Raw genomic sequence first — 46,166 nt, 5'->3', positions numbered from 1 at the left:
TAGGTGTCGACTTCCAACGGTTTTTCCTGCTCCAGGTTCGAGGTCCAGCTGCCGACGTACCAACCGGTGGCGTGGCTGACGTCCACGCCACCCAGGGCGCTGTTCGCCTGGCCGGGGCGCACCAGGCCCTGGGCCATGCTGCGGGTAGGCGAGTGGGCGAGTTTCAGCTCGAAATCGCCCAGCTCGCGCTGCGTCACCTGGGCATTCGTGCACGACACCACGCAGACAGCGCAGGCCACGACGAGAATGGACTTGTACATGCTCCCTCTCCATGCCTGGTGCGGCCCGGCGCAGGCCTCGGGCGAGCCTTGGCCGGTGTATCGCACCGCAAAAGGGTAACGGCATTTGCCAAGCCATTGGGGCCCGGTGGTCCATTTGGCGGAAATTCGACGTGGCCCGTTGATGGCGTTCCGATAGCCGCCGAGGTTGCTGCTGTCATGAGTTGCTGCTACATCTGAAAGCTCGCGCGTGCCATCACCGATAAGGAGAATCCCATGGCCATCACTTCCGTTCCCTCCGCTGACGGGCAGGAACTGACCATCGTGGTCCAGGGCCGTTTCGATTTCGGTGCGCACCAGGAATTCCGCGACGCCTACGAGCGCGTCGATACCACGCCCAAGCGCTATGTGGTCGACCTCAAGGGCGCCACCTACCTCGATAGCTCGGCACTGGGCATGCTGCTCCTGCTGCGCGACCACGCCGGCGGCGAGAACGCGCAGATCCGCCTGGAACACTGCAACGCCGATGTGCGCAAGATTCTCGCCATCTCCAATTTCGAGCAGCTGTTCACCATCAGCTGACTGTCCTGCATCCGAGAGCGGCCATGGCTGATTACCTCACGGTCCTGATCGCCGACGACAACGCCGCCGACCGCCTGCTGCTGTCCACCCTCGTCAGCCGCCAGGGGCATCGGGTGATCACCGCAGCCAATGGCCTGGAGGCCCTGGCGCAGTTCGCCCAGGAGCGCCCGCAGCTGGTGCTGATGGACGCATTGATGCCGGTGATGGATGGCTTCGAGGCGGCGCGCAGGATTCGCCGGCAGGCGGGCGAAGAGCTGGTGCCGATCATCTTCCTCACCTCCCTGAGCGAGCCCGAGGCGCTGGTGCAGAGCCTGGAGGCGGGCGGCGACGACTTTGTTTCCAAGCCCTACAACCGGGTCATCCTCGAAGCCAAGATCCGCGCCATGGGGCGCCTGCACCACCTGCAGCGGATGGTGCTGGAGCAGCGCGACCTGATCGCCCGGCATAACGAGCACCTGCTCAACGAGCAGCGGGTGGCCAAGGCGGTGTTCGACAAGGTGGCACACTCCGGCTGCCTCAACGCGGCGAACATCCGCTACCTGCAATCGCCCTTCGCACTGTTCAACGGCGACCTGCTGCTGGCGGCGTTCAAGCCCTCCGGCGGGATGCACATTCTGCTCGGCGACTTCACCGGGCACGGCCTGCCGGCGGCCATCGGCGCCATGCCGCTGGCGGAGGTGTTCTACGGCATGACCGCCAAGGGCTACCCCATGGCGGACATCCTTCGCGAAATGAACGCCAAGCTCAAACGCATCCTGCCCGTGGGCGTGTTCTGCTGCGCGGCGATGCTCAACCTGAGCTTCCAGCGCGGCTTGGTGGAGGTCTGGAACGGCGGATTGCCCACTGGCTACCTGCTGCGCCACGACAAGCGCGAGGCGTTGCCGCTGGTGTCGCGCCACTTGCCGCTGGGCATCCTCGATGCGGCCTCGTTCAACGAGCACTACGAGGTCTACGCGATGGAGGAGGGCGACCGCGTGTTCCTCTTCTCCGATGGCGTGACCGAGGCGCGCAACGCCGCCGGCGAGATGTTCGGCGAACAGCGCCTGCGCGAGGTCTACGAAGGCGAGCCGGAGTCGTCGCGTCTGTTCGATGTCATCCAGTCGGCGCTCGCGCGGTTCCGTGGCGAGGCGCAGGACGACGTCAGCATGCTGGAAGTCGTGCTGGTGCCGGAACATGCCTTGCAGCGGCCGCCGCTGGCGTTTTCCGACAACGGCCTGAGCAGCCCGCTGGACTGGTCCGCCAGCTTCGAATTCCGCGCGCCGACCCTGCGGCACTTCAATCCGCTGCCGTTCCTGCTGCAACTGCTGATGGAAGTGCAGGACCTGCGGCCCAAGGGCGGCGCGCTCTACACCGTGCTCGCCGAGCTGTATTCCAACGCCCTGGAACACGGCGTGATGGGCCTGGATTCCTCGCTCAAATGCGATGCTGCCGGTTTCGCCCGCTACTACCAGCAGCGCAGCCAGCGCCTGGATACGCTGCGCGACGGTTTCGTGCGCTTCCATCTCGACCTCGCGCCCCATGGCGAGGGCGGGCGCCTGCTGGTGCGGGTGGAGGACAGCGGCGACGGCTTCGACGTTGGCGCGGTACTGGCCTCCCAGCGCGCCGCCGGCAGCCTCTGCGGCCGTGGCCTGGCGCTGGTGCGGCAGCTGGCCGACCGCTGCCAGTGGTCGGCTGATGGCAAATCGGTCTCCGTGGAGTTCTTCTGGTCGGCTCAGGCATAATCCGGCCTTCGCTCGCCATCCAGCCCCGTGGCGAGCAGTCCTACCGGGAGTGCCGAATGTCCGTGCCGCATCTCGATGACGCCGTGCAGCGCAATCTGCTGGAAATCATGGAAGACGAGTATCCATTGCTGGTGGAGACCTTTCTGAGCGATTCCGAGGAGCGCCTGAGCAGCATTCGCGCGGCCTTCACCGCCGCCGACGGCAACGCGTTGCGCCATGCCGCACACAGCTTCAAGGGCAGCTGCGGGAACATGGGCGCCGCCGTGCTGAGCGGCCTGTGCAAGCAGCTCGAAGAGGCCGCCCGGCACAACGACCTGGAGACCGCTCAAGGGCTGATCACCAAAGTCGAGCGCGAATTCACCCTCGTCCGCACCTTGTTGCAGCCCGGCCGCGGCTGACCGTCTGCGCCAGATCAGCTTGAAAGGCGACTTGGCCCGCCCCTTGCTATCTCCGTGATGGATATTCACATCAACGGAGAACTCCGATGGCTGTCGCCCCGGATATTTTATTGACGCCTACGCCTGATCCCAGGCCCAAGGCGGCGCTCTCCAAGCCTGCGCAGAATTCGCCCGACGCCACGGGTGACAAGGGTTCCAGCTTCGCCGACGTGTACGCGCAGGAGCAGCGTCCGGCGTCCAGCGAGCGCCCGGACAAGGCGGCCAAGCCCAAGGCCGAGAAGGCCAGGGACGCTTCCGACAAGGACGCCGAGGCCAGCGATTCCAAGGACGCCGCTGCCGCTGACAAGCCAGTGGTTGCCGAAGACGGCAAAGCCTTGCCGGCCGATGGCGAGGTCAAGGTGGCGGAAGGCGAGGAGAAGCCTGAGGCTACCCTCGACCCCCTGCTGATGCTGGGCATGACCGGCCAGATGCCTGCCCCGGCTACCGAGGCGCCGCCGCTGGTGATCAGCAGTGGCGTTGGCGAGAAGACCGTAGCCAGCACCGACGGCGACCTGGAAAAGCTCAACGCGCTGCCGGGCGTGGTCATGGCTTTCGGCCAGGGTGCCCAGGACCAGGCGCAGCAGGTCCAGCAGACGCAGGTGGCCGGTGACGTGGCGGCCAAGGCCGGCGATAAGCCGGTGGAAGGCAATGCCAAGGCCGACCTTTCGGCGATGCTCTCGGCGCTGGGCCCGGATGCGCCAGCCAAGACTGCCGAGGGCAAGCTGGTCGAAGGCGTCGTGCAGGCCAGCACGGACCTGAGCCAGCAGTTGCCGGAACTTCAGGTCGAGGCCAAGCCCGAGGCGCCGCGCACCGAGTCCTTCGCCGCGCGGCTGGAGTCGCTGACCCAGGCGCTCAACACGCCGCAGGCCATGACCAACCGTCCGGTAAACCCGCTGGTGCCAGGGCAGCCGGTGTCGGTGCAGCAGAACGGCTGGACCGACCAGGTGGTGGACCGGGTGATGTGGATGTCCGCGCAGAACCTGAAGTCCGCCGAAATCCAGATGGACCCGGCCGAGCTTGGTCGACTGGAAGTGCGCATCCACATGAGCGCCGACCAGACCCAGGTGAACTTCGTTAGCGCCAACGCCAACGTGCGCGAAGCGCTGGACAGCCAGCAGCACCGCCTGCGCGAGATGTTCAGCCAACAGGGCATGGGGCAGCTCGACGTCAACGTTTCCGACCAGTCCGCCCGCGGCTGGCAGCAGCAGGGCGGTGATGATCGCGGTGGTTCGCGGCGTGCCGGTCGTTCCGAAGGCGGGGAGGACGAGCCGATGATCGGCGGGGTCTCCGAGATCCGCCCGCAGATGGCGGCGCAGGGCAGGGGCCTGGTGGACTATTACGCCTGATAGCGGCTCGGGCGTCCTGGCTGATCGCGCTGGCACCTTGGTCGTTTTCCGGGCGACGTTCTTGTAGGAGCGAGCTTGCTCGCGAACCGCCCGGCACCGGTGTGGCCGGGGAAATCTGTTCGCGAGCAAGCTCGCTCCTACAGAATTGCGACTTGGCCGCTGCCCGCGAGCCGCCGTCAAAGTCCGCGGCTAATTCCTAAGCCTCGGAAATTTCTCTCCCCGCCCCGTGACATCCGCCGTCCAGCCTGTAATATCCGCGGCGGCGCCAGTCAGACAATTGCAAACTGGCACAGCCCTTGCTCCTCCCCCGGTATCTGCGCATCGCGCCGGAAAAGTGACGGATATTTGGCATGGCCAAGAAAGATCAGACGCCTCCCTTCCCTGATGGACAGGCCCCCGGCAAGGGCAAGCTGAAACTCATCATTCTCATCGCCCTGGCATTCCTGCTGGCGGTGGGGCTGTCGGTCGGCGGTACCTGGTTCTTCCTCAGCAAGCACGCCAAGCCCGCCGAGGCCGAGGCGAAAGCCGAGGAAGGCGCGGCGCCGGGCAAGAAACAGGCGATCTACGAAATCCTCGCACCGTCCTTCGTCGTCAACTTCAATCAGAACGGCCGCCAGCGTTATCTTCAGGTAGCGGTGGCGCTGATGGGTCGCGACCAGGCGCAGATGGATGCGCTGCGCGAGCAGATGCCGCTGGTGCGTAACCAACTGGTGATGCTGTTCTCCAGCCAGAATTTCGATTCGCTGGTGACCCCGGTGGGCAAGGAGATGCTGCGCCAGCAGGCGACCTCCAGCCTTCAGGAACTGGCGAAGAAGGCCACCGGTCAGTTGACCGTAGAACAAGTGCTTTTCACCAACTTCGTATTGCAGTAGGTACCCGCCATGGCCATGCAGGATCTACTTTCCCAGGACGAGATCGACGCGCTGTTGCACGGCGTCGACGACGGCCTCGTGGAAACCGAGTCCGACGTCGAGCCGGGGGCGATCAAGTCCTACGACCTGACCAGCCAGGACCGCATCGTCCGGGGCCGCATGCCGACCCTGGAGATGATCAACGAGCGTTTCGCCCGTTACACCCGCATCAGCATGTTCAACCTGCTGCGCCGCTCGGCGGATGTCGCAGTGGGCGGCGTGCAGGTGATGAAGTTCGGCGAGTACGTGCACTCGCTGTACGTACCCACCAGCCTCAACCTGGTGAAGATGAAGCCGCTGCGCGGCACCGCGCTGTTCATCCTCGACGCCAAGCTGGTGTTCAAGCTGGTGGACAACTTCTTCGGCGGCGATGGCCGTCACGCCAAGATCGAAGGCCGCGAGTTCACCCCCACCGAGCTGCGGGTGGTGCGCATGGTCATCGAGCAGGCCTTCGTCGACCTCGCCGAGGCCTGGCATGCGGTGATGCCGATCGCCTTCGAGTACGTGAACTCCGAGGTGAACCCGGCGATGGCCAACATCGTCAGCCCCAGCGAAGTGGTGGTGGTCTCCACCTTCCACATCGAGCTCGATGGCGGCGGTGGCGACCTGCACATCACCCTGCCGTATTCGATGATCGAGCCGATCCGCGAGATGCTCGATGCCGGCTTCCAATCCGACGTGGACGACCAGGACGAGCGCTGGATAAACGCCCTGCGCGAGGACATCCTCGACGTCCAGGTGCCGGTCGGCGCCACCGTCGTGCGCCGCCAGCTCAAGCTGCGGGACATCCTGCACATGCAGCCGGGCGACGTGATCCCGGTGGAGCTGCCCGAACACATGATCATGCGCGCCAACGGCGTGCCTTCCTTCAAGGTCAAGCTGGGTTCGCACAAGGGCAACCTGGCCTTGCAGATTCTCGATCCGCTCGAGCGCCCGCGCTGAGCAAGAGGACCCACCATGGCAGACGAAGACAACGTAACTCCCGAAGAACAGGCCCTGGCCGATGAGTGGGCTGCCGCCCTCTCCGAGGCGGGCGACGCCAACCAGGACGACATCGACGCGCTGATGGCCCAGGGCGGCGCCACTCCGGTGGCACCGGCCGCGCCGCGCGCACCGATGGAAGAGTTCGGCATGGCGCCCAAGGCGCCGACCATCGCCGGCCTGGAAGGGCCGAACCTGGACGTGATCCTGGATATCCCGGTGACCATTTCCATGGAGGTCGGCAACACCGACATCAATATCCGCAACCTGCTGCAGCTCAACCAGGGCTCGGTGATCGAACTCGATCGCCTGGCCGGCGAGCCGCTGGACGTGCTGGTCAACGGCACCCTGATCGCCCACGGCGAAGTGGTGGTGGTGAACGAGAAGTTCGGCATCCGCCTCACCGACGTGATCAGCCCCAGCGAACGCATCAAGAAGCTGCGCTGACATGGCCCGCCTCTCCGCGATCCTCAGCGTCCTGCCACTGGCGGGGCTGTCCGTGCTGGCGTTCGGCGAGGAAGGCACGGCGCCGGTGTCGACGCCGGCCATCGTCCACGCCAGCTCCGCACCGAGCATGATCACCGGCAGCGCCGGCGCGCAGTTGCTGCAACTGCTGCTGGGCCTGGTGCTGGTGGTCGGCCTGATCTTCCTGCTCGCCTGGCTGGTGCGCCGCGTGCAGCAGGTCGGCCCGCGCAGCAACCAGGCGATCCGCCTGGTGTCCAGCCAGGCGCTCGGCCCGCGCGACCGTCTGGTGCTGGTGCAGGTGGGCGAGGAGCAGATCCTGCTCGGCCTGACTCCCGGCCGCATCACCCCGCTGCACGTCCTGCGCCAGCCGGTGCATGCCACCGAATCGGAGCCGGCGCAGCCGGAATTCGCCCAGCGCCTGCTGGAGTTGCTGAACAAGGACAAGGGCCGCCCGCAGTGACCCGTTCACCGAACCTTTCCGCGCTGCCCGGCGCGCTCAAGCGCATCGCGCCGTGGCTGCTGGCTCTGCTCGCGATTGTCGTGCCGCAGGCCTTCGCCGCCGATCCGACGCAGATCTCGGCGATCACCGTGACCACCAACGCGCAGGGTCAGCAGGAGTACTCGGTCAGCCTGCAGATCCTGCTGATCATGACGGCGCTGAGCTTCATCCCGGCGTTCGTCATGCTGATGACCAGCTTCACCCGGATCATCATCGTCTTCTCCATCCTGCGCCAGGCGCTGGGCCTGCAGAGCACGCCGTCGAACCAGGTGCTGATCGGCCTGGCGCTGTTCCTGACGCTGTTCGTCATGGCGCCGGTGTTCGACAAGATCAACGCCAACGCGCTGCAGCCCTACCTCAACGAGCAGATTCCGGCGCAGGAGGCGATCAGCCGCGCCGAGGTGCCGCTGAAGGCCTTCATGCTGGCGCAGACCCGGCAGTCGGACCTGGAGCTGTTCGTGCGCCTGTCCAAGCGCACCGATATCCAGAGCGCCGACGCCACGCCCCTGACTATCCTGGTCCCGGCGTTCGTCACCTCGGAGTTGAAGACGGCGTTCCAGATCGGCTTCATGATCTTTATCCCGTTCCTGATCATCGACCTGGTGGTGTCCAGTGTACTGATGGCGATGGGCATGATGATGCTGTCGCCGCTGATCATCTCGCTGCCGTTCAAGATCATGCTGTTCGTGCTGGTGGACGGCTGGGCGCTGATCATCGGCACGCTCGCCGGCAGTTTCGGGACCGTGTAGCGATGCCCGCCGCCCTTGTAGGAGCGAGCTTGCTCGCGAACCGCAGCAACACAAGAGCTTCGCGAGCAAGCTCGCTCCTACAGGCTGCCGAACACGAGGAGCAATCATGACCCCCGAAGTTGCCGTAGACCTGTTCCGCGAAGCGCTCTGGCTGACGGCGATGATCGTCGCCATCCTGATCCTGCCCAGTCTGCTGGTGGGCCTGGTGGTGGCGATGTTCCAGGCCGCCACCCAGATCAACGAGCAGACCCTGAGCTTCCTGCCGCGCCTGCTGGTGGTGCTGCTCACCCTGATCGTGCTGGGCCCCTGGCTGATACGGCAGCTGATGGAGTACACCCAGACGCTGATCAGCAGCATCCCGACGCTGATCGGCTGATGCTGGAGCTCACCAACGCGCAGATCGGCGGCTGGGTCGGGGCCTTCCTGTTCCCGCTGTTCCGCATCGCCGCGCTGCTGATGGTGATGCCGATCTTCGGCACCCAGCTGGTGCCGACCCGCGTGCGCCTCTACCTGGCCCTGGCGATCGCCGTGGTGCTGGTGCCCAACCTGCCGCCCATGCCGCAGGTGGACGCGCTGAGCGTGAAGGCCATGCTGCTGATCGGCGAGCAGATTCTCATCGGCGCCATGCTCGGCTTCACCCTGCAGCTGATGTTCCACGCCTTCGTCATCGCCGGGCAGATCATCTCCATGCAGATGGGCCTGGGCTTCGCCTCCATGGTCGACCCCACCAATGGCATCTCGGTGCCTGTGCTCGGGCAGTTCTTCACCCTGCTGGTGACCCTGCTGTTCCTGGCCATGAACGGCCATCTGGTGGTGTTCGAGGTGCTGGCCGAGAGCTTCGTCACCCTGCCGGTGGGCGAGGGGCTGTCGGGCAACCACCTGATCACCGTCGCCGGCAAGCTCGGCTGGGTGATTGGAGCGGGGCTGCTGCTGGCGCTGCCGGCGGTCACCGCGCTGCTGGTGGTCAACCTGGCGTTCGGCGCCATGACCCGCGCCGCGCCGCAACTGAACATCTTCTCCATCGGCTTCCCGCTGACCCTGATCATGGGCTTCATCATCGTCTGGATCGGCAGCGCCGATATTCTGTCGCAGTACCAGTCCCTCGCCAGCGAAGGCCTGCAACTGCTCCGTGACCTGGTTCGAGCGAGGTAGCCGGCGATGGCTGAGAGCGAGAGCGGTCAGGACAAGACAGAGGAACCCACAGAGAAACGGCGCCGGGAGGCGCGCGAGAAAGGCCAGCTGCCGCGTTCGCGGGAGCTGAACACCCTCGCCGTGCTCGTCGCCGGCGCCGGCGGCCTGCTGATCTACGGCGCGGGCCTGGCGGATGCGCTGATGCGCCTGATGCGCGGTAGCTTCGAGCTGTCCCGCGAGACGGTGATGAACAGCGACAACATGCTCAGGCTGCTGGCCAGCGCCGCGCAGATCGCCGGCGAAGGGCTCTGGCCGATCCTCGCGCTGCTGCTGGCGGCGGCCCTGCTGGGGCCGATCGCGCTGGGTGGCTGGCTGTTCTCCAGCGAGGCGCTGGCGCCCAAGTTCAGCCGCCTGAACCCGCTGGAAGGACTGAAGCGGATGTTCTCGGCCAAGTCCCTATTGGAGCTGTTCAAGGCGCTGATCAAGTTCACCGTGGTGCTCGCCGTGGCGATCCTGGTGTTGCAGTCGGACAAGGACGACCTGCTGGCGATGGCCCACGAACCCACCGAACAGGCCCTGGTGCACTGCGCCAAAGTGGTCGGCTGGAGCGCCTTCTGGCTGGCCTGCAGCCTGATGCTGATCGCTGCCGTGGACGTGCCCTACCAGCTCTGGGACAACCGCCAGAAGCTGATGATGACCAAGCAGGAAGTGCGCGACGAGTACAAGGACTCCGAGGGCAAGCCGGAGGTCAAGGCCAAGGTCCGCCAGATGCAGCGCGAGATGGCCAACCGGCGGATGATGCAAGCGGTGCCGGACGCCGACGTGGTGATCACCAACCCGACGCACTTCGCCGTCGCCCTCAAGTACGACCCGGGCGCAACCGGTGCGCCAAAGCTGCTGGCCAAGGGCAACGACTTCATGGCGCTGAAGATCCGCGAGGTGGCCCAGGAGCACAAGGTCACGGTGCTGGAGTCGCCGGCGCTGGCGCGGGCGGTGTACTACTCCACCGAACTGGACCACGAGATTCCCGCCGGCCTCTACCTCGCCGTCGCCCAGGTACTGGCCTACGTCTACCAGCTCAAGCAGTTCCGCGCCGGCAAGGGCAAGCGCCCGGGCCCGATGCCGGACCTGCCGATTCCGCCGGATCTGCGGCGGGACGAGTGACCGGGGCGGCTGTGCTGTACTAGCATTCGGGCTCCCACCCCTGCCAGGAGGCATTGAGGAAAGCCATGGAAAGCACGCTCAAGGACCGGCGCATCGCCGCTCTCGTTCCCGTTGCCGCCGCTGTGTTGGCCTGGTCCACCTACTGGGCCCTGCCGCTGCTGCTGATCGCTTACCTGCTGGTTCGTCACAAGGCGCCTGCGTTGACTCGCGAAGTACTCCTGCGGGTGCTGGATCTGTTCCTTTCGCTGCTGCTTCTCGCCCTGGCGGCCGGTGCGGTGATTGCCAGTCTGGACGTGGTGGCGCGTGATGGCGGGATCGAGCTGCTATCGCTGATCAATCGAGTGCTCAGAGGGCTTGTCTCGATACTGGCGGTGGTCTATGGCGCCATCAGCCTGGGGTTCACCGCGTTTCGCGCCAGGCGCGGCCAGGTGCACGACCCGAAGCTGTCCATGGGCATCCTCCAGGCCCTGCGCGGGCGCCGTCGGGTGGCGGCCTAATGCGCCAGTGGGTTCGCTGCGCCGTCTGCCTGTTCATTCTGTTGTGTTCGCCCATCGCGCTGGTCGTTGCGGCACAGCCGGATGAATCCGCGATTACGGTGGATGTCGCCGACGCAGTGCAGGCGGAAGTTCCATCGTCCATCCCTGTGCCCCGACTGGAAAACCCAGTCACCGACCTTACCGGCACTCTCGACAGCGACTGGATCGCCGCGATGCGGCAACGCCTGCTCGCCCTGCAGCAGCGCAAGGGCTCGCAGATTGCCATCCTGATGCTGCCCAGTACCGGCGAGGAAAGCATCGAGCAATACGCCACGCGGGTGTTCGAACAGTGGCGTCTGGGGCGGCAGGGCGTGGACGACGGCGTGCTGGTTCTGGTGGCCAAGGACGACAGGGCGATGCGCATCGAGGTCGGTTACGGGCTGGAGGGAGCCATTCCAGACGTCACGGCTGGCCGCATCATTCGTGATGAGATGGTCCCGGCGTTTCGCCAGGGCGACTTTGCCGGTGGCATCGAAAACGCCGTGAATGTACTGGAGCGGCTGATCGACGGAGAAGTCTTGCCCGAGCAGGCGCAGGGCGGTGGCCTGACTCGTGAGGGCTGGTTGCTGCTGATCGCCATGCTCTGTGGTGCCGTGGCGGGCGTAGCGTTGCGCCGCAACCTGTTCGTCACCCGCAGGGTCGTCGGCGTGTCGGTGGGGCTGATGGTGCTGCTGGCGTTCGGCGCAGGCTTCAGGACTGTGCCGCTGTTCTTCATGGCCGTGTCCTTCAGCATGGTGCTGGGCGGGGCGCTCGGCGCCCTGGCGGCGGGGTCGCGCAAGTCTGCCTGGACCGTCGGCGCCGTCGTTGGCTACATCGTGGCGCTGTCGGTGGCGGCCAGCCGGTACGGCGCCGAGGTGCTGCTCTACGGCCTGGGTGGCCCCATCGCGCTGGCCCTGGGGCTGGCATTGCTCTGCCTGCCGTTCGTCCTCGCCCGCGCCGCCTGGAAGCGCAGCCGGCTGGAGTTCTTCGTTCGACTGGTGCTGGCCTCGGGCATCTGCGTGTTCCTCATGACGGTCACCGGCATCGTCGAACGTCTCGGCGAGTTTCCGGATTCGCTGGCGCTGCTGCCGATGATCTACTTCCCGCTGCTGCTCGCCTTCACTCGTGGTTGGGCGGCCAGTTCGGGCTCCGGTTCCAGTGGTGGCGGCAGTTCGTCTTCCGGTGGCAGCGGCAGCTATTCCGGTGGCGGCGGCTCCAGCGGCGGGGGCGGCGCTTCCGGGAGTTGGTGAGGTAGGGCGTATAACGCTCCGCGTTATACGCCGGTTGGCCTTGGTTCCAAGGCGCTCCGGGTTCGACCTGGGCGTCGTCGGAAAACGTGGTGAATCGGCGTACAACCGCGAACGGTTGTACGCCCTACGGGCTGCTCTGGAGCGGCTATTTCCGGTGTTTCGAAAAAGTTGGAACGCTTCCTGCTAAATCCCCTGCAAACGCCCGCTTGGGCGTCAAAAGTTTGATCCGGCGGGCGCAAGGCCCGTCGCAGGGCAGGGGAGTCAAGGGTGGACCGCACGCAACTGATCAGCAACGTTCGCAGCAATCTGGTGGGCCTGGGCCGGGGCAATCTCGGCGTGCCGCTCCTGCTGCTGGCCATGCTGGGCATGATGACTCTGCCGATCCCGCCGTTCCTGCTGGACGTGCTGTTCACCTTCAACATCGCCCTGTCCATCGTGGTCCTGCTGGTCTGCGTGTACGCGCTGCGGCCGCTGGACTTCGCGGTGTTCCCGACCATCCTGCTGGTCGCCACCCTGCTGCGCCTGGCGCTGAACGTCGCCTCCACCCGCGTGGTGCTGCTCCACGGCCATGACGGCCACGCCGCCGCGGGCAAGGTGATCCAGGCCTTCGGCGAGGTGGTGATCGGCGGCAACTACGTGGTCGGTATCGTGGTCTTCGCGATCCTCATGATCATCAACTTCGTGGTGGTCACCAAGGGCGCCGGGCGTATCTCCGAAGTGAGCGCACGTTTCACCCTCGACGCCATGCCCGGCAAGCAGATGGCCATCGACGCCGACCTCAACGCCGGTCTGATCGAGCAGGCGGAGGCCAAGAAGCGCCGGGCAGAAGTCGCCCAGGAAGCCGACTTCTACGGCTCCATGGACGGTGCCAGCAAGTTCGTCCGCGGCGACGCCGTTGCGGGCCTCTTGATCCTCTTCATCAACCTCATCGGTGGCGTCGCCATCGGCATGCTCCAGCACTCGATGAGCTTCGGCGATGCCGGCAAGGTCTATGCCCTGCTGACCATCGGCGACGGCCTGGTGGCGCAGCTGCCATCGCTGCTGCTGTCCACCGCCGCGGCGATCATGGTGACCCGCGTGTCCAGCGCCGAGGACATGGGCCAGCAGGTCAACCGCCAGATGTTCGCCTCGCCCAAGGCGCTGGCCATCTCCGCCGCGATTCTGATCGCCATGGGCCTGGTGCCGGGCATGCCGCACATTTCCTTCGTCGGCCTGGGTGGTCTGGCCGCCGGCGGCGCGTATCTGATCTGGCAGCGCCAGCGTCAGGCGGCGCAGCAGGCCGAGCAGGAAACCCAGCGCCAGCAGGAGCTGCTGCCGGCCCAGCGCGCCCAGGAAACCAAGGAGTTGGGTTGGGATGACGTGACCCCGGTGGACATGGTCGGCCTGGAAGTCGGCTATCGCCTGATCCCGCTGGTGGACCGCAACCAGGGTGGCCAGCTGCTGGCGCGGATCAAGGGCGTGCGCAAGAAGCTGTCCCAGGACCTGGGCTTCCTGATGCCGTCGGTGCACATCCGCGACAACCTCGACCTGCTGCCTAACGCCTATCGTTTGACGCTGATGGGCGTCAGCGTGGCGGAAGCCGAGATCTACCCGGATCGCGAACTGGCGATCAACCCCGGCCAGGTGTTCGGCACCCTGAACGGCATCGCCGGCAAGGACCCGGCCTTCGGGCTGGAGGCGGTGTGGATCGAGCCGTCTCAGCGCGACCAGGCGCAGTCCCTGGGCTACACCGTGGTGGACGCCAGCACCGTGGTCGCCACCCACCTCAACCAGGTCCTGCACAAGCACGCCCACGAACTGCTCGGCCACGAGGAAGTCCAGCAACTGATGCAGCTGCTGGCCAAGACCTCGCCCAAGCTCGCGGAAGAACTGGTGCCGGGGATGATCTCCCTGTCGACCCTGCTCAAGGTGCTGCAGGCGCTTCTGCAGGAGCAGGTACCGGTGCGCGACATCCGCACCATTGCCGAGGCCATCGCCAACGTTGCCGCCAAGAGTCAAGATCCCGCCGCCATGGTGGCGGCGGTTCGCGTCGCGCTCTCCCGCGCAATCGTGCAAACCATTGTGGGACTAGAGCCGGAGCTGCCTGTGATCACTCTGGAACCCAGGTTGGAACAGATATTGCTGAACAGTCTGCAGAAGGCCGGACAGGGCTCCGAAGACGGCATGTTGCTGGAACCCGGAATGGCGGAAAAGCTGCAACGCTCGATGGTCGAGGCGGCGCAGCGCCAGGAAATGCTCGGCAAGCCGGCGATCCTGCTGGTGGCCGGTCCCGTTCGCGCGATGATGTCCCGATTCGCGCGGATGGCGGTCCCCACCATGCACGTGCTGGCTTACCAGGAAATCCCGGACAACAAACAAGTGACGATCGTCGCCACCGTTGGGCAGAACTGATTGAGGTCGCAGGCCATGCAGGTAAAACGCTTCTTCGCCGCCGATATGCGTCAGGCCATGAAACTGGTCCGTGACGAGCTGGGCCCGGACGCCGCGATCATCGGCAATCGCCGTGTCGCCGGCGGCGTGGAACTGACCGCGGCGCTGGACTACCAGGCCCCGGCGGCGGCCAGCAAGCCGAACCCGGCGCTGGAAGCCGAGCTGCGCAAGACCCAGGCGCGCATCGCCCAGGCCAAGGCCGAGCTGAGCGAGCCGACCCGCATGAGCGAGGCCGTGCGCAAGGACCGTCAAATGTACGACGCGCAGGCCCCGCGCCGCAGCGGCGCCGAAGCGCTGGCCGAAGCCATGGCCGCCCCGGTTGCGCCGGCCGCCGCCAACGTCGGCCAGCAGGCGCTGGAGGCCATGCGCTTCGAGCTCAACGGCCTGCGTGAACTGATCGAAGTGCAGCTGGGCTCCATCGCCTGGAACCAGCTGCAGACCCAGCGTCCGAAGCAGGCCAACCTGTGGCGTCGCCTGCAGCGCATGGGCCTGCCGGCGGACCTGTCGCGCAGCCTGCTGGAAAAGGTCGCCTCCATCGCCGAGCCGAAACAGGCCTGGCGCATGCTGCTGGCGCACCTGGCGCGCTCCATCAACACGCCGGAAACCGATCTGCTGGAAGAGGGGGGAGTGGTTGCGCTGGTCGGCCCGGCCGGCATGGGCAAGACCACCACCCTGGCCAAGCTCGCCGCCCGCTACGTACTGAAATACGGCGCGCAGAGCATCGCCCTGGTGTCCATGGACAGCTTCCGCATCGGCGCCCAGGAGCAGATCAAGACTCTCGGCCGCATCCTCAACGTGCCGGTGACCCTGGTCGATCCCGGCCAGTCGCTGATCCAGGCCATGGCCCCGCTGGCGCGCAAGCGCCTGGTGCTGATCGATACCGCTGGCCTGCCGGCCAACGATCCGGCGCTGCGCATGCAGCTCGAAGCCCTGGCCGCGCAGAGCCTGAATGTGAAGAACTACCTGGTGCTGGCCGCGACCAGCCAGAGCCAGGTGCTCAAGGCCGCCTGGCAGAACTATCGTTCCTGTGGACTGGCCGGATGCATCCTGACCAAACTGGACGAAGCCGGCAGCCTCGGTGAGGCGCTCGCTCTGGCAATTGGCCAGCGTCTCCCGGTAGCCTATCTGGCGGACGGTCCGAAGATTCCGGATGATCTGCAGATTGCGCGCAGCCACCAGCTGGTCAGCCGCGCGGTGAGCCTGCAGGCACCGGAAGAGCCGAGCGAGGAGGCCATGGCCGACCTGTTCGCCGGCCTGTACCAGCAGCCGGTGCGTCGCGCCAGCTGAACGAATTGAACGGCCCCATGGTGGGGTGACGGGCGGCCAGGTGGGTCGCCCGGCAAGGCGGATGCTCTGGGAGACGATCCGCGAACGCCGGAAGCGGTAGAGCACCGCAGCCGGCAAGGCCGCAGCGCCAGGGGGCGCGGCGGCTGATTGACGAGACAAGGTATTGATATGGGCATGCATCCTGTACAGGTAATCGCAGTCACCGGTGGCAAGGGTGGTGTTGGCAAGACCAACGTGTCGGTGAACCTGTCGCTGGCGCTGGCCGACCTCGGCCGCCGCGTCATGCTGCTGGACGCCGACCTGGGCCTGGCCAACGTCGACGTGCTGCTGGGCCTGACGCCCAAGCGTACGCTGGCCGATGTGATCGAAGGCGAGTGCGATCTGCGCGACGTGATCCTCCAGGGGCCCGGCGGCGTGCGCATCGTCCCGGCGGCTTCCGGTACGCAGAGCATGGTGCACCTCACGCCGATGCAGCACGCCGGTCTGATCCAGGCCTTCAGCGACATCAGCGACAACATCGACGTGCTGGTCGTGGACACCGCCGCCGGCATCGGCGACTCGGTGGTGAGCTTCGTTCGCGCCGCCCAGGAAGTGCTGCTGGTCGTTTGCGATGAACCCACTTCCATCACTGACGCCTACGCTTTGATCAAGCTGCTCAACCGCGACTACGGCATGACCCGTTTCCGTGTGCTGGCGAACATGGCCCACAGCCCCCAGGAGGGCCGCAACCTGTTCGCCAAGCTGACCAAGGTCACCGACCGCTTCCTCGATGTGGCGCTGCAGTACGTCGGCGCCATTCCGTACGATGAGTCGGTCCGCAAGGCGGTGCAGAAGCAGCGTTCGGTGTATGAGGCGTTCCCGCGCAGCAAGGCTTCCCTGGCCTTCCGTGCGATAGCGCAGAAAGTCGACAGCTGGCCGCTGCCGGCCAACCCGCGTGGGCACCTGGAGTTCTTCGTCGAGCGCCTGGTGCAGCATCCGACCACGGGTTCGGCCGTATGATGACGGCCTCCGGAGCGCGTATGTACAGCAAGGCGCAGGCGCAGAACTCCCAGGACCAACTGATCCAGCGGTACGCGCCGCTGGTCAAGCGTATTGCCTACCACCTGCTGGGCCGCCTGCCGGCCAGCGTGCAGGTGGAGGATCTGATGCAGGCCGGCATGATCGGCCTGCTGGAAGCGGCGAAGAAATACGATGCCGGCAAGGGCGCGAGCTTCGAGACCTACGCCGGCATCCGCATCCGTGGCGCCATGCTCGACGAAGTGCGCAAGGGTGATTGGGCCCCGCGTTCGGTGCACCGCAATTCCCGCATGGTCAGCGACGCCATCCGCGCCGTCGAGGCCAGAACCGGTCGTGACGCTAAAGATCAGGAAGTTGCTGCCGAACTCAATATGAGTCTCGAAGAGTATTACGGCATCCTGAGCGACACCCAGGGCAGCCGCCTGTACAGCTTCGACGATCTACTGCAGGACGGCGAGCAGGGCGGCGGTCTGGCCGAAGACGCTTCGCACCAGGGCAGCGAGCCCTCCCACGGGCTGGAAGACGAACGCTTCCAGGCGGCGCTGGCCGATGCCATTACCAAGCTGCCCGAGCGTGAGCGGCTGGTGCTGGCGCTGTACTACGACGAGGAACTCAACCTCAAGGAGATCGGCGAAGTGCTGGGCGTCAGCGAGTCCCGGGTCAGCCAGCTGCACAGCCAGTGCGCTGCGCGCCTGCGGGCACGTCTGGCGGAGTGGCGCGCACACTGAGGTTCGGGTAGTTTCGCGTCGGCTTTTTCGTAGGCTTCAGATTTAGATTTCAGAATTCTTTCGGGCGACGTCCCTTTGACGCCGCCCACACGGGATGAGCGCACGCCGCTCAATGAATTGACGGCACGCCCGCCAGGACGTGCCTGGTATCGATGGAGGTCGGTTTGGACAAGAATATGAAAATTCTCATCGTGGACGACTTCTCCACGATGAGGCGCATCATCAAGAACCTCCTGCGTGACCTGGGGTTCACCAACACCGCAGAGGCCGACGACGGCACCACTGCGCTGCCGATGCTGCACAGCGGCAACTTCGACTTCCTCGTCACCGACTGGAACATGCCCGGCATGACCGGCATCGACCTGCTGCGCGCGGTGCGTGCCGACGAGCGCCTGAAGCACCTGCCGGTGCTGATGGTCACCGCCGAGGCCAAGCGCGACCAGATCATCGAAGCGGCCCAGGCCGGGGTCAACGGCTATGTGGTCAAGCCTTTCACCGCTCAGGTGCTGAAAGAAAAGATCGAGAAGATTTTCGAGCGGGTCGGCAGCTGAGGCTGACAGAGAGGGCGTCATGGATCTCAACGAATCCGCGGGTGACTTCGAGTCGACCCTGAAAAAACACGCGCGCGAATTGGTCGACTGCCTCGAACGCGGCGAAGTCCAGACCGCCGTGCAGCTGATCTCCGAGCTCAACCAGACGCGCGATCGCGGGCTTTACCAGGAGGTCGGCAAGCTCACCCGCGAGCTGCACAATGCCATCGTCAACTTCCAGATCGACCCCAACTCCCGCCACGCCGAGGAGATGTCGCAGATCGCCGACGCCACCGATCGTCTCTCCTACGTGGTGAAGATGACCGAGAAGGCGGCCAACCGCACCATGGACCTGGTGGAAGAGTGCACCCCGGTGGTCATGCACATCGAGACCCAGGCCAAGGAGCTGCAGGAAGACTGGGCGCGCTTCATGCGCCGCGAGCTGGGGCCGGAGGCCTTCCGCGAGCTGGCCAAGCGCGTCGAGCAATTCCTCTACATCAGCGCCCAGGACAGCCGCAAATTGTCCGCGCACCTCAACGACATTCTTCTGGCGCAGGACTTCCAGGACCTCACCGGGCAGGTGATCAAGCGCGTCACCAAGCTGGTCACCGAGGTCGAGTCGAACCTGGTCAAGCTGGTCTGGATGGCCGGCCAGGTGGACCGCTACGCGGGCATCGAGCATGACTACCAGGGCATGAGCGAGGCCGTCGAAAAAGAAAGATCGTCCAAGGGTGAAGGTCCGCAAATCGCTGCCGATACAAGAAAGGACGTCGTATCCGGTCAGGACGATGTCGACGACCTGTTGTCCAGCCTTGGTTTTTAAGCGTCGCCTGACGCTGTAGAGGGAGCATCCGAATGAGCTTCGACGCCGATGACGAAATCCTCCAGGACTTCCTGGTGGAGGCCGGCGAGATTCTCGAGCTACTGTCCGAGCAACTGGTCGAGCTGGAAAGCCGCCCGGAAGACATGGACCTGCTCAATGCGATTTTCCGTGGGTTCCACACCGTCAAGGGTGGGGCGGGCTTCCTCCAGCTCAACGCGTTGGTGGAGTGCTGCCACATCGCCGAGAACGTGTTCGACATGCTGCGCAAGGGCGAACGCCGCGTAGATGCCGAGCTGATGGACGTGATGCTGCAGGCGCTGGATACCGTCAACGTGATGTTCCAGCAGGTGCGCGATGCCGAAGAGCCGACCCCGGCGACTCCCGAGCTGCTGGCCGCGCTGTCGCGCCTCGCCGAGCCGGGTGGCAGCGAGCCGGCCGAAGCACCGCAAGCCGTCGAGTCCGAGCCGGTCGCGGAAGCTCCCGCCGCCTACGGCGACATCACCGATGCCGAGTTCGAGCAACTGATGGATGCCCTCGAACCGACCGCCGACGCTCCGGCCGCACCGATTGGCGCGGGTGGCGACGACATCACCGACGACGAATTCGAGGCGCTGCTCGACCAGCTGCACGGCAAGGGCCAGTTCGCTGGGGCCCAGCCGCCCGCCAGCGCCGCGCCTGCCGCGAGCGAAGCCGCACCGGCCGCCAGCTCGGGTGACGACATCACCGACGACGAGTTCGAAGCGCTGCTCGATCAGTTGCATGGCAAGGGCCAGTTCACCGGCGCGAAGGACGAGCCGGTGGCCGCCGCCCCTGTGGAAAAGACCGAGAAAGCCGCCGAGGCACCCGCTGCCGGTGGCGACGACAACATCACCGACGACGAATTCGAGAAGCTGCTCGACGAGCTGCACGGCAAGGGCCAGTTCACCGGCGCGAAGGAAGAGCCGGTCGCTGCCGCCAAGCCCGTTGCCAAACCGGCCGCCGCGCCGCAGCCGGCCAAGGCTGCCGCGGCACCCGCTGCGGCCAAGGCGGTCGCCAAGCCCGCCGAGGCGCCGCGTGCCGCCGCCGAGAAGCCGGCGAACGAGGCGGAAACCACGGTGCGCGTGGACACCGCGCGCCTCGACGAAATCATGAACATGGTTGGCGAACTGGTGCTGGTGCGTAACCGCCTGGTGCGCCTGGGGGCCAACAGCGGCGACGAGGCGATGGCCAAGGCCGTGTCGAACCTCGACGTGGTCACCGCCGACCTGCAGTCGGCGGTCATGAAGACCCGCATGCAGCCGATCAAGAAAGTCTTCGGCCGCTTCCCGCGGCAGGTCCGCGACCTGGCGCGCAACCTGAAGAAAGAGATCAACCTGGAGCTGATCGGCGAAGAGACCGACCTGGACAAGAACCTGGTCGAGGCCCTGGCCGATCCGCTGGTGCACCTGGTGCGCAATGCGGTGGACCATGGCATCGAAGGTCCGGACGAGCGCGAAGCCGCCGGCAAGGCGCGCTCCGGCCGGGTGGTGCTGTCCGCCGAGCAGGAAGGCGACCACATCCTGCTGTCGATCTCCGACGACGGCAAGGGCATGGACCCGGACGTGCTGCGCGCCAAGGCGGTGGAGAAGGGCCTGCTGGACAAGGACGCGGCCGACCGACTGACCGAGTCCGAGTGCTACAACCTGATCTTCGCCCCGGGCTTCTCGACCAAGACCGAGATTTCCGACGTCTCCGGCCGCGGCGTCGGCATGGACGTGGTGAAGACCAAGATTTCCCAGCTCAACGGCATCATCAACATCTACTCGACCAAGGGGCAGGGCTCGAAGATCGTCATCAAGGTCCCGCTGACCCTGGCGATCATGCCGACCCTGATGGTGATGCTGGGCAACCAGGCCTTCGCCTTCCCGCTGGTCAACGTCAACGAGATCTTCCACCTCGACCTGTCGAACACCAACGTGGTCGATGGTCAGGAAGTGGTGATCGTCCGCGACAAGGCCCTGCCGCTGTTCTACCTCAAGCGCTGGCTGGTGCCGGGCGCACAGTACGAAGAGCAGGGCGAGGGCCACGTGGTGATCCTCTCCGTGGGCACCCAGCGCATCGGCTTCGTGGTCGACCAGCTGGTGGGCCAGGAAGAGGTGGTCATCAAGCCGCTGGGCAAGATGCTGCAGGGCACGCCGGGCATGGCCGGGGCGACCATCACCGGTGACGGGCGCATCGCCCTGATCCTCGATGTGCCGAGCATGCTCAAGCGCTACGCGCGGCGTATCTGATTCTTGCGCGCGCGGGGACGCCCGCGCGCGCGGCAAGGCTTTATTCAGGAGTGTCTATGGCTGTCAAAGTCCTGGTGGTGGACGATTCGGGATTCTTCCGCCGCCGTGTCTCGGAGATTCTCTCCGCCGATCCGCAGATCCAGGTGGTCGGCACGGCCACCAATGGCCGCGAGGCGATCGACCAGGTGCTGGCGCTCAAGCCCGACGTGGTCACCATGGACTACGAGATGCCCCTGATGGACGGCATCACTGCCGTGCGGACCATCATGCAGCGTTGTCCGACGCCGGTACTGATGTTCTCCTCGCTGACCCACGAGGGCGCTCGGGTGACCCTGGACGCGCTGGATGCCGGCGCTGTCGATTACCTGCCGAAGAATTTCGAGGACATCTCGCGCAACCCGGACAAGGTCCGCCAACTGCTGTGCGAGAAGGTCCACACTATCGCCAGGAGCAACCGCCGCTTCGCCGCCTACGCCTCGTACTCCACCGGCGCGCCGGCTCCCGCGCCAGCCGCCGCCGGCAGTGTCCCGCGCCATGCGGCGCCGGCTTCCGCTGGCAGCCATGCGCCCGCAGCGCCGGCACCGGCGACCTCCGCTCCCCCAAAGCGTAAGCCCTACCGGCTGGTGGCCATCGGTACTTCCACCGGTGGGCCGGTGGCGCTGCAGCGGGTCCTGACCCAGCTGCCTGCCAATTTCCCCGCGCCGCTGGTGCTGATCCAGCACATGCCGGCGGCGTTCACCAAGGCGTTCGCCGAGCGCCTGGACAAGCTGTGCAAGATCACCGTCAAGGAAGCCGAGGACGGCGACCTGCTGCGTCCCGGCGTGGCCCTGCTGGCCCCCGGCGGCAAGCAGATGATGGTCGATGCCCGCGGCGCCGTGCGCATCCTGCCCGGCGATGAACGGCTGAACTACAAGCCCTGCGTCGACGTGACCTTCGGTTCCGCATCCAAGGCCTATGGCGACAAGGTGCTGGCGGTGGTCCTCACCGGCATGGGCGCCGACGGTCGCGAAGGCGCGCGTATGCTCAAGCAGGGCGGCAGCCAGGTGTGGGCGCAGGATGAAGCCAGCTGCGTGATCTACGGCATGCCCATGGCGATTGCCAAGGCGGGCCTGGCCGATGCGGTGTACAGCCTGGACGACATCGGCCGTCACCTCACCGAGGCCTGCGGCTGATGGATGTGCTCAGCATTGTCGGCCTGGTCCTCGCGCTGGTTGCCATCATCGGTGGCAACTTCCTCGAGGGCGGGCACGTCGGTGCGCTGGCCAACGGCCCGGCCGCGCTGATCGTGATGGGCGGCACCCTGGCCGCCGCGCTGCTGCAGACCCCGGTGGCCGTGCTCAAGCGCTCGCTGCAGATGCTGCGCTGGATCATCCTGCCGCCCCGGGTGGACCTGGTTGGCGGCATCGGCCATGTGGTTGGCTGGAGCATGACAGCGCGCAAGGAGGGCCTGCTGGGCCTGGAGACCGTCGCCGACGCCGAACAGGATCCGTACGCACGCAAGGGCCTGCAACTGCTGGTGGACGGCGCCGAGCCGGAAGCCATCCGCAGCATCCTCGAAGTCGACCTGTACAACCAGGAAACCCGCGACCTGGCGGCGGCCAAGGTATTCGAAGCCATGGGCGGCTATTCGCCGACCATCGGCATCATCGGCGCGGTGATGGGCCTGATCCACGTGATGGGCAATCTCGCCGACCCGAGCCAGCTGGGCAGCGGCATCGCCGTGGCCTTCGTCGCCACCATCTATGGCGTGGGCCTGGCCAACCTGTTGCTGCTGCCGGTGGGCAACAAGCTGAAAAGCATCGTGCACCGCCAGTCCTGCTACCGCGAGATGCTGATGGAGGGCCTGCTGTCCATCGCCGAAGGCGAGAATCCGCGCTCCATCGAACTGAAGCTGCAAGGCTTCGTCGGCTGAGGGAGCACACACACAGATGCCTCGCCGCAGACGTCACGAGGAACACGAGAATCACGAGCGCTGGCTGGTGTCCTACGCGGACTTCATCACCCTGCTGTTCGCCTTCTTCGTGGTGATGTACTCGATCTCCTCGATCAACCAGGGCAAATACAAGATCCTTTCGGAAACCCTGACCGGCGTGTTCAACCAGCCGGACCGCGCGGTCCGCCCGATCCCCATCGGCGAGGAGCGGCCACGCACCCAGCAGCCGGACCAGTCGCTGAACGAACCCATGGACGAGGGGCAGGCCGAGGGCAATCCGGATACCCTGCAGCAGATCGCCAGCAGCATGCGCGAGGCGTTCGGCGAACTGATCAAGAGCGACCAGGTGAGCGTGCGCGGCAACGAGTTCTGGATCGAGATCACTCTCAATTCCAGCCTGCTGTTCCCCAGCGGCGATGCGATCCCCAACGACACCGCGTTCACCATCGTCGAGAAGGTCGCCAGGATTCTGGCGCCTTACCGCAACCCGGTGCATGTCGAAGGCTTTACCGACAACGTGCCGATCCACAACAGCCAGTACCCGACCAACTGGGAACTGTCGGCCGCCCGCGCCGCGAGCATCGTGCGCATGCTCGCCCAGGACGGCCTGGATGCAGGCCGGTTGGCGGCGGTGGGCTATGGTGAATTCCAGCCGGTGGCGGACAATGCGACGGCGGAAGGCCGCGCCCGCAACCGCCGGGTGGTGCTGGTGATTTCCCGCAACCTCGAAGTACGCCGCGCCGTCAGCGGCGTGGGCAGCGGCAAGGCGCAGCCGGACCCGGCGTTGCGACATGCTGGCACGCAACCTGCACCAGTGGTTGCCAGCGAGGCGCCCGGCAGTGGCGCCGTCAAATCTTCGACATCGGCGGCAGGGGAGTGAAAATCATGGCGACCCTGAACCGATCCTGTGCCAGCGGGGAGTCAGCACTATGAAAGTCTGGGCGGTAGCCAACCAGAAAGGTGGCGTCGGCAAGACCACATCCTCCATCGCGTTGGCGGGCCTGTTGGCCGACGCCGGCAAGCGCGTGCTGATCGTCGACCTCGACCCGCACGGCTCGATGACCAGTTACTTCGGCCACGATCCGGACACCCTGGAGCACAGCGTGTTCGACCTGTTCCTGCACCAGGGCAACGTGCCCGAGGGGCTGCCGGAGTCGCTGCTGCTGCCGACCAGCCACGAGAACGTGCGCCTGCTGCCGTCGAGCACCGCGCTGGCCACCCTGGAGCGCCAGTCGCCGGGGCAGAACGGCCTGGGCCTGGTGATCGCCAAGAGCCTGGCGCAGCTGTGGAACCAGTTCGACCACGCGATCATCGACAGCCCGCCGCTGCTCGGGGTGCTGATGGTCAACGCGATGGCGGCCAGCCAGCACCTGGTGATCCCGGTGCAGACCGAGTTCCTCGCCCTGAAGGGGCTGGAGCGCATGGTCAACACCCTGAAGATGGTCAACCGCTCGCGCAAGCAGGCGTTGCCCTTCACCATCGTGCCGACCCTGTTCGACCGCCGCACCCAGGCGTCGCTCGGCGCGCTGCGGGTGCTGCGCGACACCTATCCCGACACGCTCTGGCAGGCATTCGTGCCGGTGGACACCAAGCTGCGCGACGCCAGCCGCCACGGTCTGGTGCCGTCGCGCAACGACGCCAACAGCCGGGGCGTGATCGCCTACCGCGCACTGCTCAAGCATCTGCTGGGGCAGGTGCCGGCGGCGCAGCAGGTGGCCTGAGCATGACGAGCAAGAATTTCCGACGAGAGTGTTCAAGTCTCGCCACCCGGCGGCCGATAGGCTGGAAAGTCCCTTTGCGCGGTCATCAACCATGACTCGTTCCGCTACCGCCACGCGTCCCCAGCTTGCGCTGCAGTCCTACCTGGATGCGCTGCTGCAGGATGCTTTCGAAGAGTTCGCAGACGCACCCGCGCCTGCGCCCGCACCCGAAGCGCCGGCGCCGGTTGCCCTGGCCAGCGTCGAACCGGTGGAGGCGGTCGTCGTCGAGCCGCAGCCGAGCCTGGTGGAGCCGCAGCGCGACAGCGTCAGCCTGGATGAATTCGAGGCCGCGGTATTCGAGGAGCAGGTGCGCGATGCCCGCCTGAACCTTGTCCGCGAGCCCGTGGCACGGACAGTCGAGCCCGAGCCCATGGCGCCGGAGCCCGAGGTACCGCCGCAGAGCGCGCAGGTCATCGAGCTGCGCCAGCCCGGCAGCGCCGAATTGCCGGCCGCGCCCCTGGCGCTGCTGGACGACGGCCGCCCGCTGTGGGCCGCCGAGCCGTTCGAGTGCCTGCTGTTCGACGTCGCCGGGCTCACCCTGGCGGTGCCGCTGGTCTGCCTGGGCTCGATCTATCCGCTGGCGGGCCACGACCTGACTCCGTTGTTTGGTCAGCCGGACTGGTTCCTCGGTATCCTGCCGGGCCAGACCGGCAACCTGAAGGTGCTGGACACCGCGCGCTGGGTGATGCCCGAGCGCTACCGCGACGACTATCGCGAAGGTTTGCAGTACGTGATTTCCGTGCAGGGCTACGAGTGGGGGCTGGCGGTGCACCAGGTCAGCCGCTCGATCCGCCTGGACCCGTCCGAGGTGAAGTGGCGCACCCAGCGCCAGCAGCGCCCGTGGCTGGCCGGCACGGTGATCGAACAGATGTGCGCGCTGCTGGACGTCTCGGCCCTGGCCGAGTTGATCGCCAGCGGCGCAACGCGGCGCCCTCAGCACTGAGTGCGCGCTGATCCATTTAACGAGAGCCACCATGCCGCCAGCGGCGTGGTTCGAAGAAGAGGCGAGGGGATATGAAGAAAACGTCAGCGCAGGGTGCCGAAGATCCGATTCTGCAGTGGGTCACCTTCCGCCTGGACAACGAGACCTACGGCATCAACGTGATGCAGGTCCAGGAAGTGCTGCGCTACACCGAGATCGCGCCGGTGCCCGGTGCCCCGAGCTACGTGCTGGGGATCATCAACCTGCGCGGCAACGTGGTGACCGTGATCGACACCCGCCAGCGCTTCGGCCTGGACCCGGCGCCGGTTTCGGACAACACCCGCATCGTCATCATCGAGGCGGACAAGCAGGTGGTGGGCATCCTGGTCGACAGCGTCGCCGAGGTAGTCTACCTGCGCCAGTCCGAAATCGAGACCGCGCCGAACGTCGGTAACGAAGAGTCGGCCAAGTTCATCCAGGGCGTGTGCAACAAGAACGGCGAGCTGCTGATCCTGGTCGAGCTGGACAAGATGATGACCGAGGAAGAGTGGTCGGAGCTGGAGAGCATCTGAGGTGCAGTTGATCGCACTGGCGTTGCTGGCCGTGGCCTGTATCGGTCTTGCGGTAGCCTGTGTCTGGCTGGCCGGGCGTCAGCGCGTCCAGCAGGCGCAGGCGGCGGCGCAGGCCGCGCAGGTCGAGGCGCTCGAACAGCGCCTGAAAGAGCTGGGCAAGCGTATCGAGTCGTACCAGCTGATCAATGTCCGCATGGGCGAGGAGCTGCGCGACCTGGGCAAGCAGCTCGCGCCGCTGCCCGAGCGCGTGACGCGCATGGAGCAGCGCGACCCTGCCAGCCTGTCGTACAGCCAGGCGGCGCGTCTGGTCGGCATGGGCGCTTCGGCCGCCGACCTGACCCAGAGCTGCGGGCTGTCCCAGGCCGAGGCCGAACTGGTCGCGCGCCTGCACCAGGGCAAGGAGCGCGAGTAGCGGTACGACGTCCGCGAGCGCGCCTGCGACTCGCCCGGACATCCTGCTCGACAACGGCGCAAGGCCGGTGCAACGTGAGCGTCCTTTGTCCGCGCCGATACCGATGAATCCTGCATTCCGCCGTGTCCACGGCGGCATAGTCAGTGCGGCCTGCGCTTGTCGTTGACTGTCCAGGGGATGGCACTGAGCCCCATGCACCGCCCGCACCTCGATTCGCGTCTTCCCGGCATCGTCTGCCTGCTGGTCACCGCCACGGGCTGGGCCATCAACTGGCCCGCCATGAAACTGCTGCTGGAGGTCTGGCCGCCGCTGTTCTCCCGGGGCCTGGCGGGGGTGATCGCCGCCGCCATACTGGTCGCCATCGCGGCGCTGCAGGGGCAACGGCTGATCCCTGGGCGCGAGGTGATGCCCCGGCTCGCTGCCGCCGCCTTTACCAACGTCTTCGCCTGGATGGGCTTTTCCACGCTGGCCATGAAATGGATCAACGTCAGCGAAGGCGTGCTGCTGGTCTATTCGATGCCGATCTGGGTCACGCTGCTGGCCTGGCCGCTGCGCGGCCTGCGCCCTACGGCGAGCGGCTTTGCCGCGCTGTTGCTGGGGCTGGCCGGCGTCACGGTGCTGCTGAGTGCCCACGGTCTCTCCATCGCCCCAGGGCAGGTCCTTGGCGTCGGCTTCGCGCTGGCCGCCGCCGTGCTGTTCGCCCTGGGCACTGTGCTCAATGGCGGCCCCTTCCCGCTGGCGCCGATCGTCTCGACGGCCTGGCAGGTCGGGCTGGGTTGCCTGCCGATGCTGGTGTTCGGCATCGCCTTCGAGCACCCGCGGCTGGATGCCCTGGGCCCCTCGTCGCTCGCTTGCATGGTCTACATGACGCTGGTGCCCATGGGCGTCTGCTACCTGACCTGGTTCGCGGCCCTGCAGCGCCTGCCGGCGTCCGTCGCGGCAACCGGCATGTTGCTGGTGCCGCTGCTGGGCGTACTGTCCGCCGCTGTCATGCTGGGCGACGCCATTGGTACGCGGGAAATCCTCGCGATGGTCCTGACTCTGAGCGGCGTGGCCCTGGTATTGAAGCGCCGCTGAGGATCGGCAGTCAGCTCGTTGTAGTCCATTTGCTACGTGCGTTTCGGACTTGTCTGATAAGAAAGCCTTCAGAACGCCGTTAGATTGGCCCCGTCGAAACTTCCGAGAGGGCCAACGATATGGCCGCCATTTCGCGACGGGCCATGGTGCTGTGTTCGCATCCGGGCCGCTTGCTGGACTACAGCGCACTGCTCAACCGCCTGGAGTTCTATCACCTGAGCCTGTGTCAGGACCTGGACGAGGTGCGCAAGGCGCTGTCCAGCCAGCAGCGCTACAGCCTGTTCATCCTTGACGATTTCGCGCCCGGTCCCGGCGAGCTGATGAGTCTGAAAACCCTCAGTCAGAGCAACGCCTTCCGCCAGTTCGTGCTGGCGGGGAACTACAGCGACCGGGAGAAGACCGGGTTGTACCAGTGGGCGTGGAAAAATCGCGTGCCGCTGCTGCAGGTGCTGGACAAGCCGCTGTCGCTGGCGCAACTGCGGGAGGTCGCCAATAGCCTGGTGGCCTACCACGGCGAGGACGAAAAGCCGATTCGCGCGTCGGTAAGCGAAATCCGCGACTATCAGGTATCCGGCGAGCCGCTGCGCTGTTCGGGGAGCTCCTGAGCGGCGTCAATCGGTCGCTGTGCCGGGACCGTCGAGCAATAGTGGGGTTTCATCCGTGGGCGGGGCGCCGTTCAGCGGGCTCTTGCCCTTCAGGTACCAGGCGAAGGCGATGATCTCGGCGATGGTGCGATAGAGCGCCTCGGGAATCGCCTTGCCCAGCTCCAGTCGCGCCAGCAGGCGCACCAGGTCGGCGTTCTCGTAGATCGGCACCTCATGGTGGCGGGCGATGGCGAGGATGGCTTCGGCCAGCTCGTCGTCGCCCTTGGCGGTGAGGGTCGGTGCCGTTTGCCCGTCGTAGTTGAGGGCGATGACCTGGCGCGGGGCCTTCTTCGGCTTGCTCATGCGGTTTCATCCACCCAGCGCTGTTCCACGGCGGTGCGCTTGCCCTGGGGCGGCTTGCCCTGGCTGCAGGACAGCTCGCCAACGGTGAGCCCGGCGTCGTTCAGGCGCTGGCGCAGGGTACCCAGTTCGCGGTCGATCAGGTTGGCGGTGCTGGCCCGCTCGGCCCACAGCTGGCTGGCGATGCTGCCGTGGGCGAGGGTGGCCTGGACCTGCAGTGGGCCCAGGGGGTCGAGGTCGAAGGCCAGCTCCACGCGCCAGAGTGTGTCGCGCTGCTGTTCGCGTTCGCTGGCCTGCCGTTCTTCCTGCTGGATACGCACCTGCAGTGGGACCAGATGCTGCTGTTGGCGCAGGGGGATTTCCATCTGCCAGGTGTTGAGCACGGTGCCGTCGGGCAGCACTTCGTTCTGCGACAGGCTGGACAGCTGGTGGGTCTGCAGGCGCGCCACCGCAGCGGCGGCGAGCTTGAGCAGGGATTCCAGGTCGCCGTCTTCTTCCAGTTGGTGCGCCAGGCGGCTGGGCAGCGGAAAGCCGATTGTCGGCGCGGTGCGCCCGCCAGTCTGGCCGAGCACGCCGAGGGCGTTGCGCACGAAGGCCGGCAGCGTTTGCGCCAGGTTGCTGGCGCCGGCCAGGGCATTGCCCGGTAGGTTGCCCAGCACCGAAGCGGCGGTGCCGTTCTGTGCCGGCAGCAATTGGGCGATCAGGCGCAGCAGGTTGGCCTTGAGGTCCTGCGGCAGGCCTTCGGCGCCGCGCAGCAGCTGGGCTTCGAGGAACACGCCGCTCTGCTGGATGGCCTGGGCCACGCCCTTGGCGCTGCCGAGTTGATGGGCATCGGGGAGGGCGGTGAGCAATTTATCCACAGCCTGGCGCAGCTCGGGGCTCAGCGCCTGGCCACGGCCGGCGCCCTGAAGGGCGTGGAACAGGCCTTCCAGCGAGCCTTGCCGGGTCTGCTGGCTGGTCAGTTGCTGGCTGAGGTCGAGCTGGTCGAGGCGGCTGGTCAGCGGCAGGAACTGCAGGGCCTGCTGGTCCTGCACCCGCGCGCTGAGCAGGCTGCCCAGCGGCAGCGGATGCGGCGATTCGAGGCTGAGCTGGCGCCCCGCCAGTGGCGTGTTCAGCAGGCTGACCAGCACCTTGTAGATGACCTGCTCGGCCTTGCCCTGGGCGATCAGCTGGCTGGCTTCGACCTTGCCCTGCAACAGGGTGCCCACCGGCAGCAGGTCGAGGTCCAGGCTTTCCAGAGGGGGCTGGCCGATCAGTGTCTGATTCGTCGTGGCCTGGTTCAGCAAGGTGGCGGCGAGGTTGGTCTGCGACAGCGCCGAGAGTTGCAGCGTGCTGCCTTGGGGCAGGGCCTGCGGGCTTTCCGCGCTGACCAGGGTCTGCTGTCCGCTGGCCAGCGTCAGGCGCAGCAGGAGCTGGAAGCTGACCTGGGTATCGCGTACCGCGACCACTTCGGCCTGGGCCTTTTCACCCGGCGGCAGCAGGTCGCCCAGGCTCTGCGCGAGCTTGAGGGTCAGCTCCGCAGCGCTTGCGGCGTTGCGTGAGGGGGGAGTGGGAGGGAGCGGGCGGGAGGCGCCAATTTCGCTCGGCATCGGGGACCTGGCTGGGCATGCGGGACGGGTTGACGCCCAGTGTATCGGCGCGTGCAGCAGGCACTTTAGACCGTCCGGCGGCGCCGGGTGCGCTGTTTTGACGTTACACCCTGTCGAAAAACCTGACGTCGGGCGTAGGAACGCCTGTGTATAATGCGCCGCCCGAGGCCGCGCTGGGCGGCCCGGGCGTTATGGCCGCATTTTTGCACCACTGAATGTTTTCTGCCCGACGGTTGCCGATGCCCTTGACCCATCCACTTCTCGAAACCGTTGCGCTCGCCTGCGAGCGCGACTGGCGCATGCTGTTCGAGCGTCTCGATTTGCGACTGGGCGCTGGCGAGATGCTACAGATCGTCGGCCCCAACGGCAGCGGCAAGACCAGCCTGCTGCGCCTGCTCAGCGGACTGATGCAGCCCACCGCGGGCGAGGTGCTGCTCAACGGCAAGCCGCTGGGCGAGCAGCGCGGCGAACTGGCGCGGCTGCTGCTGTGGATCGGTCACGCCGCCGGCATCAAGGGCCTGCTGACCGCCGAAGAGAATCTCGCCTGGCTCTGCGCCCTGCACCAGCCGGCCAGCCACGAAGCCATCTGGCAGGCCCTGGCCGCCGTCGGCCTGCGGGGTTTCGAAGACGTGCCCTGCCACACCCTGTCCGCCGGCCAGCAGCGCCGCGTGGCCCTGGCGCGCCTGTACCTGGATGCGCCGCCGCTGTGGATCCTCGACGAACCCTTCACCGCCCTCGACAAGCAGGGCGTGGCGCAGCTGGAAGAGCACCTCGCCGGGCATTGCGAGCGCGGCGGTCTGGTCGTGCTGACCACCCACCACACCCTGGAGCGGATGCCCTCCGGCTACCGGGCGCTTGATCTCGGCCAGCATGCGCGGGAGGTGGCGTCGCGATGAGCAACGTCTTCACCCTGCTGCTCGCCCGCGAGACCCGCCTGTTGTTCCGCCGTCCGGCGGAGCTGGCTAATCCTTTGGTCTTCTTTGCCATCGTCATCGCGCTGTTCCCATTGGCGGTGGGCCCCGAATCGGAGATGCTCAAGAACCTCTCGCCGGGCCTGGTCTGGGTCGCGGCGCTGCTGGCGGTACTGCTGTCGCTGGATGGCCTGTTCCGCAGCGATTTCGAGGATGGTTCCCTGGAACAGTGGGTCCTTTCGCCGCACCCCCTGCCACTTCTGGTTCTGGCCAAGGTGCTGGCACACTGGCTGATTTCCGGGCTGGCGCTTGTGCTGCTGTCCCCGCTGTTCGCCCTCATGCTGGGCCTGCCGGCGCGCTGCCTGCCGGACCTGCTGCTGTCGCTGCTGCTGGGTACGCCGGTATTGAGCCTGCTGGGCGCGGTGGGTGCGGCGCTGACAGTTGGGTTGAAGCGCGGCGGTCTGCTGCTGGCGCTGCTGATCCTGCCGCTGTACATACCGGTGCTGATCCTTGGCAGCGGCGCGCTGCAAGCCTCCCTGCAGGGCCTCCCGACCGCCGGGCACCTGTTGTGGTTGGCCAGCCTGACGGCGTTAGCATTGACGCTGACGCCCTTTGCCATCGCCGCCGGGCTGAAGATCAGCGTCGGCGAGTGAACGAACGATCGCCAGCCTGGGAAGCAGGATCGGCGACAGACTAGAGCTTTGCATTACAGAGCCTGATGATGAACTGGACTTGGTTTCACAAGCTTGGGTCGCCCAAGTGGTTCTACGAGATCAGCGGACGCTGGCTGCCCTGGTTCGCCGTCGCCGCGATCCTGCTGATGAGCGTCGGCATCGTCTGGGGCCTGGCTTTCGCGCCGCCGGACTACCAGCAGGGCAACAGCTTCCGCATCATCTATATCCACGTTCCGGCGGCGTTCCTCGCACAGTCCTGCTACGTCATGCTGGCGGTGGCCGGCGCCATCGGCCTGATCTGGAAGATGAAGATCGCCGACGTCGCCGTGCAGTGCGCCGCGCCCATCGGCGCCTGGATGACCTTCGTCGCGCTGGTCACCGGCGCCATCTGGGGCAAGCCGACCTGGGGCGCCTGGTGGGTGTGGGACGCGCGCCTGACCTCGATGCTGATCCTGCTGTTCCTCTATTTCGGCGTCATCGCCCTCGGCCAAGCGATCACCAACCGCGACAGCGCGGCCAAGGCCTGCGCGGTGCTGGCCATCGTCGGCGTGGTGAACATCCCGATCATCAAGTACTCGGTGGACTGGTGGAACACCCTGCACCAGCCGGCCACCTTCACCCTCACCGAGAAGCCGCCGATGCCGCCGGAGATGTGGATTCCGCTGCTGCTCATGGTCGCCGGCTTCTACTGCTTCTTCGCCGTGGTGCTCTTGATGCGCATGCGCCTGGAAGTGCTCAAGCGCGAAGCCCGTTCGAGCTGGGTCAAGGCTGAGGTGGAGCGCGCACTATGAGTTTCCAGTCCTTCGGTGATTTCCTCGCCATGGGTCACCATGGCCCTTATGTGTGGTCGGCCTACGCCATCAGCCTGGTGGTGCTGGCGATCAACGTCGCTTCGCCGCTGCTGGCGCGCCGGCGGTACCTGCAAGAAGAGGCGCGTCGTCTGCGCCGGGAGGCCAACAAGTGAATCCGGTTCGCAAGAAGCGCCTGTACATCGTCCTCGCCATCGTTGCCGGCGTGGGCGTGGCCGTCACCCTCGCGCTGTCGGCCCTGCAACAGAACATCAACCTGTTCTACACCCCGACCCAGATCGCCAACGGCGAGGCGCCGCACGACACCCGCATCCGCGCCGGCGGCATGGTGGAGAAGGGCTCGCTCAAGCGTTCGGCGGATTCGCTGGACGTGGAATTCGTGGTCACCGACTTCGCCAAGGAAGTCACGGTGAAGTACCGCGGCATCCTCCCGGACCTGTTCCGCGAAGGGCAGGGCATCGTCGCCCTGGGCAAGATCGACGGGAACGGCGTGCTGACCGCCGACGAAGTGCTGGCCAAGCACGACGAGAAATACATGCCGCCAGAAGTCACCAAGGCGCTCAAGGACAGCGGCAAGCTGGAGCACTACGAAGCCAGCCAGGGCGCCAACGGCGCGGCACAGCAGGGGAGCAACTGACATGGTTCCCGAACTCGGCCACCTCTCGCTGATCCTGGCGCTGTGCATGGCGCTGGTGATGTCCTTCTTCCCGCTGATCGGCGCCTGGCGCGGCGACCGCCAGTGGATGAGCCTGGCGCGTCCGGCCGCCTGGGGGCAGTTCACCTTCCTGGTGTTTTCCTTCGGCTGCCTGACCTGGGCCTTCCTCCACGATGATTTCTCGGTGGCCTACGTCGCCAGCAACTCCAACAGCGCGCTGCCCTGGTACTACAAGTTCAGCGCCGTGTGGGGCGCCCACGAAGGCTCGCTGCTGCTCTGGGCGCTGATCCTCGGCGGCTGGACTTTCGCCGTGTCGGTGTTCTCCCGCCAGTTGCCGGAAGTGATGCTGGCCCGCGTCCTGGCGGTGATGGGCATGATCAGCACCGGCTTCCTGCTGTTCCTGATCATCACCTCCAACCCGTTCAGCCGCCTGCTGCCGCAGGTGCCGTCCGACGGCAACGACTTGAACCCGCTGCTGCAGGACCCCGGCCTGATCATTCACCCGCCGATGCTCTACATGGGCTACGTGGGCTTCTCGGTGGCCTTCGCCTTCGCCATCGCCGCGCTGCTCGGCGGCCGCCTCGACGCGGCCTGGGCGCGCTGGTCGCGCCCCTGGACCCTGGTGGCCTGGACCTTCCTCGGCGTCGGCATCGTGCTCGGCTCCTGGTGGGCCTACTACGAACTGGGCTGGGGCGGCTGGTGGTTCTGGGACCCGGTGGAAAACGCCTCCTTCATGCCCTGGCTGGTGGGCACCGCGCTGATCCACTCGCTGGCGGTGACCGAGAAGCGCGGCGTGTTCAAGAGCTGGACCGTGCTGCTGGCCATCGCGGCCTTCTCGCTGAGCCTGCTGGGCACCTTCCTGGTCCGCTCCGGCGTGCTGACCTCGGTGCATGCCTTCGCCTCCGACCCCGAGCGTGGCGTGTTCATCCTGGCCTTCCTGCTGGTGGTGGTCGGCGGCTCGCTGACCCTGTTCGCCCTGCGTGCGCCGGTGGTCAAGAGCCAGGTCGGCTTCGCCCTGTGGTCCCGCGAGACCCTGCTGCTGCTGAACAACCTGGTGCTGGTGGTGACCGCCTCGATGATCCTGCTGGGCACCCTCTACCCGCTGGTGCTCGACGCCATCAGCGGCGCCAAGCTGTCGGTCGGCCCGCCGTACTTCAACGCGCTGTTCGTGCCGCTGATGTCGATCCTGATGCTGGCCCTGGCGGTCGGCGTGCTGGTGCGCTGGAAGGACACCCCGACCCGCTGGCTGCGCGGCATGCTCACCCCGGTGCTGATCGGCACCCTGGTGCTGGGAGTGCTCGGCAGCTTCCTCTACGGCGAGCTGCACTGGGAAGTGCTGGGCGTATTCCTGCTGGCCGCCTGGGTGGTGCTGGCCGGCGTGCGCGACTTCTTCGACAAGGTCCGCCACAAGGGCGTGATCGCCGGTGCCGCGGGCCTGAATCGCAGCTACTGGGGCATGCAACTGGCGCACCTGGGGATTGCCGTGTGCGCCATCGGCGTGGTGCTCACCAGCCAGTTCAGCGCCCAGCGCGACCTGCGCATGGCGCCGGGCGAGTCGGTGGAGCTGGCCGGCTATCAGTTCCGTTTCGAGGGCACTCATCACTTCGAGGGGCCGAACTTCACCTCCGACAAGGGCACCATCCGGGTGATCCGCGACGGCTCCGAAGTCACCGTGTTGCACCCGGAGAAGCGCCTGTACAGCGTGCAGAGCTCGATGATGACCGAGGCCGGTATCCACGGCAGCCTGACCCGCGACCTCTACGTCGCCCTGGGTGAGCCGCTGGACAATGGCGCCTGGGCCGTGCGGGTGCACATCAAACCGTTCGTGCGCTTCATCTGGCTGGGCGGCCTGCTGATGGCCCTGGGCGGCGTGCTGGCGGCGCTCGACGGCCGCTACCGCCTGAAAGTGAAAACACGTGTACGCGAGGCCCTGGGCCTTGCCGGACAGGGAGCCTGAGTGTGAAGCGTGCGATCCTGCTGTTGCCCCTGGCGATCTTCCTGGTCGTCGCGGTATTCCTCTTCCGTGGCCTGTGGCTGGACCCCAGCGAGCTGCCCTCGGCGTTGATCGGCAAGCCGTTCCCGGCGTTCTCGCTGCCCAGCGTCACCGAGCCGGGCAAGACCTACACCGAGGCTGACCTCAAGGGCAAGCCGGCGCTGGTCAACGTCTGGGGCACCTGGTGCCCGACCTGCCGCTTCGAGCACCCGGTGCTCACCGACCTCGCCGCCAAGGGCGTGGTGATCTACGGCATCAACTACAAGGACGATGCCGTCGCCGCGCAGAAGTGGCTCAAGGAACTGCACAACCCCTACCTGCTGAACATCGCCGACGCCACCGGCACCCTGGGCGTGGACCTGGGCGTGTACGGCGCGCCGGAGACCTACATCATCGACAAGGACGGCATCATCCGCCACAAGCTGGTCGGCGCCGTCGACGAGAAGGTCTGGCGCGAACAGCTGGCGCCGATCTACCAGGGGCTGGTGGACGAGGCGCAGGGCAAATGAAGCGACTGCTTGCCGCCGCTGCGCTGGGCCTGACCCTCACCGGCATCGCCCATGCGGCCATCGACACCTACGAGTTCGCCAACGATGCCGAGCGCCAGCGCTTCCGCGACCTGACCACTGAACTGCGCTGCCCCAAGTGCCAGAACCAGGACATCGCCGACTCCAACGCGCCGATTGCCGCCGACCTGCGCAAGCAGATCTACGCCCAGCTGCAGCAGGGCAAGAGCAACCAGCAGATCGTCGACTACATGGTCGACCGCTACGGCGAGTTCGTGCGCTACAAGCCCGAGGTCAGCGAGCGCACCTGGCTGCTCTGGTTCGGCCCGGCGGCCTTCCTGCTGCTGGGTGTGGGCGTGATCGGCGTCATCGTCGCCCGTCGCCGCCGCCCGGCTGCCGCCACCTCCACCACGCTGTCCGCCGAGGAGCAGGCGCGTCTCGACCAATTGCTGGATAACCAAGACAAATGATCGACTTCTGGCTCGCCGCCGGCCTGCTGTTGCTGGTGGCCCTGGCATTCCTCCTCGTCCCTCTGCTGCGCGGCCGTCGTGCCCAGGCCGAGGAAGACCGCACCGCCCTCAACGTCGCCCTGTACCAGGAGCGCCTGGCCGAGCTGACCGCCCAGCGTGATGCCGGTACCCTCGACGATGCCCAGCTTGACGCCGGCCGTGCCGAGGCCGCCCGCGAGCTGCTGGCCGATACCGAAGGCACCGCCGAGGACCGCCGTTCCCGCCTCGGCCGCGCCGCGCCGCTGATCGTGGTGCTGGTGCTGCCGTTCCTCGCCCTCGGCCTCTACCTGCACTGGGGCTCCAGCGATAAGGTGGCCCTGGCCCGCGAATTCGCCACCGCGCCGCACTCGATGGAAGAAATGACCACCCGCCTGGAGCGCGCGGTAAAGGCCCAGCCGGACTCCGCCGAAGGCTGGTACTTCCTTGGCCGCACCTACATGACCCAGAATCGCGCCGCCGACGCCGCCAAGGCCTTCGAGCAGGCCGCACGCCTTTCCGGCCGCCAGCCGGAAGTCCTCGGCCAGTGGGCCCAGGCGTTGTACTTCGCCGGCAACAAGGCGCTGACCCCTGAGGTGCGCGGCCTGGCCGACGAGGCGCTGAAGAAGGACCCGCAGGAAGTCACCACCCTCGGCCTGCTCGGCATCGCCGCCTTCGAGGATGAGAAATACGCCGACGCGGTCAACTACTGGGGCCGCCTGGTTGCCGTGCTGCCGCAGGACGACCCATCCCGCGAGGCGATCGCAGGTGGCATCGAGCGTGCCCGCCAGCGCATGATCGAGAAGGGCCAGACGCCGCCGGAAGCGCCGGTTGCGGCCGCTACCGCCGGGGTGACGCTGAAGGTTAAGGTCGACCTCTCCGCCGCCGTGAAGGGGCAAGTCAAGCCGGACGACAGCGTATTCGTCTTCGCCCGCGCCGTGAGCGGCCCGCCGATGCCGCTGGCGGTGAAGCGCCTGAAGGTTTCCGACCTGCCCACTGAAGTGGCGCTCAGCGACGCCGATGCGATGATGCCGCAGCTCAAGCTCTCGGCCTTCCCGCAGGTGCAACTGGTGGCGCGGGTTTCCCGTGCTGGCAATGCGACGGCCGGGGAGTGGATCGGACGCACCGAAGCGTTGTCTACTGCCCAGGCTGGCGAGCAGGCAGTGACCATCGACAGCCCGGACCAGCGCTGAAACGGATAGGAGAGGGTAGGGTGATGAAGGTTAGACTGCTGGCGCTGAGCGCCTTGCTGGTACTGGGTGGCTGCGTGGTGCAACCGCCGCAGCCGGAGGAGCCATCGGAGTATCCGTCGCGGCCGACCACCACGCCGACGCAGCCGGGTACCACGACCACCAAGCCGCCGGTCAAGTCGTCGTCCTCGCCGATCACCCCGCAGCCGAACAAGCAGCAGTCCACCTCCAGGCATCCGCCCCAGTTTGCCCCGCCGCCCGGTGGCAAGGGCCGCTGGGATGCCAGCCTGGGCGTCTACGTGATGCAGGGACAGAAGGATACCTACTACCGCCAGCGCACCTACTACCACTGGGATAACGGCTGGTACTGGAGCGTCGCTCCCCAGGGGCCCTGGACCGAAACCGACAGCAGCGGCGTGCCGCCGGGGCTGACCCGCAAGTACAGCGCGCCGTAAGGTCTCCTGCACAATTTTGTCCGCGGACACCCTCATCGGAGTTGCGGACAGGCGCCGTTCTTACACGGCTTTCGTAGGAGCGGACTTTGTCCGCGATGCTTTTGCTTGGGTGTCCAGCGCCGCTTCGGCGTGTGCTGAGAGATTTTGTTTCGCCCCCTCGGGCGACCTTCTTTGGCAGACGCCCCAAAGAAGGCAAAGGTCTTGCCCCATCATCCGGCCCCAGCTTCGCTGAGGTTCCCTCGCTCCATCGAAGTTTCAGGGGCACGCGTCGACGGGCCATCCCTGGCCCGACGACGCTCTCGCGGCATCCATGCCGCTCAACCCCTGAAACTCCGACTCCACTCGGCCTCCTGAAGGGGCGCTCCGGTGTGTGCGGATATTTCTCTGGAAGTCCTCAAGAGCTAAAGCCTGAACAAAGCGCCCGGCGTGCGCTGGACTAGCTCCTGTAGGAGCGGACCTTGTCCGCGAAATCCATCGCGGCGGAAGGCAATACCACCGGAAAAAACACCTCGGCATGACGCCAGAGCCCATAGGACCGGAGGCGACGCCCAGTCCTTGCTAGCGAACACTGGCTGATCGCGGACGGAGTCCGCTCCTACGTAGGCGGGATACGCGGGTATTCCCCTGTTGGAAGGGAGCCATCCGCAATGATTTCGCGGACAAGGTCCACTCCTACGAAGAGCTGCTCGGGTGGGAAGGGAGTCAAGGGTGCTCGCCCGTCAATCAAACGTCCCCATCTGCGCCCCCACCTCGATCAGCTCCACCCGGTTGCGCCCGCTGGCCTTGGCCCGGTACAGCGCCTTGTCCGCCGCCGCGTAAAGCCCCTCGTAGGTGCCCGGCACGCCCGCCTCCAGACAGGCGATGCCGAAGCTCGCGGTGAGATACAACAGGCCGCCCTTCATGGGCAGCGCGGTTTCCTCCAGCAGCTTGCGGACCTTCTCGGCAATGCTGCGCGCCTGCGCCTGGCCGGTGTCGGGCAACAGCAGCAGGAATTCCTCCCCACCCAGCCGCGCCACGCTGTCGCCGCTGCGGGTGTAATTGCGCAGCAGTTGGGCGGTATGGCGGATCACCTCGTCGCCCAGCGGGTGGCCATAGCGGTCGTTGATGAATTTGAAATGATCCAGGTCCACCATCAGCAGGCTGACCGGCGCCGGCTGCCGGGATACCCGAGCCAGTTCCATGCTCACCAACTGGTCGAACTGGCGCCGGTTGAATAGCCCGGTCAACGGATCATGCCCGGCGAGGTATTCCAGCTGGCGGTTCTTTTCCTCCAGCTCCAGTCGCTGCTGACGGAGGAACTGGCGCTGGCGCAGGTTGCGGATGTGGCCGTGCCAGAGGATCAGCGAGAGGATCAGGCCGATACCGCAGATGGTCAGCCCGCCCATCTGGTTGGACAGGCGCAGCTCAGGGCTCGCCTGGGTCAGCATCATCGTCACCTCGAAGATACTGAGGGCGAGGATGTAGAGCGTGATCGCATGGCGCGGGCGCATCAGGATGATCAGGGCCGCGCCGACCGCTCCCATCAGGAAAGGCGTGATGCTACTGGTGACCTGCTGGTCCGCGCCGGTGATGGCGATGCCGAAGCCGAGCAGGATGGCGCTGGCCAGCAGGCTCAGGAGTTTCATGAACCACAGCGGCGAATTGCGCTGGGGGCGCGAGGCGAGCCAGGCAAGCAGGCCCAGGGCGCTGAACAGCAGGGCTACCGTGGCATGGATGCGGATGATGTCCAGGCGCCAGCCGTCGTGGTCCGGGCTGGAACCCTGCAGGTTGAGCCAGAACACCAGGATATGGATGAGATCGAAAACCACGGCGAAAGCCGCGGCGAAATACAGCCGCCGCAGGTTTTCCAGGGCGACCGGCTGCTCCATCGCGTCATTGACCGCGACGGAATGTTGCAGCTGTTGGAGCCATGTCCTGGACACGATTGCCGCCTCTCCCGAGCGCGTGCGGGCAGTTGGAGCATAGACAGCGGTGATGGCAGTGTCGTGGCAGGTTGGAAAGAAGTGTTCAGGTTGTGAGCGGCTGCCCACTGCGGCTACCTTCGAAACGTCGCTATAGCCGCAACTATCCGTCTCTGATCATTGTCGGATTCGCCTGCTGCGGGCATAGTCCGCCCCCCTGGATGCTGAAGGAATCGGTCATGAACAGAGTGCAACGCCTGCCGGTGGAAGAGGGCCTGGATGCCGAGCGGGCCCTGCTGGACGATGCCTTTCGTGGCGAGCGGGACAGCGGGCTGCTGTTCTGGCGCCCGCTCCAGCAGGCTCTGGTGATGCCGCGCCGGCTCAGCCGGCTGGACGGTTTCAGCGCGGCGGAGCAGGTCTGCGCCGGGCTGGGCTGGCCCATTGCGTTGCGCGACACCGGCGGCGAGCCGGTGCCGCAATCGCCCGCCGTGCTCAATGTCGCCCTGGTCTACGCGATTCCGTCCACCGACAACGAACAGACACGCATCGAAACCGCCTATCAGCGCCTCTGCCAGCCACTCTGCGACTGGCTTGCCGCACTGGGCCTCGATCCGGGCCTGGGCGAGGTGGACGGCGCCTTCTGCGATGGCCGCTACAACGTCAACCTGTCCGGGCGAAAACTGGTCGGCACCGCCCAGCGCTGGCGCCGCCGGCCCAGCGACGGCCGTTACGTGGTGCTCGCCCATGGCGCGATCCTGATGGAAAACCAGCGTGAGCCGATGGTCGAGGTGGTGAATGCCTTCTACCAGCACTGTGGCCTCGACGCGCGCTGCCGCGCCGCCAGCCATGTGGCGCTGGATGAGCGTCACGCGCAGCCTTGGGGCCAGGTGGATGCGCTGGCCGGGCAGTTCCAGCGCCATCTGCTGGCCGAGGGCGTGGCTCTGGATGTCTGATTCGAAGGCAGCCTGATTTGAACGACATGGGTGGATTTTCGCTTCGCCCCAACCCTTCCAAGGAGTCTTGATACATGGAACATGGGACGAACTACCTGCAGTCGGCAGTGGTCTTCCTGCTCGCTGCGGTATTCATGGTGCCGCTGGCCAAGCGCATGCAGCTGGGGGCCGTGCTCGGCTACCTGCTCGCCGGCGTGTTCATCGGGCCCTCGCTGCTGGGGCTGATCGACAACCCGGAGAGTGTCGCCAGCCTGTCCGAGCTGGGCGTGGTGCTGCTGCTGTTCATCATCGGCCTGGAGCTCTCGCCCAAGCGCCTGTGGGTGATGCGCAAGCAGGTGTTCGGCGTGGGCCTGGCCCAGGTGCTGCTCACCGCCCTGGCGCTGGGTAGCCTCGGTGTGCTGGCCTTCGATCTGCCGGTGAACGCCGCCGTGGTGATCGGTGGCGGCCTGGCGCTGTCGTCCACCGCCTTCGGCCTGCAGATCCTCGCCGAGCGCAAGGAGCTGAACAGCGCCTATGGCCGCCTGGCCTTTGCCATCCTGCTGTTCCAGGACATCGCGGCGATCCCGCTGATCGCCATGATCCCGCTGCTGGGCGCGCGCGCCGATTCGGCGGCGGCCGGCGGTGACCTGGCCCATGTCATGGAAGTGGTTGGCAGCATCGCTGTGGTGGTGATCGGCGGGCGCTTCCTGTTGCGTCCGGTGTTCCGCTCGGTGGCGCGTACCGGCCAGGCCGACCTGTCGACCGCCACCGCGCTGCTGGTGGTGGTGGGCACCGCCTGGCTGATGGAAGAGGCGGGCGTATCCATGGGCCTGGGCGCCTTCCTCGCCGGCCTGCTGCTGGCCGACTCGGAATACCGCCACGAACTGGAAGCGCAGATCGAGCCGTTCAAGGGGCTGCTGCTGGGGCTGTTCTTCATCAGCGTCGGCATGAGCGCCGACCTCAGCCTGCTGCAGAGCGAGCCGCTGCGGGTGATCGGCCTGACCCTGCTGCTGGTGGGCATCAAGCTGCCGCTGCTGTTCCTCATCGGCCGTCTGGCCGGAGGCCTGGACAAGGTCTCGGCGATACGCCTGGGCGTGCTGCTGGGTGCCGGCGGCGAGTTCGCCTTCGTGGTGTTCAAGCTGGCGCGGGCCCAGGGCCTGATGGATGGCGACCTGCATGCGCTGCTGGTGCTGGGGATTACCCTGTCGATGGCGATGACGCCGCTGCTGGTGCTGGCCCTGGCGCGCGGCATCAAGCCCAAGCCGGCGGTCCTGCGCGAGCCGCCGCCGGAGTACCGCCAGTTGCCCGATGACGCGCCGCGCGTGGTGATCGCCGGCATGGGCCGGATGGGCCAGGTGGTCGCCCGTATCATGCGCGCCCAGGGCGTGCCCTTCGTGGCGCTGGACACCTCGGTGGACACCATCGAGCTGACCCGCAGCTACGGCAATATTCCGATCTTCTACGGTGATCCGCTACGCCCGGAAATCCTCCGCGCCGCCCAGGTGGAAAAGGCCGAGTTCTTCGTGGTCGCCACCGACGATCCGCAGACCAACATCGAGACCGCACGGCTGGTGCGCAAGCTCTACCCGCACATCAAGGTCATCGGTCGGGCGCGCAACCGCCAGCACGTCTACCACCTGCTCGACGCCGACGCGACGCCGGTGCGCGAGACCTTCCATTCCAGCCTGGAAATGAGCCGTTTGCTGCTCACCGGCCTGGGGCTGAGCGAGGAACAGGTGGCCGCGCGCATCCGCCGCTTCAAGCGTCACGACGAGGCGGTGCTGATGGCCCAGTACCGTGTCTACGACGACGAGAAGGCGGTAATCCAGACTGCCCGCGAGGCGCGCAAGGAACTGGAAACCCTGTTCGAGGCCGACCACCTGGAAGACCAGGGTATCGGCCATCACTGACGGCCCGGAAGCGCTGGGGAATTCTGCGACGCCCTGGCGCATCGCCGCTTTGCCGGGGGCGGGCGTTGTCCGTGTCAGGGCTGTGGTGCGGAAGGTCAGGTCGGTCGATGCAGTCGGCCTGGCAGTAGAGAGGGGATGCCTCGAAGGCTGAGTCAGGCTGCTTCGGCCAGTACCGGCTTATGTTCCACCACCACGGCGCGCGGCTTGCGAACCACCGGCCGGCGGCGTTCGGGAATGCTGATCGGCTGGCCGGGCGAGCGCAGGGTCAATACGGCGATGACACTTAGCAGCACCACGGTGGCCAGGACCACGCTGGCCAGGACGACATAGAGCAGCAGCTCCACCAGGGAGCCAACCAGCAGCAGGAAGTCCAGTACGATTTGCATGATTCGATCCTCTTTCGGGCCGTGGGCGACTGTCGCGGGTGGTGGGTTCGCCCCTGCGGCCTGGAAGAGGGGCCGGCGAATCGGATTCCAGCGAGCTGATGGGGCGAAGATGCCGCGCGGGCCGGGCAAAGAGAACTGAAAGCGCCTGCTGTTCACTATCGACGCCATCGATAGCAGCGCAAAACGGCGTGCCAGAGCGGCTCCCCGCGTTGCGCGGGGAGCCTTGGACCATGGTCGATAGTCCTTTAGAAGCGCTCGCCCGGCTGTAGATAGCGCCAGTTGCCGACCGGCAGCTTGGCCATGGCCACGCCGCCCAGGCGGATGCGACGGATCGATTCGACGCGCAACCCGGCTTCCCGGCACAGCTTGCCGATCAGCCCCGGACGCACCTGCTTGCCGGCGATGCGCAGACGATTCTCGCTCTGCCAACTGGCTTTCAGCGGCAGGCCCTGGGCCAACTGCTTCAGGCCATGGGCGTCCAGCTCGCCGCTGACCTCGATCACGTACTCGTGCTCGACGCGGGCGGCATCGTCCATCAGCTTGCGGATCACGCCGAAGTTCTGGGTGAACACCAGCAGGCCGCTGGCGCCGTCTTCCAGCGGGGTGGTCGGGCGCTGCTGGCGCAAATGCTTGCGCAGCAGGCGCTGCGTGGAGGGATCGTCGCTCCAGCGCTGTTCCTCCCGCAGCAACGCCACGGCGTCCTCGACGCTGTAGCCGGCGGGCTTGTGCAGCAGCAAGGTCATCGGCGGCAGGGGCTCGGGCAGGGCGCCGGGCAGCAGCTCGATGCGCTGGTTGTCGACCTTGAACTGCGGCTCCTCCACCGTCACGCCATCCACGGTCACCCAGCCGCCTTCGATGTACAGCTCGGCTTCGCGGCGCGAACAGGGCAGCAGCTCGGCGAGGCGCTTGGACAGGCGGATGGGTTCGGACATGACGGGAGACCGGGGCAGGAAAAGGGCCACCATTGTAACCGCAAGCCATCGGAATGATCCGAACTCCTACCGGTCAGACCCTAATGACGGACGGGGAGCGAGGCGATGCAGATAACCCTGATCGATGGTCTGCACTGGGATGTGGACGAACTCGGCAGCGGTGGCCTGATCAACCGCCGCGGCGACAAGGTGCACCTGCGCCAGGGCGACATGGACGGCGCCTGCGGCCCCTATTGCCTGGTGATGGCAATGCTGGCGCGCAACCAGTTGGGGCGCCGCCAGGCCAAGGGGCTGGCGCCGGTGGATTCGCGCACACGCTACGGCCGCCTGATGCAGGCGCTGGAGCGACGCGAACCACTGATCCGCGTTGGCACCACGGGCGACGACCTGCTGGAGCTGCTACGGGTGATCAGCGACAAGGAGTTCCGCGTGGAACGCGGCAGCGGCCGGCGCATGGTCGAGCGGACCCGCCAGCACCTGGCGGCGAACATCCCGGTGGTACTGGGGTTCCACGGCCGCAAGGACAGCGACATCCGCCATTGGGGGCTGGCCGTGGGCATGAGCGAGGAGGCGTTCTTCCTCCTCGACCCGGCCCACGACCTGCAGCGCGGCCTGGCGTGGAATGCGGTGCTCACTGCCCGCGCCAACGGTTCGCGGTTCGGTTACCGCTATCTCAATCCCAAGGGCACCTGGGCGGTGACGCTCAAGGAAATGGTCGCGCTGCTCTGAGAGGGCTTCAGGGCGTCGGGGCGGCGGGCGGCTCGGGCTGCGTCTCGCGCTCACGTACCCAGGACATGAACAGCTCGTAGCCCAGGGCCAGGACCACCGGGCCGACGAACAGTCCGATGATGCCGTTGCTGAGCATGCCGCCCAATGCGCCGATGAGGATCACGGCCATCGGTACCTTGCTGCCGCGGCCGAACATCAGGGGCTTGAGCACGTTGTCGCTGAGGCCGCCGATGACGGTCCAGACGGTGAACAGGATACTCACCAGCAGCGAGTCGCCGGTCATGAACACATAGATGATCGCCGGCAGGGTGATCAGCACCACCGGCAGCTGGGTGATGCCCAGCAGCAGCACGCCCAGGGCCAGCAGGCCGGCGCCGGGGATGCCCATGACGATGAAGCCCAGGCCCAGGAACAGCGTCTGGATGAACGCCACGCCCACCACGCCCTGGGCCACCGCGCGGATGGTTGCGGTGCACAACTCGGCCAGCCCCGGACCGCGTTCCAGGTTGGAGATGCGGATGGCGATGTCGCAGGCGGTGCGGCTGCCCAGCTTGCCGTAGGCCATGATCACGCCGGCGATGACGAAGGCGGCGAGGAACTGCATCAGCCCCATGCCGACGCCCGCCGCCTGGCCGGCGATCTTCTTCGCCACGCCCTGCAGGTGCGGGGCCAGTTGCTGCGCAACGCCCATGAAGTCGGTGGCGACGCGATGCCAGAACGGATAGACGTACTGCCCGATCACCGGCCAGTTCTGCACCGAATCCGGTGGCAGCGGAACATGCAGGGTACGGTTCTGGATGGCCTGCACCAGGTCGCGCACGGACTCGGCCATGGACAGGCCGATCACCACCACCGGCACCAGCAGGATCACCAGGCCCAGCAGCACGATCACCGTCGCCGCGCTGTTCGGCCGGTCGCCCATGGCGTGGCTGATCATCTGGTGCAGCGGGTAAAGAGTGATGGCGAGGATCACCGACCAGAGCATCAGGTCGAGGAACGGGTGGAAAATGCGGAAGCAGAAGAGGGCCAGCAGCAGAATCAGGCCGGCGCGGATGAGCACATCCAGCAGGTTGCGGGACAGCAGCTTTTCCGGGGGCGTGGGTAGCATCGCGAACTCCTTGCGGCGGTGGCCGGGGCGGCCAGGTCCAAACTATTGGCGGACTCTGCCCGAGAGCAAGGCGCGGAGGCAATAAAAGATGTCGGGAATGATGCGGGAGCGTGCAGAGGAGGGAAACGGGCAGCCTGCCGGAGCCGGCAGGCTTGCCGAAAAGGGGGTTACTTCTTGCCGAGGCTGATGTGGCGGCTCGGTGCGCCGTAGTTCTGACCGGTCACGCCCTTGGCGATCTGCTGGATCTCGCCGCCGGACTTCAGGAAGGCGGCTACCTGGTCTGCCAGCGCTTCGCTGGTGGCGGTGGCGGCGGGGGCCTTGGGGGCGGCTTTCTGGCGGGTGGAGGGC

51 protein-coding genes are annotated in these 46,166 nt (G+C 66.5%); 43 read left to right on the top strand and 8 right to left on the bottom strand.

The window, feature by feature from the left end:
- On the bottom strand, positions 1 to 260 hold a 260-nt coding region (locus tag J5M67_RS24850; RefSeq protein ID WP_243434865.1), incomplete at its 3' end, for a TorF family putative porin.
- A 234-nt stretch (positions 261 to 494) separates the two neighbouring features.
- Between J5M67_RS24850 and J5M67_RS24845 the strand changes: the two genes are divergently transcribed.
- The 30 genes from J5M67_RS24845 to J5M67_RS24700 all read left to right on the top strand — a co-directional run bounded on the left by J5M67_RS24845 (position 495) and on the right by J5M67_RS24700 (position 28,314).
- Positions 495 to 800, top strand: coding sequence for an STAS domain-containing protein (locus tag J5M67_RS24845; RefSeq protein WP_207888087.1), 306 nt, complete (start codon positions 495 to 497; stop codon positions 798 to 800).
- A 5-nt stretch (positions 801 to 805) separates the two neighbouring features.
- Positions 806 to 2,521 carry a fused response regulator/phosphatase gene (locus J5M67_RS24840; protein WP_207888089.1) on the top strand — a complete coding sequence of 572 codons (1,716 nt, stop codon included), beginning with the start codon at positions 806 to 808 and terminating at the stop codon, positions 2,519 to 2,521.
- Between the two features lie 56 nt (positions 2,522 to 2,577).
- On the top strand, positions 2,578 to 2,919 hold the full coding sequence (locus J5M67_RS24835) for an Hpt domain-containing protein (protein WP_207888086.1): 342 nt from the start codon (positions 2,578 to 2,580) through the stop codon (positions 2,917 to 2,919).
- Positions 2,920 to 3,005: 86 nt separating this feature from the next.
- Entirely contained in the window at positions 3,006 to 4,304 is a 1,299-nt protein-coding gene (locus J5M67_RS24830) for a flagellar hook-length control protein FliK (RefSeq protein ID WP_207888085.1), read from the top strand.
- A gap of 350 nt (positions 4,305 to 4,654) precedes the next feature.
- Positions 4,655 to 5,176: a flagellar basal body-associated protein FliL gene (fliL, locus tag J5M67_RS24825; RefSeq protein WP_207888084.1), complete on the top strand. Its 522-nt coding sequence runs from the start codon at positions 4,655 to 4,657 to the stop codon at positions 5,174 to 5,176.
- 9 nt (positions 5,177 to 5,185) lie between these two features.
- Positions 5,186 to 6,157 (top strand): flagellar motor switch protein FliM, encoded by a 972-nt coding sequence (gene fliM / locus J5M67_RS24820; RefSeq protein WP_207888083.1) that lies wholly within the window; start codon positions 5,186 to 5,188, stop codon positions 6,155 to 6,157.
- A gap of 15 nt (positions 6,158 to 6,172) precedes the next feature.
- Complete coding sequence (gene fliN, locus J5M67_RS24815; protein WP_207888082.1) at positions 6,173 to 6,643, top strand: flagellar motor switch protein FliN; 471 nt, start codon at positions 6,173 to 6,175, stop codon at positions 6,641 to 6,643.
- Position 6,644: 1 nt separating this feature from the next.
- Positions 6,645 to 7,121 (top strand): flagellar biosynthetic protein FliO, encoded by a 477-nt coding sequence (fliO, locus tag J5M67_RS24810; protein WP_207888081.1) that lies wholly within the window; start codon positions 6,645 to 6,647, stop codon positions 7,119 to 7,121.
- A 59-nt stretch (positions 7,122 to 7,180) separates the two neighbouring features.
- Entirely contained in the window at positions 7,181 to 7,909 is a 729-nt protein-coding gene (gene fliP, locus J5M67_RS24805; protein ID WP_243434871.1) for a flagellar type III secretion system pore protein FliP, read from the top strand.
- Positions 7,910 to 8,015: 106 nt separating this feature from the next.
- Positions 8,016 to 8,285 carry a flagellar biosynthesis protein FliQ gene (gene fliQ, locus J5M67_RS24800; RefSeq protein WP_152222009.1) on the top strand — a complete coding sequence of 90 codons (270 nt, stop codon included), beginning with the start codon at positions 8,016 to 8,018 and terminating at the stop codon, positions 8,283 to 8,285.
- Positions 8,285 to 9,061 (top strand): flagellar biosynthetic protein FliR, encoded by a 777-nt coding sequence (fliR, locus tag J5M67_RS24795; protein WP_207888079.1) that lies wholly within the window; start codon positions 8,285 to 8,287, stop codon positions 9,059 to 9,061. Before fliQ ends, fliR begins: the two co-directional genes overlap by 1 nt.
- A gap of 6 nt (positions 9,062 to 9,067) precedes the next feature.
- Complete coding sequence (gene flhB, locus J5M67_RS24790) at positions 9,068 to 10,204, top strand: flagellar biosynthesis protein FlhB (RefSeq protein ID WP_207888078.1); 1,137 nt, start codon at positions 9,068 to 9,070, stop codon at positions 10,202 to 10,204.
- A gap of 65 nt (positions 10,205 to 10,269) precedes the next feature.
- Positions 10,270 to 10,701, top strand: a complete 432-nt coding sequence (locus J5M67_RS24785; protein ID WP_207888077.1) for a hypothetical protein — start codon at positions 10,270 to 10,272, stop codon at positions 10,699 to 10,701.
- Positions 10,701 to 11,969, top strand: coding sequence for a YgcG family protein (locus tag J5M67_RS24780; protein ID WP_207888076.1), 1,269 nt, complete (start codon positions 10,701 to 10,703; stop codon positions 11,967 to 11,969). The genes J5M67_RS24785 and J5M67_RS24780 overlap by 1 nt, the downstream gene beginning before the upstream one ends.
- A 267-nt stretch (positions 11,970 to 12,236) precedes the next feature.
- Positions 12,237 to 14,360, top strand: a complete 2,124-nt coding sequence (gene flhA, locus J5M67_RS24775) for a flagellar biosynthesis protein FlhA (RefSeq protein WP_207888075.1) — start codon at positions 12,237 to 12,239, stop codon at positions 14,358 to 14,360.
- A gap of 15 nt (positions 14,361 to 14,375) precedes the next feature.
- Positions 14,376 to 15,686, top strand: coding sequence for a flagellar biosynthesis protein FlhF (flhF, locus tag J5M67_RS24770; protein WP_207888074.1), 1,311 nt, complete (start codon positions 14,376 to 14,378; stop codon positions 15,684 to 15,686).
- 168 nt (positions 15,687 to 15,854) lie between these two features.
- Positions 15,855 to 16,685, top strand: coding sequence for a flagellar synthesis regulator FleN (gene fleN / locus J5M67_RS24765; protein ID WP_015476555.1), 831 nt, complete (start codon positions 15,855 to 15,857; stop codon positions 16,683 to 16,685).
- Complete coding sequence (fliA, locus tag J5M67_RS24760) at positions 16,682 to 17,431, top strand: RNA polymerase sigma factor FliA (protein WP_207888073.1); 750 nt, start codon at positions 16,682 to 16,684, stop codon at positions 17,429 to 17,431. Before fleN ends, fliA begins: the two co-directional genes overlap by 4 nt.
- Positions 17,432 to 17,607: 176 nt before the next feature.
- Positions 17,608 to 17,982, top strand: coding sequence for a chemotaxis response regulator CheY (locus J5M67_RS24755; protein ID WP_085988857.1), 375 nt, complete (start codon positions 17,608 to 17,610; stop codon positions 17,980 to 17,982).
- Between the two features lie 19 nt (positions 17,983 to 18,001).
- Positions 18,002 to 18,784 (top strand): protein phosphatase CheZ, encoded by a 783-nt coding sequence (locus J5M67_RS24750; RefSeq protein WP_207888072.1) that lies wholly within the window; start codon positions 18,002 to 18,004, stop codon positions 18,782 to 18,784.
- A gap of 32 nt (positions 18,785 to 18,816) precedes the next feature.
- A complete protein-coding gene (locus J5M67_RS24745; protein ID WP_207888071.1) occupies positions 18,817 to 21,033 on the top strand; it encodes a chemotaxis protein CheA in 2,217 nt (738 codons plus the stop codon).
- 56 nt (positions 21,034 to 21,089) lie between these two features.
- Positions 21,090 to 22,205: a chemotaxis response regulator protein-glutamate methylesterase gene (locus tag J5M67_RS24740; RefSeq protein WP_207888070.1), complete on the top strand. Its 1,116-nt coding sequence runs from the start codon at positions 21,090 to 21,092 to the stop codon at positions 22,203 to 22,205.
- A complete protein-coding gene (locus tag J5M67_RS24735; RefSeq protein WP_207888069.1) occupies positions 22,205 to 22,945 on the top strand; it encodes a flagellar motor protein in 741 nt (246 codons plus the stop codon). Before J5M67_RS24740 ends, J5M67_RS24735 begins: the two co-directional genes overlap by 1 nt.
- Before the next feature lie 16 nt (positions 22,946 to 22,961).
- Positions 22,962 to 23,846: a flagellar motor protein MotD gene (gene motD / locus J5M67_RS24730; protein ID WP_207888068.1), complete on the top strand. Its 885-nt coding sequence runs from the start codon at positions 22,962 to 22,964 to the stop codon at positions 23,844 to 23,846.
- 49 nt (positions 23,847 to 23,895) lie between these two features.
- Positions 23,896 to 24,687: a ParA family protein gene (locus J5M67_RS24725; protein ID WP_207888067.1), complete on the top strand. Its 792-nt coding sequence runs from the start codon at positions 23,896 to 23,898 to the stop codon at positions 24,685 to 24,687.
- A 91-nt stretch (positions 24,688 to 24,778) separates the two neighbouring features.
- Positions 24,779 to 25,669 carry a CheW domain-containing protein gene (locus J5M67_RS24720; protein WP_207888066.1) on the top strand — a complete coding sequence of 297 codons (891 nt, stop codon included), beginning with the start codon at positions 24,779 to 24,781 and terminating at the stop codon, positions 25,667 to 25,669.
- 71 nt (positions 25,670 to 25,740) lie between these two features.
- Positions 25,741 to 26,220 carry a chemotaxis protein CheW gene (locus J5M67_RS24715; protein ID WP_015476565.1) on the top strand — a complete coding sequence of 160 codons (480 nt, stop codon included), beginning with the start codon at positions 25,741 to 25,743 and terminating at the stop codon, positions 26,218 to 26,220.
- A gap of 1 nt (position 26,221) precedes the next feature.
- Positions 26,222 to 26,632, top strand: a complete 411-nt coding sequence (locus J5M67_RS24710) for a DUF2802 domain-containing protein (RefSeq protein ID WP_207888065.1) — start codon at positions 26,222 to 26,224, stop codon at positions 26,630 to 26,632.
- Positions 26,633 to 26,824: 192 nt separating this feature from the next.
- Entirely contained in the window at positions 26,825 to 27,709 is an 885-nt protein-coding gene (locus J5M67_RS24705; RefSeq protein ID WP_243434864.1) for a DMT family transporter, read from the top strand.
- 119 nt (positions 27,710 to 27,828) lie between these two features.
- Positions 27,829 to 28,314 (top strand): hypothetical protein, encoded by a 486-nt coding sequence (locus J5M67_RS24700; RefSeq protein WP_243434863.1) that lies wholly within the window; start codon positions 27,829 to 27,831, stop codon positions 28,312 to 28,314.
- Positions 28,315 to 28,320: 6 nt separating this feature from the next.
- Here the strand turns inward: J5M67_RS24700 and J5M67_RS24695 are convergent, their stop codons facing one another.
- On the bottom strand, positions 28,321 to 28,656 hold the full coding sequence (locus tag J5M67_RS24695) for an EscU/YscU/HrcU family type III secretion system export apparatus switch protein (RefSeq protein WP_207888063.1): 336 nt from the start codon (positions 28,654 to 28,656) through the stop codon (positions 28,321 to 28,323).
- Positions 28,653 to 30,242, bottom strand: a complete 1,590-nt coding sequence (locus tag J5M67_RS24690) for a flagellar hook-length control protein FliK (protein WP_207888062.1) — start codon at positions 30,240 to 30,242, stop codon at positions 28,653 to 28,655. Before J5M67_RS24690 ends, J5M67_RS24695 begins: the two co-directional genes overlap by 4 nt.
- 239 nt (positions 30,243 to 30,481) lie before the next feature.
- Between J5M67_RS24690 and ccmA the strand changes: the two genes are divergently transcribed.
- The 10 genes from ccmA (at position 30,482) to J5M67_RS24640 (ending at position 37,920) form a co-directional block, all read left to right on the top strand.
- Positions 30,482 to 31,138 (top strand): cytochrome c biogenesis heme-transporting ATPase CcmA, encoded by a 657-nt coding sequence (ccmA, locus tag J5M67_RS24685; protein WP_207888061.1) that lies wholly within the window; start codon positions 30,482 to 30,484, stop codon positions 31,136 to 31,138.
- Positions 31,135 to 31,806: a heme exporter protein CcmB gene (gene ccmB, locus J5M67_RS24680; protein ID WP_207888060.1), complete on the top strand. Its 672-nt coding sequence runs from the start codon at positions 31,135 to 31,137 to the stop codon at positions 31,804 to 31,806. The genes ccmA and ccmB overlap by 4 nt, the downstream gene beginning before the upstream one ends.
- Before the next feature lie 65 nt (positions 31,807 to 31,871).
- A complete protein-coding gene (locus J5M67_RS24675) occupies positions 31,872 to 32,618 on the top strand; it encodes a heme ABC transporter permease (RefSeq protein ID WP_207888059.1) in 747 nt (248 codons plus the stop codon).
- Positions 32,615 to 32,791, top strand: a complete 177-nt coding sequence (ccmD, locus tag J5M67_RS24670; RefSeq protein WP_207888058.1) for a heme exporter protein CcmD — start codon at positions 32,615 to 32,617, stop codon at positions 32,789 to 32,791. Before J5M67_RS24675 ends, ccmD begins: the two co-directional genes overlap by 4 nt.
- Complete coding sequence (ccmE, locus tag J5M67_RS24665) at positions 32,788 to 33,273, top strand: cytochrome c maturation protein CcmE (protein WP_152222048.1); 486 nt, start codon at positions 32,788 to 32,790, stop codon at positions 33,271 to 33,273. The genes ccmD and ccmE overlap by 4 nt, the downstream gene beginning before the upstream one ends.
- A gap of 1 nt (position 33,274) precedes the next feature.
- Positions 33,275 to 35,248: a heme lyase CcmF/NrfE family subunit gene (locus J5M67_RS24660; protein WP_207888057.1), complete on the top strand. Its 1,974-nt coding sequence runs from the start codon at positions 33,275 to 33,277 to the stop codon at positions 35,246 to 35,248.
- Between the two features lie 2 nt (positions 35,249 to 35,250).
- Positions 35,251 to 35,793, top strand: coding sequence for a thiol:disulfide interchange protein DsbE (dsbE, locus tag J5M67_RS24655; protein ID WP_207888056.1), 543 nt, complete (start codon positions 35,251 to 35,253; stop codon positions 35,791 to 35,793).
- Positions 35,790 to 36,260, top strand: coding sequence for a cytochrome c-type biogenesis protein (locus J5M67_RS24650; RefSeq protein WP_207888055.1), 471 nt, complete (start codon positions 35,790 to 35,792; stop codon positions 36,258 to 36,260). The genes dsbE and J5M67_RS24650 overlap by 4 nt, the downstream gene beginning before the upstream one ends.
- Positions 36,257 to 37,468: a c-type cytochrome biogenesis protein CcmI gene (gene ccmI, locus J5M67_RS24645; RefSeq protein WP_207888054.1), complete on the top strand. Its 1,212-nt coding sequence runs from the start codon at positions 36,257 to 36,259 to the stop codon at positions 37,466 to 37,468. The genes J5M67_RS24650 and ccmI overlap by 4 nt, the downstream gene beginning before the upstream one ends.
- A gap of 23 nt (positions 37,469 to 37,491) precedes the next feature.
- Positions 37,492 to 37,920, top strand: coding sequence for a hypothetical protein (locus tag J5M67_RS24640; protein WP_207888053.1), 429 nt, complete (start codon positions 37,492 to 37,494; stop codon positions 37,918 to 37,920).
- Between the two features lie 719 nt (positions 37,921 to 38,639).
- On the opposite strand, the gene J5M67_RS24635 is transcribed toward J5M67_RS24640, so the two are convergent.
- Positions 38,640 to 39,842 carry a GGDEF domain-containing protein gene (locus J5M67_RS24635; protein WP_207888052.1) on the bottom strand — a complete coding sequence of 401 codons (1,203 nt, stop codon included), beginning with the start codon at positions 39,840 to 39,842 and terminating at the stop codon, positions 38,640 to 38,642.
- A gap of 218 nt (positions 39,843 to 40,060) precedes the next feature.
- Between J5M67_RS24635 and J5M67_RS24630 the strand changes: the two genes are divergently transcribed.
- Entirely contained in the window at positions 40,061 to 40,774 is a 714-nt protein-coding gene (locus tag J5M67_RS24630; RefSeq protein ID WP_207888051.1) for a lipoate--protein ligase family protein, read from the top strand.
- Positions 40,775 to 40,848: 74 nt separating this feature from the next.
- Complete coding sequence (locus tag J5M67_RS24625) at positions 40,849 to 42,663, top strand: monovalent cation:proton antiporter-2 (CPA2) family protein (protein WP_207888050.1); 1,815 nt, start codon at positions 40,849 to 40,851, stop codon at positions 42,661 to 42,663.
- 152 nt (positions 42,664 to 42,815) lie between these two features.
- Here the strand turns inward: J5M67_RS24625 and J5M67_RS24620 are convergent, their stop codons facing one another.
- Together J5M67_RS24620 and J5M67_RS24615 are read right to left on the bottom strand one after the other, a co-directional pair.
- Positions 42,816 to 43,049: a hypothetical protein gene (locus tag J5M67_RS24620; protein WP_207888049.1), complete on the bottom strand. Its 234-nt coding sequence runs from the start codon at positions 43,047 to 43,049 to the stop codon at positions 42,816 to 42,818.
- 245 nt (positions 43,050 to 43,294) lie between these two features.
- Complete coding sequence (locus tag J5M67_RS24615; RefSeq protein WP_207888048.1) at positions 43,295 to 43,981, bottom strand: RNA pseudouridine synthase; 687 nt, start codon at positions 43,979 to 43,981, stop codon at positions 43,295 to 43,297.
- Positions 43,982 to 44,086: 105 nt separating this feature from the next.
- Between J5M67_RS24615 and J5M67_RS24610 the strand changes: the two genes are divergently transcribed.
- On the top strand, positions 44,087 to 44,710 hold the full coding sequence (locus tag J5M67_RS24610) for a hypothetical protein (RefSeq protein WP_207888047.1): 624 nt from the start codon (positions 44,087 to 44,089) through the stop codon (positions 44,708 to 44,710).
- A 7-nt stretch (positions 44,711 to 44,717) separates the two neighbouring features.
- On the opposite strand, the gene J5M67_RS24605 is transcribed toward J5M67_RS24610, so the two are convergent.
- Positions 44,718 to 45,818: an AI-2E family transporter gene (locus J5M67_RS24605; protein ID WP_207888046.1), complete on the bottom strand. Its 1,101-nt coding sequence runs from the start codon at positions 45,816 to 45,818 to the stop codon at positions 44,718 to 44,720.
- Between the two features lie 167 nt (positions 45,819 to 45,985).
- Positions 45,986 to 46,166 (bottom strand): hypothetical protein (locus J5M67_RS24600; RefSeq protein ID WP_207888045.1); only part of this gene is annotated, 181 nt, incomplete at its 5' end.

The sequence above is a fragment of the Pseudomonas sp. 30_B genome (genome assembly GCF_017491605.1).
Lineage (GTDB): Bacteria > Pseudomonadota > Gammaproteobacteria > Pseudomonadales > Pseudomonadaceae > Pseudomonas.
The sequence above is the reverse complement of the archived record's forward strand: the minus strand, read 5'-3'. Positions and strand labels throughout refer to the sequence as shown.

Coding starts and splice junctions, on each gene's coding strand:
- J5M67_RS24845 (WP_207888087.1), top strand. CDS start 495: ATGGCCATCACTTCCGTTCCCTCCGCTGACGGGCAGGAACTGACCATC.
- J5M67_RS24835 (WP_207888086.1), top strand. CDS start 2,578: ATGTCCGTGCCGCATCTCGATGACGCCGTGCAGCGCAATCTGCTGGAA.
- J5M67_RS24830 (WP_207888085.1), top strand. CDS start 3,006: ATGGCTGTCGCCCCGGATATTTTATTGACGCCTACGCCTGATCCCAGG.
- fliL (WP_207888084.1), top strand. CDS start 4,655: ATGGCCAAGAAAGATCAGACGCCTCCCTTCCCTGATGGACAGGCCCCC.
- fliM (WP_207888083.1), top strand. CDS start 5,186: ATGGCCATGCAGGATCTACTTTCCCAGGACGAGATCGACGCGCTGTTG.
- fliN (WP_207888082.1), top strand. CDS start 6,173: ATGGCAGACGAAGACAACGTAACTCCCGAAGAACAGGCCCTGGCCGAT.
- fliO (WP_207888081.1), top strand. CDS start 6,645: ATGGCCCGCCTCTCCGCGATCCTCAGCGTCCTGCCACTGGCGGGGCTG.
- fliQ (WP_152222009.1), top strand. CDS start 8,016: ATGACCCCCGAAGTTGCCGTAGACCTGTTCCGCGAAGCGCTCTGGCTG.
- fliR (WP_207888079.1), top strand. CDS start 8,285: ATGCTGGAGCTCACCAACGCGCAGATCGGCGGCTGGGTCGGGGCCTTC.
- flhB (WP_207888078.1), top strand. CDS start 9,068: ATGGCTGAGAGCGAGAGCGGTCAGGACAAGACAGAGGAACCCACAGAG.
- J5M67_RS24785 (WP_207888077.1), top strand. CDS start 10,270: ATGGAAAGCACGCTCAAGGACCGGCGCATCGCCGCTCTCGTTCCCGTT.
- J5M67_RS24780 (WP_207888076.1), top strand. CDS start 10,701: ATGCGCCAGTGGGTTCGCTGCGCCGTCTGCCTGTTCATTCTGTTGTGT.
- flhF (WP_207888074.1), top strand. CDS start 14,376: ATGCAGGTAAAACGCTTCTTCGCCGCCGATATGCGTCAGGCCATGAAA.
- fleN (WP_015476555.1), top strand. CDS start 15,855: ATGGGCATGCATCCTGTACAGGTAATCGCAGTCACCGGTGGCAAGGGT.
- fliA (WP_207888073.1), top strand. CDS start 16,682: ATGATGACGGCCTCCGGAGCGCGTATGTACAGCAAGGCGCAGGCGCAG.
- J5M67_RS24755 (WP_085988857.1), top strand. CDS start 17,608: ATGAAAATTCTCATCGTGGACGACTTCTCCACGATGAGGCGCATCATC.
- J5M67_RS24750 (WP_207888072.1), top strand. CDS start 18,002: ATGGATCTCAACGAATCCGCGGGTGACTTCGAGTCGACCCTGAAAAAA.
- J5M67_RS24745 (WP_207888071.1), top strand. CDS start 18,817: ATGAGCTTCGACGCCGATGACGAAATCCTCCAGGACTTCCTGGTGGAG.
- J5M67_RS24740 (WP_207888070.1), top strand. CDS start 21,090: ATGGCTGTCAAAGTCCTGGTGGTGGACGATTCGGGATTCTTCCGCCGC.
- J5M67_RS24735 (WP_207888069.1), top strand. CDS start 22,205: ATGGATGTGCTCAGCATTGTCGGCCTGGTCCTCGCGCTGGTTGCCATC.
- motD (WP_207888068.1), top strand. CDS start 22,962: ATGCCTCGCCGCAGACGTCACGAGGAACACGAGAATCACGAGCGCTGG.
- J5M67_RS24725 (WP_207888067.1), top strand. CDS start 23,896: ATGAAAGTCTGGGCGGTAGCCAACCAGAAAGGTGGCGTCGGCAAGACC.
- J5M67_RS24720 (WP_207888066.1), top strand. CDS start 24,779: ATGACTCGTTCCGCTACCGCCACGCGTCCCCAGCTTGCGCTGCAGTCC.
- J5M67_RS24715 (WP_015476565.1), top strand. CDS start 25,741: ATGAAGAAAACGTCAGCGCAGGGTGCCGAAGATCCGATTCTGCAGTGG.
- J5M67_RS24705 (WP_243434864.1), top strand. CDS start 26,825: ATGCACCGCCCGCACCTCGATTCGCGTCTTCCCGGCATCGTCTGCCTG.
- J5M67_RS24700 (WP_243434863.1), top strand. CDS start 27,829: ATGGCCGCCATTTCGCGACGGGCCATGGTGCTGTGTTCGCATCCGGGC.
- J5M67_RS24695 (WP_207888063.1), bottom strand. CDS start 28,656: ATGAGCAAGCCGAAGAAGGCCCCGCGCCAGGTCATCGCCCTCAACTAC.
- J5M67_RS24690 (WP_207888062.1), bottom strand. CDS start 30,242: ATGCCGAGCGAAATTGGCGCCTCCCGCCCGCTCCCTCCCACTCCCCCC.
- ccmA (WP_207888061.1), top strand. CDS start 30,482: ATGCCCTTGACCCATCCACTTCTCGAAACCGTTGCGCTCGCCTGCGAG.
- ccmB (WP_207888060.1), top strand. CDS start 31,135: ATGAGCAACGTCTTCACCCTGCTGCTCGCCCGCGAGACCCGCCTGTTG.
- J5M67_RS24675 (WP_207888059.1), top strand. CDS start 31,872: ATGATGAACTGGACTTGGTTTCACAAGCTTGGGTCGCCCAAGTGGTTC.
- ccmD (WP_207888058.1), top strand. CDS start 32,615: ATGAGTTTCCAGTCCTTCGGTGATTTCCTCGCCATGGGTCACCATGGC.
- J5M67_RS24660 (WP_207888057.1), top strand. CDS start 33,275: ATGGTTCCCGAACTCGGCCACCTCTCGCTGATCCTGGCGCTGTGCATG.
- J5M67_RS24650 (WP_207888055.1), top strand. CDS start 35,790: ATGAAGCGACTGCTTGCCGCCGCTGCGCTGGGCCTGACCCTCACCGGC.
- ccmI (WP_207888054.1), top strand. CDS start 36,257: ATGATCGACTTCTGGCTCGCCGCCGGCCTGCTGTTGCTGGTGGCCCTG.
- J5M67_RS24640 (WP_207888053.1), top strand. CDS start 37,492: ATGAAGGTTAGACTGCTGGCGCTGAGCGCCTTGCTGGTACTGGGTGGC.
- J5M67_RS24630 (WP_207888051.1), top strand. CDS start 40,061: ATGAACAGAGTGCAACGCCTGCCGGTGGAAGAGGGCCTGGATGCCGAG.
- J5M67_RS24625 (WP_207888050.1), top strand. CDS start 40,849: ATGGAACATGGGACGAACTACCTGCAGTCGGCAGTGGTCTTCCTGCTC.
- J5M67_RS24620 (WP_207888049.1), bottom strand. CDS start 43,049: ATGCAAATCGTACTGGACTTCCTGCTGCTGGTTGGCTCCCTGGTGGAG.
- J5M67_RS24615 (WP_207888048.1), bottom strand. CDS start 43,981: ATGTCCGAACCCATCCGCCTGTCCAAGCGCCTCGCCGAGCTGCTGCCC.
- J5M67_RS24610 (WP_207888047.1), top strand. CDS start 44,087: ATGCAGATAACCCTGATCGATGGTCTGCACTGGGATGTGGACGAACTC.
- J5M67_RS24605 (WP_207888046.1), bottom strand. CDS start 45,818: ATGCTACCCACGCCCCCGGAAAAGCTGCTGTCCCGCAACCTGCTGGAT.